The sequence below is a fragment of the Micromonospora sp. NPDC049301 genome, from assembly GCF_040678715.1.
In the GTDB taxonomy this organism is placed as follows: domain Bacteria; phylum Actinomycetota; class Actinomycetes; order Mycobacteriales; family Micromonosporaceae; genus Micromonospora.
In genome coordinates, this window is sequence record NZ_JBFAQO010000002.1 from 738,570 (window position 1) to 795,198 (window position 56,629).

The 56,629-nt window shown below is 71.8% G+C and carries 53 protein-coding genes (2 of these 53 only partly in view); 32 read left to right on the plus strand and 21 right to left on the minus strand.

All coding sequences use genetic code 11. The annotated features are described in order from the left end of the window. Positions 1–1,303, minus strand: the 5' portion of a protein-coding gene (locus AB0K07_RS09595; protein ID WP_363752560.1) for an elongation factor G-like protein EF-G2. 854 nt of this gene lie to the left of the window's left edge; only the first 1,303 of its 2,157 coding nucleotides appear in the window; the start codon lies at positions 1,301–1,303; its stop codon lies beyond the left edge, outside the window. A 250-nt stretch (positions 1,304–1,553) separates the two neighbouring features. On the opposite strand from AB0K07_RS09595, the gene pgsA reads away from it, so the two are divergent. From pgsA to AB0K07_RS09635, 8 genes are all read left to right on the plus strand, one after another. After that, positions 1,554–2,183 (plus strand): phosphatidylinositol phosphate synthase, encoded by a 630-nt coding sequence (gene pgsA / locus AB0K07_RS09600; RefSeq protein WP_363752563.1) that lies wholly within the window; start codon positions 1,554–1,556, stop codon positions 2,181–2,183. Positions 2,184–2,235: 52 nt separating this feature from the next. Then, positions 2,236–3,168 (plus strand): phosphatidylinositol mannoside acyltransferase, encoded by a 933-nt coding sequence (locus AB0K07_RS09605; RefSeq protein ID WP_363752565.1) that lies wholly within the window; start codon positions 2,236–2,238, stop codon positions 3,166–3,168. 57 nt (positions 3,169–3,225) lie between these two features. Next, complete coding sequence (locus AB0K07_RS09610) at positions 3,226–4,386, plus strand: glycosyltransferase family 4 protein (protein WP_363752567.1); 1,161 nt, start codon at positions 3,226–3,228, stop codon at positions 4,384–4,386. An 82-nt stretch (positions 4,387–4,468) separates the two neighbouring features. Further along, positions 4,469–4,972 (plus strand): hypothetical protein, encoded by a 504-nt coding sequence (locus AB0K07_RS09615; RefSeq protein WP_363752569.1) that lies wholly within the window; start codon positions 4,469–4,471, stop codon positions 4,970–4,972. Between the two features lie 148 nt (positions 4,973–5,120). Then, complete coding sequence (gene pdxS, locus AB0K07_RS09620; protein ID WP_363752571.1) at positions 5,121–6,038, plus strand: pyridoxal 5'-phosphate synthase lyase subunit PdxS; 918 nt, start codon at positions 5,121–5,123, stop codon at positions 6,036–6,038. Between the two features lie 62 nt (positions 6,039–6,100). Beyond that, positions 6,101–6,703, plus strand: coding sequence for a pyridoxal 5'-phosphate synthase glutaminase subunit PdxT (pdxT, locus tag AB0K07_RS09625; protein ID WP_363752573.1), 603 nt, complete (start codon positions 6,101–6,103; stop codon positions 6,701–6,703). Between the two features lie 260 nt (positions 6,704–6,963). Beyond that, positions 6,964–7,716: a YebC/PmpR family DNA-binding transcriptional regulator gene (locus AB0K07_RS09630; RefSeq protein WP_089016673.1), complete on the plus strand. Its 753-nt coding sequence runs from the start codon at positions 6,964–6,966 to the stop codon at positions 7,714–7,716. Between the two features lie 8 nt (positions 7,717–7,724). After that, positions 7,725–8,342 (plus strand): DUF402 domain-containing protein, encoded by a 618-nt coding sequence (locus AB0K07_RS09635; RefSeq protein WP_363752575.1) that lies wholly within the window; start codon positions 7,725–7,727, stop codon positions 8,340–8,342. 60 nt (positions 8,343–8,402) lie between these two features. On the opposite strand, the gene AB0K07_RS09640 is transcribed toward AB0K07_RS09635, so the two are convergent. From AB0K07_RS09640 to AB0K07_RS09670, 7 genes are all read right to left on the minus strand, one after another. Continuing rightward, a complete protein-coding gene (locus AB0K07_RS09640; RefSeq protein WP_363752578.1) occupies positions 8,403–9,464 on the minus strand; it encodes an ABC transporter permease in 1,062 nt (353 codons plus the stop codon). Then, the gene (locus AB0K07_RS09645; protein WP_363752580.1) at positions 9,461–10,354 is read right to left on the minus strand and encodes an ATP-binding cassette domain-containing protein; all 894 of its coding nucleotides are present in this window, start codon (positions 10,352–10,354) and stop codon (positions 9,461–9,463) included. The genes AB0K07_RS09640 and AB0K07_RS09645 overlap by 4 nt, the downstream gene beginning before the upstream one ends. A gap of 80 nt (positions 10,355–10,434) precedes the next feature. Beyond that, on the minus strand, positions 10,435–11,130 hold the full coding sequence (locus tag AB0K07_RS09650; protein ID WP_363752833.1) for a response regulator transcription factor: 696 nt from the start codon (positions 11,128–11,130) through the stop codon (positions 10,435–10,437). 23 nt (positions 11,131–11,153) lie between these two features. Further along, complete coding sequence (locus tag AB0K07_RS09655; RefSeq protein WP_363752583.1) at positions 11,154–12,467, minus strand: sensor histidine kinase; 1,314 nt, start codon at positions 12,465–12,467, stop codon at positions 11,154–11,156. Between the two features lie 131 nt (positions 12,468–12,598). After that, positions 12,599–13,546, minus strand: coding sequence for a permease prefix domain 1-containing protein (locus tag AB0K07_RS09660; protein WP_363752586.1), 948 nt, complete (start codon positions 13,544–13,546; stop codon positions 12,599–12,601). Next, positions 13,543–13,884 (minus strand): PadR family transcriptional regulator, encoded by a 342-nt coding sequence (locus AB0K07_RS09665; protein WP_121676282.1) that lies wholly within the window; start codon positions 13,882–13,884, stop codon positions 13,543–13,545. Before AB0K07_RS09665 ends, AB0K07_RS09660 begins: the two co-directional genes overlap by 4 nt. 130 nt (positions 13,885–14,014) lie before the next feature. Beyond that, positions 14,015–14,635, minus strand: coding sequence for a hypothetical protein (locus AB0K07_RS09670; protein ID WP_363752589.1), 621 nt, complete (start codon positions 14,633–14,635; stop codon positions 14,015–14,017). Positions 14,636–14,824: 189 nt separating this feature from the next. Here AB0K07_RS09670 and AB0K07_RS09675 point away from each other — a divergent pair, with 189 nt between their 5' ends. Beyond that, the gene (locus tag AB0K07_RS09675) at positions 14,825–16,231 is read left to right on the plus strand and encodes a serine/threonine-protein kinase (protein WP_363752591.1); all 1,407 of its coding nucleotides are present in this window, start codon (positions 14,825–14,827) and stop codon (positions 16,229–16,231) included. Between the two features lie 131 nt (positions 16,232–16,362). Next, positions 16,363–17,544, plus strand: a complete 1,182-nt coding sequence (locus AB0K07_RS09680; protein WP_363752593.1) for a low temperature requirement protein A — start codon at positions 16,363–16,365, stop codon at positions 17,542–17,544. A 37-nt stretch (positions 17,545–17,581) separates the two neighbouring features. Here AB0K07_RS09680 and AB0K07_RS09685 read toward each other — a convergent pair whose 3' ends face one another. The 3 genes from AB0K07_RS09685 to AB0K07_RS09695 form a co-directional block, all read right to left on the minus strand. Continuing rightward, positions 17,582–18,124 (minus strand): hypothetical protein, encoded by a 543-nt coding sequence (locus tag AB0K07_RS09685; protein WP_363752595.1) that lies wholly within the window; start codon positions 18,122–18,124, stop codon positions 17,582–17,584. A gap of 4 nt (positions 18,125–18,128) precedes the next feature. Further along, positions 18,129–18,674, minus strand: a complete 546-nt coding sequence (locus tag AB0K07_RS09690) for an RNA polymerase sigma factor (RefSeq protein ID WP_363752596.1) — start codon at positions 18,672–18,674, stop codon at positions 18,129–18,131. Between the two features lie 101 nt (positions 18,675–18,775). After that, positions 18,776–19,396 carry an L-threonylcarbamoyladenylate synthase gene (locus tag AB0K07_RS09695; RefSeq protein ID WP_363752598.1) on the minus strand — a complete coding sequence of 207 codons (621 nt, stop codon included), beginning with the start codon at positions 19,394–19,396 and terminating at the stop codon, positions 18,776–18,778. 144 nt (positions 19,397–19,540) lie between these two features. Here AB0K07_RS09695 and dnaE point away from each other — a divergent pair, with 144 nt between their 5' ends. Next, a complete protein-coding gene (gene dnaE / locus AB0K07_RS09700; RefSeq protein WP_363752600.1) occupies positions 19,541–23,071 on the plus strand; it encodes a DNA polymerase III subunit alpha in 3,531 nt (1,176 codons plus the stop codon). Positions 23,072–23,095: 24 nt separating this feature from the next. Here dnaE and abc-f read toward each other — a convergent pair whose 3' ends face one another. The 5 genes from abc-f to AB0K07_RS09725 form a co-directional block, all read right to left on the minus strand. After that, on the minus strand, positions 23,096–24,733 hold the full coding sequence (abc-f, locus tag AB0K07_RS09705) for a ribosomal protection-like ABC-F family protein (RefSeq protein WP_363752603.1): 1,638 nt from the start codon (positions 24,731–24,733) through the stop codon (positions 23,096–23,098). 294 nt (positions 24,734–25,027) lie between these two features. After that, entirely contained in the window at positions 25,028–25,432 is a 405-nt protein-coding gene (locus tag AB0K07_RS09710; RefSeq protein ID WP_363752836.1) for a type II toxin-antitoxin system VapC family toxin, read from the minus strand. Beyond that, the gene (locus AB0K07_RS09715) at positions 25,402–25,626 is read right to left on the minus strand and encodes a hypothetical protein (RefSeq protein ID WP_363752606.1); all 225 of its coding nucleotides are present in this window, start codon (positions 25,624–25,626) and stop codon (positions 25,402–25,404) included. Before AB0K07_RS09715 ends, AB0K07_RS09710 begins: the two co-directional genes overlap by 31 nt. A 110-nt stretch (positions 25,627–25,736) precedes the next feature. Continuing rightward, a complete protein-coding gene (locus tag AB0K07_RS09720) occupies positions 25,737–26,432 on the minus strand; it encodes a response regulator (protein WP_363752609.1) in 696 nt (231 codons plus the stop codon). Next, positions 26,429–28,012, minus strand: a complete 1,584-nt coding sequence (locus AB0K07_RS09725; protein WP_363752611.1) for a sensor histidine kinase — start codon at positions 28,010–28,012, stop codon at positions 26,429–26,431. The genes AB0K07_RS09720 and AB0K07_RS09725 overlap by 4 nt, the downstream gene beginning before the upstream one ends. Before the next feature lie 100 nt (positions 28,013–28,112). Between AB0K07_RS09725 and AB0K07_RS09730 the strand changes: the two genes are divergently transcribed. Continuing rightward, positions 28,113–29,504 (plus strand): cation:dicarboxylase symporter family transporter, encoded by a 1,392-nt coding sequence (locus AB0K07_RS09730; RefSeq protein ID WP_363752614.1) that lies wholly within the window; start codon positions 28,113–28,115, stop codon positions 29,502–29,504. A gap of 113 nt (positions 29,505–29,617) precedes the next feature. After that, the gene (locus AB0K07_RS09735) at positions 29,618–30,184 is read left to right on the plus strand and encodes an NUDIX hydrolase (protein ID WP_363752616.1); all 567 of its coding nucleotides are present in this window, start codon (positions 29,618–29,620) and stop codon (positions 30,182–30,184) included. Between the two features lie 3 nt (positions 30,185–30,187). On the opposite strand, the gene AB0K07_RS09740 is transcribed toward AB0K07_RS09735, so the two are convergent. Next, positions 30,188–31,609, minus strand: a complete 1,422-nt coding sequence (locus tag AB0K07_RS09740; RefSeq protein ID WP_363752619.1) for a helix-turn-helix transcriptional regulator — start codon at positions 31,607–31,609, stop codon at positions 30,188–30,190. Between the two features lie 621 nt (positions 31,610–32,230). Between AB0K07_RS09740 and AB0K07_RS09745 the strand changes: the two genes are divergently transcribed. Then, positions 32,231–32,413: a hypothetical protein gene (locus tag AB0K07_RS09745; protein WP_363752842.1), complete on the plus strand. Its 183-nt coding sequence runs from the start codon at positions 32,231–32,233 to the stop codon at positions 32,411–32,413. A 23-nt stretch (positions 32,414–32,436) separates the two neighbouring features. On the opposite strand, the gene AB0K07_RS09750 is transcribed toward AB0K07_RS09745, so the two are convergent. Beyond that, on the minus strand, positions 32,437–32,895 hold the full coding sequence (locus AB0K07_RS09750; RefSeq protein ID WP_363752622.1) for a tetratricopeptide repeat protein: 459 nt from the start codon (positions 32,893–32,895) through the stop codon (positions 32,437–32,439). A gap of 355 nt (positions 32,896–33,250) precedes the next feature. Here AB0K07_RS09750 and AB0K07_RS09755 point away from each other — a divergent pair, with 355 nt between their 5' ends. The 7 genes from AB0K07_RS09755 (at position 33,251) to AB0K07_RS09785 (ending at position 42,036) form a co-directional block, all read left to right on the plus strand. Beyond that, positions 33,251–33,862 (plus strand): toll/interleukin-1 receptor domain-containing protein, encoded by a 612-nt coding sequence (locus AB0K07_RS09755; protein WP_363752625.1) that lies wholly within the window; start codon positions 33,251–33,253, stop codon positions 33,860–33,862. Position 33,863: 1 nt separating this feature from the next. Next, entirely contained in the window at positions 33,864–36,098 is a 2,235-nt protein-coding gene (locus AB0K07_RS09760) for a hypothetical protein (protein ID WP_363752628.1), read from the plus strand. After that, complete coding sequence (locus tag AB0K07_RS09765) at positions 36,092–37,096, plus strand: hypothetical protein (protein ID WP_363752630.1); 1,005 nt, start codon at positions 36,092–36,094, stop codon at positions 37,094–37,096. The genes AB0K07_RS09760 and AB0K07_RS09765 overlap by 7 nt, the downstream gene beginning before the upstream one ends. Then, positions 37,093–37,590, plus strand: a complete 498-nt coding sequence (locus AB0K07_RS09770; protein WP_363752632.1) for a hypothetical protein — start codon at positions 37,093–37,095, stop codon at positions 37,588–37,590. The genes AB0K07_RS09765 and AB0K07_RS09770 overlap by 4 nt, the downstream gene beginning before the upstream one ends. Positions 37,591–37,834: 244 nt before the next feature. After that, positions 37,835–40,000, plus strand: a complete 2,166-nt coding sequence (locus AB0K07_RS09775) for an FUSC family protein (RefSeq protein WP_363752635.1) — start codon at positions 37,835–37,837, stop codon at positions 39,998–40,000. A 276-nt stretch (positions 40,001–40,276) separates the two neighbouring features. Next, positions 40,277–40,702, plus strand: coding sequence for a PASTA domain-containing protein (locus AB0K07_RS09780; RefSeq protein WP_363752638.1), 426 nt, complete (start codon positions 40,277–40,279; stop codon positions 40,700–40,702). A gap of 296 nt (positions 40,703–40,998) precedes the next feature. After that, complete coding sequence (locus AB0K07_RS09785) at positions 40,999–42,036, plus strand: aminotransferase class V-fold PLP-dependent enzyme (RefSeq protein ID WP_363752641.1); 1,038 nt, start codon at positions 40,999–41,001, stop codon at positions 42,034–42,036. A gap of 7 nt (positions 42,037–42,043) precedes the next feature. On the opposite strand, the gene AB0K07_RS09790 is transcribed toward AB0K07_RS09785, so the two are convergent. Beyond that, entirely contained in the window at positions 42,044–43,216 is a 1,173-nt protein-coding gene (locus AB0K07_RS09790; RefSeq protein WP_363752643.1) for an acyl-CoA dehydrogenase family protein, read from the minus strand. 99 nt (positions 43,217–43,315) lie between these two features. On the opposite strand from AB0K07_RS09790, the gene AB0K07_RS09795 reads away from it, so the two are divergent. Genes AB0K07_RS09795 through AB0K07_RS09805 form a run of 3 tightly spaced genes read left to right on the plus strand, consistent with a single transcriptional unit; the run spans position 43,316 to position 46,633 of the window. Then, entirely contained in the window at positions 43,316–43,972 is a 657-nt protein-coding gene (locus AB0K07_RS09795) for a TetR/AcrR family transcriptional regulator C-terminal domain-containing protein (protein WP_363752645.1), read from the plus strand. A gap of 55 nt (positions 43,973–44,027) precedes the next feature. Then, a complete protein-coding gene (locus AB0K07_RS09800; RefSeq protein WP_363752647.1) occupies positions 44,028–45,485 on the plus strand; it encodes an aldehyde dehydrogenase family protein in 1,458 nt (485 codons plus the stop codon). Beyond that, the gene (locus AB0K07_RS09805; RefSeq protein WP_363752649.1) at positions 45,482–46,633 is read left to right on the plus strand and encodes a zinc-binding dehydrogenase; all 1,152 of its coding nucleotides are present in this window, start codon (positions 45,482–45,484) and stop codon (positions 46,631–46,633) included. The genes AB0K07_RS09800 and AB0K07_RS09805 overlap by 4 nt, the downstream gene beginning before the upstream one ends. Before the next feature lie 10 nt (positions 46,634–46,643). Here the strand turns inward: AB0K07_RS09805 and AB0K07_RS09810 are convergent, their stop codons facing one another. Next, positions 46,644–47,501, minus strand: coding sequence for an SPFH domain-containing protein (locus AB0K07_RS09810; RefSeq protein ID WP_363752651.1), 858 nt, complete (start codon positions 47,499–47,501; stop codon positions 46,644–46,646). A gap of 222 nt (positions 47,502–47,723) precedes the next feature. On the opposite strand from AB0K07_RS09810, the gene AB0K07_RS09815 reads away from it, so the two are divergent. The 8 genes from AB0K07_RS09815 (at position 47,724) to AB0K07_RS09850 (ending at position 55,757) form a co-directional block, all read left to right on the plus strand. After that, a complete protein-coding gene (locus AB0K07_RS09815; protein WP_363752653.1) occupies positions 47,724–48,485 on the plus strand; it encodes an ABC transporter ATP-binding protein in 762 nt (253 codons plus the stop codon). Continuing rightward, positions 48,472–49,164, plus strand: coding sequence for an ABC transporter ATP-binding protein (locus AB0K07_RS09820; RefSeq protein ID WP_363752655.1), 693 nt, complete (start codon positions 48,472–48,474; stop codon positions 49,162–49,164). The genes AB0K07_RS09815 and AB0K07_RS09820 overlap by 14 nt, the downstream gene beginning before the upstream one ends. 51 nt (positions 49,165–49,215) lie before the next feature. Beyond that, the gene (locus tag AB0K07_RS09825; protein WP_199723396.1) at positions 49,216–50,466 is read left to right on the plus strand and encodes an ABC transporter substrate-binding protein; all 1,251 of its coding nucleotides are present in this window, start codon (positions 49,216–49,218) and stop codon (positions 50,464–50,466) included. A 55-nt stretch (positions 50,467–50,521) separates the two neighbouring features. Continuing rightward, entirely contained in the window at positions 50,522–51,403 is an 882-nt protein-coding gene (locus AB0K07_RS09830) for a branched-chain amino acid ABC transporter permease (protein WP_363752657.1), read from the plus strand. Continuing rightward, a complete protein-coding gene (locus AB0K07_RS09835) occupies positions 51,400–52,413 on the plus strand; it encodes a branched-chain amino acid ABC transporter permease (protein ID WP_363752660.1) in 1,014 nt (337 codons plus the stop codon). The genes AB0K07_RS09830 and AB0K07_RS09835 overlap by 4 nt, the downstream gene beginning before the upstream one ends. A 78-nt stretch (positions 52,414–52,491) precedes the next feature. Beyond that, positions 52,492–53,124 (plus strand): transcriptional regulator, encoded by a 633-nt coding sequence (locus AB0K07_RS09840; protein ID WP_363752663.1) that lies wholly within the window; start codon positions 52,492–52,494, stop codon positions 53,122–53,124. Positions 53,125–53,568: 444 nt separating this feature from the next. Further along, positions 53,569–55,137, plus strand: coding sequence for an MFS transporter (locus AB0K07_RS09845; RefSeq protein WP_363752666.1), 1,569 nt, complete (start codon positions 53,569–53,571; stop codon positions 55,135–55,137). Positions 55,138–55,148: 11 nt separating this feature from the next. Then, entirely contained in the window at positions 55,149–55,757 is a 609-nt protein-coding gene (locus AB0K07_RS09850) for a TetR/AcrR family transcriptional regulator (RefSeq protein WP_363752668.1), read from the plus strand. 24 nt (positions 55,758–55,781) lie between these two features. Here the strand turns inward: AB0K07_RS09850 and AB0K07_RS09855 are convergent, their stop codons facing one another. After that, positions 55,782–56,629: the 3' portion of a helix-turn-helix domain-containing protein gene (locus AB0K07_RS09855; RefSeq protein WP_363752671.1), read on the minus strand. It continues 1,072 nt past the right edge of the window; only the last 848 of its 1,920 coding nucleotides appear in the window; its start codon lies off the right edge, out of view; its stop codon occupies positions 55,782–55,784.

Below are 56,629 nucleotides of genomic sequence, written 5' to 3' on the forward strand. Positions count from 1 at the left end.
CCACCGGCAGCAGCGGCTCCGGCATCTCCCACGGCGCGATCAGCAGCGGGTCGTCCTTGGCCGAGATGGTGTCGCCGGTCTCCGCGCTGCCCGACTTGGTGATCGCGCAGATGTCGCCGGCCACGCAGAGTGTCACCTCGCGCAGGGTGGCGCCCAGCGGGGTGTAGATGTGCCCGACCCGCTCGTCGGCGTCGTGGTCGGGGTGGCCCCGCTCGGCCATGCCGTGCCCGGAGACGTGCACGGTCTGGTCGGGGCGCAGCGTGCCGGAGAAGACCCGGACCAGCGAGACCCGCCCGACGTGCCGGTCGACGGTCGTCTTGACCACCTCGGCGACCAGGGGACCGGCCGGGTCGCAGGTCAGCGGCGGGCGCGGGGAGCCGTCCACGCCGGCGACCGGCGGCAGCTCGTGCTCCAGCGGCGACGGGAACGCGGCGGTCAGCACCTCCAGCAGCGCGTCCAGCCCGACCCCGGTCTCCGCGCAGACCGGCACGACCGGGTAGAAGTGACCGCGGGCGACCGCCTTCTCCAGGTCCTCGATGAGCACGTCGGTGCCGATCTCCTCGCCCTCGAGGTACCGGTCCATCAGCGTCTCGTCCTCGCTCTCGGCGATGACCCCCTCGATCAGCTCGTTGCGGGACTCGGCGATGGCCGGCAGGTGCTCCGGGTCCGGCTCGCGCACCTCGGCGGGGTGCCCGGCGGTGTAGTCGAAGACCCGGCGGGTGATCAGACCGAGCAGGCCGACGGTGGAGACCCCGTCGTCACCGAGCATCGGCAGGTACAGCGGCATCACGTTGTCGCCGAAGACCCGCTGGCAGAGCGCCACCGCCTCGTCGAAGTCGGCGCGCGGCTGGTCCAGCCGGGCCACCGCGACCGCGCGCGGCATGTCGACCGCCGCGCACTCCTCCCACAGCGCCACGGTGGCGGCGTCCATCCCGCCCGCCGCGGAGACGACGAAGAGCGCGGCGTCGGCGGCCCGCAGCCCGGCGCGCAGTTCGCCGACGAAGTCGGCGTACCCGGGGGTGTCCAGGAGGTTGACCTTGATGCCGTTGTGCAGCAGGGGCGCACAGGACAGGCTCACCGAGCGCTGCTGGCGGACGGCCGCGGCGTCATGGTCGCTGACAGTGGTGCCGTCGACGACGTTGCCGGCCCGACCGATCGTGCCGGTGGCCGCGAGCAACGCCTCGACCAGTGTCGTCTTGCCCGCGCCGGAGTGCCCGACGAGCACCACGTTGCGAACCCTGTCGGGTTCGGTCACCACCGGCGTGCCGCCGGCGGGACCCTTCTCCTGACTTTTCTGCGCCATGGGGCGCACCTCCCTCAGCCGGTGGTTGGTGGCGACCGCCGCGCGACGGGAAGCGGCCCGGGGCGAGTGCGCGGCGATATCCTCCGGTGGTCTGCTGCACAGCGGGAACGGGACGGGCGGGCGGGTGAGCTGGCTCACCTCCCGGCTCGATCTCACACCCGTTGCCGGGTAGGCACAAGCCTGCCCCGGGCGGGTCGGTGGGGCCGGCGGTATCGCCGGAGCTGGGCGGACCGTTATCGTGGGGACCGCCATGGCGAAGATCTTCCAAGTGTCGGCCCGCGCGGGGATGACCCGCGTCGTCGAGCCGATCGCACGCGCCCTCCTCCGTGCGGGCGTCACCCCCAATGCCGTCACCGTTACGGGCACCGTCGGTGTGCTCGTCGGTGCGCTCGGCTTCGGTGCCCGCGGCCATCTGGTCGCGGGCGCGTTGATCGTGACCGTGTTCGCGCTCACCGACCTGCTCGACGGGACGATGGCCCGGATGAGCGGTGGCTCCACCCGGTTCGGCGCGTTCCTCGACTCGAGCATGGACCGGGTCGCGGACAGCGCCGTCTTCGGCGCGGTCGCGTACTGGCTGGCCTCCCAGAACGACCACTCCGGGGTGGCCGCCGCGCTGCTCTGCCTGGCCGCTGGCGCGCTCGTCTCCTACGTCAAGGCCCGCGCCGAGGGGCTCGGCATGACCTGCAACGTGGGCATCGCCGAGCGCACCGAGCGGCTGCTGATCGTCGGGGTCGGCGGGATCCTCACCGGCGTCGGCGTCGACCCGGCGCTGGAGATCGCGCTCTGGCTGCTCGCCGCGGTGTCGATCTTCACGGTGGGGCAGCGGATGGCGCACGTCTACCGCCAGGCCCAACAGCTCCAGCCGGACGGCCAGGCGTGAGCGCGGGCGGCGCCCCGGCGATCCGGCGCGGGACGACCGGCGGCCGGGCCGCGTGAACCTCACCGAGCTGGGCTACGTCGCCGGCTGGCGGGTGCTGCGCGCGTTGCCCCGGCCGCTGGTGGCCGCGGCGTTCCAGGCGGGCGCGGACCGCGCCCACCGCCGCGGCGGCGGGGGTACGGCTCGACTGCGCGCGAACCTGCGCCGGGTGGTCGGCCCGGACCTGCCCGAGGCCGAGCTGGACGAGCTGGTGAAGCGCGGACTGCGCTCGTACGCCCGGTACTGGATGGAGGCGTTCCGGCTGCCCGCGCTGAGCCGGGCGCAGATCCTCTCCGGTTTCCGGCTCGACGGCGCCGAGCTGCTCGCCGCCGACGTGGCCGCCGGCCGGGGCGCGGTGGTGGCGCTGCCGCACGCCGGCAACTGGGATGCCGCGGGCGCCTGGGTGGCGGCCACCGGCTGGCCGATCACCACGGTCATGGAGCGGCTCAAGCCGGAGGGCGTCTACGAGCGGTTCGTGGCCTTCCGGGAAGGTCTGGGCATGGAGATCCTGCCCACCCACGGTGGGCCGCGACCGGCGTTCGACGTGCTGCTGGACCGGGTCCGTGCCGGCGCGGTGGTGCCGCTGCTGGCCGACCGGGACCTCTCCGCCCGCGGGGTCGAGGTGGACTTCTTCGGTGGGAAGACCCGGATGCCGGCCGGGCCGGCACTGCTCGCGCTGCACACCGGCGCGCCGCTCTACGTGGCGTCACTGTGGTACGAACCGGACGCGGCGTGCGCCTCGCTCGCCGGCCCGCTGCCGGTGCCCGGGCCCGAGACAGGGCCCCTGGACCAGCGGGTCCGGTCGTTGACCCAGCTGATCGCCGACCGTCTGGCGGCGGGTATCGCCCGGCATCCGGAAGACTGGCACATGTTGCAGCGGATGTGGCTGGACCAGCGTGGGGCGGGCGGCGACACGGCGCTGCCCACGCCGGCCGCCGGTCAGGCCTGAGGGGGTGGGTGCACGGTGAGGCGGAGCCCCACAGTCTCGGACGAGGGGCGCTGACGCATGCGGATCGGCATCGTGTGCCCGTACTCGTTCGACGTCCCGGGCGGCGTGCAGAACCACGTGATGGACCTCGCCGAGGCGTTGATCGCGCTCGGCCACCAGGTCAGCGTGCTCGCCCCGGCTGACGAGGACTCTCCGCTGCCGGAGTACGTGGTCTCCGCCGGCCGGGCCGTGCCGCTGCCGTACAACGGCTCGGTGGCCCGGATCGCGTTCGGCCCGGTCTCCACCGCCCGGGTCCGGCGCTGGATCACCAACGGCGACTTCGACGTGCTGCACGTGCACGAGCCGCTCACGCTGAGCCTGTCGTTGCTGGCGGTGCTCTCCGCGCGCGGCCCGGTGGTGGCCACCTTCCACACCGCGATGACCCGTTCGCGGGTGCTGGCCGCCGCGCAGGGTGTGCTCCAGATCGTGCTGGAGCGGATCACCGCCCGGATCGCGGTCAGTGCCCTGGCCCGCAAGGTGCAGGTCGAGCACATGGACGGCGGCGCGGTGGAGATCCCCAACGGGGTCGCGGTGGCCAAGTTCGCCAATGTCGAGCCGTTGCCCGGCTGGCCGGGGGAGTGCACGCCGGGTACGGGCGGCACGCTGGGCTTCCTGGGCCGGTTCACCGAGGCGCGCAAGGGGTTCCCGGTGCTGCGGGACGCCTTCGTCGAGCTGGCCGCCACCCGCCCCGACCTGCGGCTGCTGGTCGCCGGCCCGGGCGACCCCGACGACCTGTACGACCGGTTCCCGGCCGCGCTGCGTGAGCGGGTGACCTTCCTCGGCCTGGTCTCCGAGCAGGACAAGGCGCGGATGCTGCGCAGCGTGCACCTCTACGTGGCGCCGAACACCGGCGGCGAGTCGTTCGGCATGATCCTCACCGAGGCGCTGGCGGCCGGCACCACGGTGGTCGCGAGCGACCTGGACGCGTTCCGGCGGGTGCTCGACGGGGGCCGGGCCGGGCGGCTCTTTCCCACCGGCGACCCGGCGGGGCTGCGTGACGCGCTGGCCGACCTGCTGGACGACCCGGCCGGTCGGGCCGAGCTGAGCGCCTGCGGCGATCAGGTGGTGGCGAATTTCGACTGGCCGGTGGTTGCCCGCCGTGTTCTGGAGGTATACGCAGCGGCGATCGAGGCAACCGACGGTCGGGTCATCGACCAGGAATGGGTGGGGCTGGGCTGAGCCGGTGTGACGCATGGTGCGGGCGGTGACCGGGTGACCGGCGCGGCCGTGCCCGGACGGACGGAAACGGAGCAGCACTACGATGCCGCACATGTGGTGGGTGGTGGCCGCGATCCTGGTCGTGGGGCTGGTCGCGGCGTACCTCATCTGGACCGCCGGCCGGGTCGAACGGCTGCAGGGCCGCGCGGAGCTGGCGGCGCGGGCCCTCGACGCTCACCTGCTGCGCCGGGCGGCGGCGGCGGCCGTGCTGGCTGAGCGGCGCTTCGGCGTCGAGCTGTACGCGGCGGCCCGGATCGCCCTGGACGCCCCTCCGGACGAGCGGGAGGCGGCGGAGAACGACCTGACCCGCCAACTGCGCGGGGTGCAGCTGGACCCGGCCGATCCGGACTGCGCGGCGGTCATCGCCGCCAGTCGGCGGCTCGCGCTGTCCCGGCAGGTGCACACCGATCTCGTCCGGGACGCCCGGTCGGCGCGCAGCCGTCCACTGGTGCGGTTGTTGCGGATGGGGCGGGGCCGCGAGTGGCCGCGGTACTTCGACATCGACGACCCGACCCTGGCGGTCCCCGCGGACGTGCCCGCTAACTGATCTCCCGCCGCCGTCCGGCCTTCCCGCCGGCCGGTGACGAGGGCCACAGTGCAGGCCACCGGGGGTCTGATTGGCTGTCGGTGCGGCGTTCGCCTCGACGTAGCATTTTCGCTGCCATCCCCAGAGCACGTCCAAGGAGCGATGACCCGTGTCCGAAACCACCGCCCCGAACGCCGGTACCACCCCCGTCGTCGGCACCGCCCGCGTCAAGCGCGGCATGGCCGAGATGCTCAAGGGTGGCGTGATCATGGATGTGGTCAACGCCGAGCAGGCCAAGATCGCTGAGGACGCCGGCGCTGTCGCGGTGATGGCGCTGGAGCGGGTGCCGGCCGACATCCGCGCGCAGGGCGGGGTGTCCCGGATGAGCGACCCTGACATGATCGACGGGATCATCGCGGCGGTCTCCATCCCGGTGATGGCCAAGGCCCGCATCGGCCACTTCGTGGAGGCGCAGATCCTCCAGTCGCTGGGTGTGGACTACGTCGACGAGTCCGAGGTGCTCACCCCGGCCGACTACGCCAACCACATCGACAAGTGGGCCTTCACGGTCCCGTTCGTCTGCGGTGCGACCAACCTGGGCGAGGCGCTGCGCCGGATCACCGAGGGCGCGGCCATGATCCGTTCCAAGGGCGAGGCCGGCACCGGTGACGTCTCCAACGCCACCACCCACATGCGCAAGATCCGCCAGGAGATCCGCCGGCTGAGCTCGCTGCCGGCCGACGAGCTGTACGTCGCGGCCAAGGAGCTGCAAGCCCCGTACGAACTGGTCAAGGAGGTCGCCGAGAGCGGCAAGCTGCCGGTGGTGCTGTTCACCGCCGGCGGGATCGCCACCCCGGCCGACGCCGCCATGATGATGCAGCTCGGCGCGGAGGGCGTGTTCGTCGGCTCCGGCATCTTCAAGGCCGGCAACCCGGCCCAGCGGGCCGCCGCGATCGTCAAGGCCACCACCTTCCACGACGACCCGGACGTGCTGGCCAAGGTGTCCCGTGGTCTCGGCGAGGCGATGGTCGGCATCAACGTCGACGAGATCCCGCAGCCGCACCGCCTGGCCGAACGCGGCTGGTGAGCGCGAGGAGTGAGCCGCTCCTGCGAGCCCCGCAGCCGCGGACGAAGGAAGGGCTGGTGCGTATGAGCGGGCCAACGATCGGTGTGCTCGCCCTCCAGGGCGACGTCCGCGAGCACGTCACGGCCCTGGCCGCGGCGGGCGCGGACGCCCGCCCGGTGCGCCGCCCGGCCGAGTTGGACGCGGTCGACGGGCTGGTCATCCCCGGGGGCGAGTCCACCACGATCAGCAAGCTCGCCGACATCTTCGAGATGCGCGAGCCGATCGACAAGCGGATCGCCGGCGGCATGCCGGTCTACGGCTCCTGCGCCGGCATGATCATGCTGGCCACCGAGGTGCTGGACGGCCGCCCCGACCAGCGTGGCTTCGCCGGCATCGAGATGACCGTGCGGCGCAACGCGTTCGGCCGGCAGGTCGACTCGTTCGAGGCGCCGGTGGAGATCACCGGGGTTCCCGGTGAGCCGTTCCACGCGGTGTTCATCCGCGCCCCGTGGGTCGAGCGGGTCGGTGCCGGCGTCGAGGTGATCGGGAAGGTGACCGGTGGCCCGGCGGCCGACCGGATCGTGGCGGTCCGGCAGGGCAACCTGCTGGCCACGTCGTTCCACCCCGAGCTGACCGGTGACCTGCGGGTGCACGCGTACTTCGTGGAGCTGGTCCGGGCCGCCTGAGGCCTCTCCTCCGCCCGGCGGGGCATGTTTTCCGGCCCCCGGTCGTTGTCTTCTGGGTGGCCCGGGTGCCCCGGCGGCGCCGCGAGCGGGTGCCGGGTGTGACATGCCCGGGTGTGACCTCGGTAAGATTGCCGCGGTTCGGCAGGGCCGTCGCCCGGCGCGGCATCTCCCGCGGAGCCGACCGGCCGCCGGATCGCCGACGCGGCGCGGAATCGGTGCGGCAGTCGACGCAGGCGTGGAATGACAGACGGAGGTAGGAGATGTCCGGCCACTCAAAGTGGGCGACGACCAAGCACAAGAAGGCCGTCATCGACGCCAAGCGCGGCAAGATGTTCGCCAAGCTGATCAAGAACGTCGAGGTGGCCGCACGGACCGGCGGCGGCGACCCCTCCGGCAACCCGACGCTCTACGACGCCATCCAGAAGGCCAAGAAGAGCTCGGTGCCGAACGACAACATCGATCGCGCCGTCAAGCGCGGCTCCGGCCTGGAGGCCGGCGGCGCCGACTGGCAGACGATCATGTATGAGGGGTACGGCCCGAACGGCGTGGCGATGCTGATCGAGTGCCTCACCGACAACCGCAACCGGGCGGCGACCGAGGTGCGCACCGCGCTGACCCGCAACGGCGGCTCGCTCGCCGACGCCGGTTCGGTGTCGTACATGTTCTCCCGCAAGGGCGTGGTGATCGTCCCCAAGGAGGGCACCAGCGAGGACGACGTGATGATGGCCGTCCTCGACGCCGGCGCCGAAGAGGTCAACGACCTCGGTGAGGCGTACGAGGTGGTCTCCGAGCCGACCGACCTGATCGCCGTCCGCACCGCGCTTCAGGACGCCGGCATCGAGTACGAGTCGGCCGAGTCGTCCCTCATCCCCAGCATGAACATCCCGCTGGACGAGGAGGGCGCGCGCAAGATCTTCAAGCTGATCGACGTGCTGGAGGACTGCGACGACGTGCAGAACGTCTACGCGAACTTCGACGTCAGCGACGACGTGATGGCCGCGGTGGACGCCTGACGGTGGCGATGCCTGACCGGTTCGCGCCGGGCGAGGTGGTCGTCCGGCGCGAGGTCCTGCTCGGTGAGGTCTGGTTCGGCTGCCCGACGATCTGCGTCGAGGACTCGCCCGACCTGCTCGCCCTCTACCTCCCGCCCGGAGCCGAGTTCGGCTTCCCGGAGGCGGGTGACTTCCCGTGCGGGCGGCACCCGTGGGAGGCGGCCGGGCACCGCGCCTGGCACGGGCACGGCAAGCTGATGCTGCACCGCCCCGGCGAGGCGCACTCGGTCGACGTGTTCTGGACGGGGCCGGAGCGCGACTTCGCCGGCTGGTACTTCAACCTCCAGGACCCGCTGCGGCGTACCCCGATCGGGGTGGACACCCTGGACCACGAGCTGGACCTGTGGTGGGGCGCGGACGCCGACCGGTACGTCTGGAAGGACGTGGAGATGTTCGCCCAGCGCCTCGTCGAGGGGCGTTACCCGGGCATGGCGGACGCCATCCGAGGCGAGGGTGACCGGATCGCCGCCCTGCTCGACGCGGGGCAGCGCTGGTGGGACCCGGCCTGGGCGGCGTGGGGGCCCGACCCGTCCTGGTCGGCGCCCCGGTTGCCCCTCGGCTGGGAACAGGTGCCGCCCGCCCGCTGAGCACGAACGGGCGCCGACGTCCGATCAGGACGTCGACGCCCGCACGGGCGAGACCCGGGCTCAGCCGATCGTCTCCCGCTCCCGCCAGGCGGCGCGCACCGAGGTCCGGCCGTTGGTCCGCAGCAGCGACCCCTCGTAGATCCGTGCCCCGGCGACCACGAAGGCCCCGGCGGTGACCAGCAGGATGGCCAGCGAGACGAACGGCTCCCAGCCGGCCGCGTCCCCGGTGAACAGCCGCAGAGGCATCGCCGTGGGCGACGAGAACGGCAGGTAGGACATCAGCCGCATTGCCCCGGCGTTGTCGTTGAGGAAGATCACCGCGAAGAACGGCAGCATGACGGCGAGCTGCACCGGCGTCGACACACTGGCGATGTCCTCCTGCCGGTTGACCAGGGCGCCGGCCGCCGCCCACATCGCGGCCAGCAGCACGAAGCCGAGCAGGAAGAACGGCACGAACCAGCCGATCGCCGGGGCGAGCAGGGTGAGCAGGCCGCCGCTGTCGCCGATCTGCATACCGGCGACGGCCACGACGGCGATCAGGGCGATCTGCCCGAGCGCCAGGATGCCGCCGGCGATCACCTTGCCGGCCAGCAGAGCCCGCACCGGTACGGCGGCGACCAGGATCTCCACGATCCGGGTCTGCTTCTCCTCGGTGACGCTCTGCGCGATCTGGAGGCCGAAGGTCTGCGAGGTGATGAAGAAGACGAACGCGAAGACGAACGGCACCAGGAACGCCACCACCGGGTCGACCGCGTCCGGGTCCAGCAGGCGCACCGGCGGGGCGGTGCTCAGCGCCCGGACCACGTCGTCGGGCGCCTCGTCCATGGCGAGCACCGCCGGGCCGGAGACGACCGCGGCGTCCACGTCGCCGTCGCGGACGGCCTGCTCGGCGGCGCGGTCGTCGGGCACCACGTGCACCTCGAGACCGGCGGCCCGCAGTGGCCCGGCGGCCTCCTGGGTGACCGCGACGCTCTTCGGCCCGCCGGCGAGCAGCGGCGGCAGGATCGTGCCCGCCGCGGCGATCAGCAGGAAGAAGAGCGTGCCGAACAGGAAGGTCTTGTCGCGCAGCTTGACCCGGATCTCGCGCTCGGCGACCAGCCGGGTGGCCTGGGTGACGTTCACTGGGTGACCTCTCGGAAGATCTCGGTGAGCGAGGGGCTGACCGGACGGAAGGCGTGGACCGGGCCCCGGGCGAGGGCCGCGTGCAGCACGGGCTGTTCGTCGGCGCCGGCCGGCAGGTCGAACACCGCTCGCGCGCCGTCCAGCTCGACGAGGGTCACCCCGGGCTCGTCGCGTACCCAGCCGGCGTCGGTCGCCACCACCAGCTCGAAGCGGGGCACGGTGTACGAGTCGCGCAGCTGCTTGCGGCTCCCGGCGGCGCGGATCACCCCGTCGCCGATGATCACCAGGTCGTCGCAGAGCCGCTCCACCACGTCCAGTTGGTGGCTGGAGAAGAGCACCGGAGCCCCGGCGGCGGCGCGTTCGCGCAGCACGGCGACGACGGTGTCCACGGCCAGCGGGTCGAGGCCGGAGAACGGCTCGTCGAGCACCAGCACCTCGGGGTCGTGCACCAGCGCGGCCGCGATCTGGGCGCGCTGCTGGTTGCCCAGCGACAGCGTCTCCAGCAGGTCGTCGCCGCGTTCGCCGAGCCCCACCCGCTCCAGCAGCGTGTCGGTGGCGCGCCGGGCGGCGGAGGCGTCCAGGCCGTGCAGGCGGCCCAGGTAGGTCACCTGCTCGCGTACGGTCATCTTGGGGTAGAGGCCGCGTTCCTCGGGCATGTAGCCGAACCGCTGCCGGTCCTGCCGGGTCAGCGGCACGCCGCCCCAGCTCACCTCGCCGGCGTCCGGGGCGAGCACACCCAGGATGATCCGCATGGTGGTGGTCTTGCCGGCGCCGTTGGCGCCCACGAAGCCGGTCATCCGGCCGGCGGCCACCTCGAAGGACACGTTCTTGAGCACCTGCCGGTCGCCGAAGCTGCGGTCGACGCCGTCCAGGCGGAGCGTTCTGGTCACGCACCCACGCTAGATCGAATGCGTCGGTCCGCCGTCCGCCCGGCGGCTGAGCCGGCGGGTCCACCGCACGACGGATGCCGTCAGCCGCCGGGGCGGACCACCCCGTTCTCGTACGCGAACACGACCGCCTGCACCCGGTCGCGCAGACCGAGCTTGGCCAGCACCCGGCTCACGTGGGTCTTCACCGTCGCCTCGCCCAGGTGCATGGCCGCCGCGATCTCCGCGTTGCTCGCGCCGGCGGCGAGCAGCACCAGCGCCTCCCGTTCGCGCGGGGTCAGCTCGCCCAGGGCGGCGTGGGCGTCCGGCCCGCTGCGGGCGGCGCCGGTCGGATCGCCGGGACGGGCGAAGGTGGAGATCACCCGCCGGGTGATCTCCGGGGCGAGCAGGCCGTCGCCCCGGGCCAGCACCCGGATCGCCTCGACCAGCTCCTCGGGGGTGCCGTTCTTGAGCAGGAAGCCGCTGGCCCCGGCCCGCAGCGCGGCGAACAGGTAGTCGTCACGGTCGAAGGTGGTGAGGATCAGCACCGCGGGTGCCCCGGGCCCTTCGCCGGTGATCAGCCGGGTGGCCTCCAGCCCGTCCATTCCGGGCATCTCCACGTCCATCAGCACCACGTCGGGGTGGGTGGCCCGTGCCATCGTGACGGCACGTGCGCCGTCCGCGGCCTCACCGACCACCTCGATGTCGTCCTCCACCTCGAGGATGACCCGGAAGCCGGTGCGGACGAGGTGCTGGTCGTCGGCGAGCAGCACCCGGATGCGTTCGTCCGCGTCCGGCATCGTGGCGCCGGTCGGCGGGGCGGTCACGCGGACCACCCCGCGCCGGCGGGCGCCGCCTCGTCCCGCGTCGACGGCGCGGTCGGCAGGGGCAGCCGGGCGCGCACCCGCCACCCGCCACCGGGTCGGGGCCCGGCCTCCAGGACGCCGTCCTGGGCGGCGACCCGCTCCCGCATGCCGAGCAGGCCGAGCCCCTCGGTGCCGGGCTGGCCGCCGGCCAATCCGTCGTCGCTCACGTCCAGCTCCATCTCCCGTGCCAGGTAGCGGATCCGTACGTCGAGCAGATCGGCCCTGGCGTGCTTCAGTGTGTTGGTCACCGCCTCCTGCACCACCCGGTACGCCGTCTGGGACACCGACGCGGGCAGCGGGACGGGCTCGCCGTACACCCCGACGGTCGTCGCGAGCCCGGCCGAGCGGGCCCGCTCGACCAGCTCGTCGATCCGGTCGACCGTCCCGGTCGGCGCCGGTGCCGCCTCGGCGTCGCCGCCCGGGGCGCGCAGCACACCCAGCATCCGGCGCAGCTCGTCGACGGCGGTGCGGGCGGTCTGCTCGATGGCGGTCAGCGCCGCCCGGGCCTTGCCCGGGTCCCGGTCGAACACCCGCCGGCAGGCGGACGCCTGCACCCCCATCACCGACACGTGGTGGGCGACCACGTCGTGCAGCTCCCGGGCGATCCGCACGCGTTCGCCGAGCACCGCCCGTTCCCGGGCCTCGGACTGCGACCGGCGCAGCTCCTCGGCCTGGGCGCGCAGCTCGTGCTCGCGGCGCGCGGCCACCCAGGAGGTCTCCCCGAAGAAGTACGCGAAGCCGAAGAACAGCCCGTTCACCAGCACCCCGCTGACCATCGCGGCCAGCACCGGCGGGACCGGCCCGGCCGCGTCGTCGAAGGCGCCGGGCGGGATGTGCTCCACGCTCAGCGCATAGTAGACGCCCAGCCAGGCGAACATCGTGGCGATTACGCCGACCCGCAACCTGCGGGCGAGCCGGCGGTCCTGTCCCCAGGCGCCGACGGTGTAGAGGACGCAGAACAGCGCCCACGAGGAGAGCTGGGTCTCCGGGGCCGACCGTGCCTGCGCCGCGATGAACGCCATCGAGACGATCAGCAGGGTGGCGGCCGGCCACCGCCGTCGCCAGACCAGCGGCAGCGTCACCGCGACGGTCCAGAGCAGCTGCTCCGGCCAGGACGGCGGCGGGCCCGGCAGGAACGCCCCGGTGCTGCGGGCCAGGGTCAGGCTGACCAGCGCCAGCAGGGTCACCGCCAACCCGATCCAGAGATCGATCCGGCGCTGTTCCGGCGTCGGACCCGGACGGCGCCATCCGTCACGCTGTGCCACGGTCATCCGGGAACGATGCCACGCCGGCCACGCCAGCCGCCATGGCCGACCGCCGGACCGTACGGCGGTGACGTCGTCGGGCGGACGGGCGGCGGCCCGGCGCGGGGTCCACGCCGGGCCGCCTGGTCGGCTGCTGCTCACGCCGTCTGGCGGCGGGTCTTGAGGGCGGTGTCGACCAGGTCCCAGACCAGGACCGCGGCCACGCCCACCGCGATGGCGGCGCCGAGGGTGTTCCGGTTGTCCCCTTCGGCCAGCCAGCTCAGCCGCTCGCCGAGGGCCGGGTTGAGCAGCCGGTCGGTCAGCAGCAGCCACACCACCGGCACCGCGAACGCCAGGCTGAGCACGGCCTTCACCCCGAAGAGAGTCCAGTTCCAGCGCCCGATCCGGTACTTGACGATCTCGAACACCACGCTGGCCAGGAGCACCGCGATCAGCAACGGCAGCCAGAACGACCAGAGCGCCGGGTCGAGGATCGGGAGGTTGTCACCGGCGGCGTCGTCGACCCAGGACCTGTAGTGCTGGAAGGGCAGGTAGCCGATGGTCAGCACCAGCATGGCCACCGACGCGATGGTGTCGGCGAGGGAGATGTCCCGGTGCGCGGGGACGTCCGGCAGTTGGTCGACGGTCCAGTCGGGCAGATCCATGGTCGGTTGGGAGCGTTCGATGAGTGCGAAGACCAGGGTGAGCCAGAACGCGATCTGCACGGCCACCTCGAGGGCGGTGACGAGGCCCGTCCCGACGGCTCCGAAGCCCTTGCCGCCGGCCGCCTCGACGACCGCGACGATGGTGCCGACGAGCGCCGGGATGAAGCTGAGCAGCAGCTTCAGCAGCCGCAGCCAGACCAGGTAGTAGGTCGGGCCGATGAGCTGCAACCGGCGGTCGGCGTACCGGGCGGCCAGCAGGTCGGGGTTGCCCAGCTCGGTGAGCACGTCGCGCTCGGCGGTGGCGTCGTCCTGCCCGCCGCCGGTCCGGTCGTCGATCATGTCCTGGATCGAGGCGCGCAGCTCGGTGGCGATCTCGTCCCGGCGCTGGGTGGGCACCGAGCGCAGGGTGGCGGCGAGATAGCGGTCGGTCAGGGTGTTCATCGGTCCACTCCTTGGATGAGCCCGGTGATGGAGGTCTGCACGGCGGCGAGGTCGTCGAGCAGCCGGCCCAGCATCGACTCGCCCTCGTCGCTGGTCCGGTAGAACTTGCGCGGCCGGCTCTCCTCGGTGTTCCACTCGCTGGTCAGCAGGCCCTGGTCCTCCAGGCGGCGCAGCAGCGGGTAGAGCGTGTTGGCGTCCACCGGGAAGCCGTGGTCGGTGAGCCGTTGCAGCAGTGCGTAGCCGTAGTCCGGTCGGCGCAACGCGACCAGGCTGGCCACCACGACGGTGCCTCGACGCAACTCCTGTAGGTGCGTCCGTAGAACGTCCTCGCTAACCATGCGTCACACCATACTGTGTGGCACACAGTGTTGTCCAGAGAGGCATCATCGTGTCCGACCGCGCTCGTTGGTCCCCAAGCGACGGGCGGGGCGCCCGGTCCGCACCGGACGCCCCGCCCCTGGACCGGGATCAGCAGGACGCGCCCTGCCGGAAGTTCCGCTCGACGAAGGTGGCCGGCCCGACCTGGAAGTAGCCCACGCCGGGGCGGATCGGGTGCCCGGTGAACAGCTCCACCCGCGACCCGACGCGCACCAGGTACGCCTCGGCGTCCCCCGCGTCGTTGCGGATCAGCCAGCCCCGCCGGCCGTAGATCGCCTCCAGCTCCGCGAAGGACATGCCGACCGCCGCGCCCGCGGGGGACCGGGGCGGTGCGGTGGCCGTACCGACCTCCACCAGCAGTCCGTCGCGGAAGGCCAGCAGGATCACGCCGGCCCAGGACCCGGTCGCGCCGGCGTGGACGACCCCGTCGCAGCCCGGCGCGGTCCAGTCGATGCGCCCGGCCGTGGTGAGTGCCGTCAGGCTGGCGCCGATCCGGTACACACCGGCGCCGCTGACGCTGAGCACCCGGGGGTGGCTGTGCCCGCCGTCCGGCCCGACAGCGGGCGGGTTGGCGAGCGACCCGGGGCGGGCCGGGCCGGCCGTGGTGCCGCCGGTCGGGGGCGCCGCCGCGGCCGGAGCCGCGACGGTCACCGGGACGAGCGCGCCGAGCGCCAGCGCCACGGTGGTGATGAGGATCGAGGGACGGTTCATGTCTGCTCCCTGGGGTGGTTGGTCTCCTGCTCTGTTAGTCACCGCGACACCGCCCGCGGTTCGTCGGGTTTCGGACCCGACCGGACGCCGCGCTGACGCACCCCACGCTCGGACCTGCCGCCGGCTCGGTGGGCCGGTCTACTGTGAACCGGGGGGCCAACCGACGCCGCTGGCCGGGAGGTGACGCGGGTGACGGCTCCGCTGCGGATCGGGCCCTACGCCATCGAGCGGCTACTGGGCGTCGGTTCGTTCGCGACGGTCTGGCTGGGCTACGACCGGACGCTCGACGCGCACGTGGCGATCAAGGTGCTGGCCGAGAACTGGAGCCACGACCTGCGGGTCCGGGAACGCTTCCGGGACGAATTCCGGCTGCTGCGCCGGTTGGAGCACGAACGGCTGGTCCGGGTGCACGCCGTCGGCGAGCTGCCCGATGGCCGGCCGTACGCGGTGCTCGCCTGGGCGGACCGGGGGAGCCTGCGGGACCGCCTGGCCGCCGGGCCGATCCCCGCGCCGACGGCGCTGCGGCTGCTCGGCGAGATCTGCGCCGGCGCCGCCGTGCTGCACCGGCACGGCGTCGTGCACCGCGACCTCACCCCGGGCAACATCCTGTTCCGCTCCGCCGACACGGACGGCCCCGACGCCGAACAGGTGCTGATCGCCGACCTCGGCCTGGCCAAGGCACTCGCCGCCGCCTCCGGGCTGACCGCCCGCGCGGGCACCCCCGGTTACATGGCGCCGGAGCAGGACGACCCGGGTGCGGTGATCGACACCCGCGCCGACGTGTACGGGCTCGGCCGGCTCGGGCTCCGGCTGCTCTCCGCCGACCCGCTGGGCGCCGCCGCACCCGGCCCGGACCCGCCCCGCCACGCCGCCGCGATCCGGCTGCGCGAAGGCGTCCCGTCGGCGATCGCGCCGGTGCTCGCCCGGGCCACCGCTCACCACCCGGCCGACCGCTACCCGGACGCGGCGGCCGTGCACGCCGCGCTGGCCCGGGCGAACAGCGCCGCGCCGCAGCCGCCGTCACCCCGAACGGCGGCGCCCCGCCCGTACCGGTCGCGGCTGGCCGGGGCGGCCGTCGTGGCCGTCGTCGCGGTCGGTGGAGCGGGCGCCGAGCCCGGTGGCGGCGGGTCCGGGCTGCCGGCCGGCCGGACGTACACCGCCGGGCCGCTGACCGTGGCGTTGCCGGCCGGGTGGTCCGCCACCGGGGCGACCTGGGCCGGTCAGCACGGTGCCGACGGCGAACCGGAGCCGGCGCTGGTGCTGTCGCCGCAACCCCGCCGCTGGGCGGCCGACCCCCGGCTGCCCGGCGCGTTCGTCGGTCTCTCCGCCGCCACGGCCGCGCGGACCACGCCGGCCGGGTTCCTGGCCGAGCGCACGCACGCGGACTGCACGCCCGCTCCGGCCCGCACCAACCGGCGGGCGGGCGTCGAGTGGATCGTGGTGGCGTACCGCTGCGACCGGGGCCGGCCGCGGATCGTCGAGTCGGCCGGGCTGCATGCCGGCCGCGCCGCCCTTGTGTACGTGCAGGTCGTGCCCCCCGCCGACGCTGGCCCCGACTTCGTCGACACCCTGCTCGCCGGCGTGCGGGTGCGATAGCGGGCCGTCGCGGGTGAACGTGCCCGATGGCGGTCCCTCGGATGTGAAGCTGTCACCGTGGCGGAGATTCGCTGTCAGGCCGTGGTCGCGGCGCTGCCCGCCGGCCGCCGGTTCGGCGGGAGCCCGAGCGGATGCCGGTGACGCGCGGCCCGCGCCTGCCGCTGACCCGCGCGGCGGAGGGGCCGCAGCGTGCGGATCTGCTGGAGCTGTTCTTCGACCTCGCCTTCATCGCCAGTCTGACGCTGACGTCGCAGAAGATGGCGGCCGAGCAGACCTGGACCGGTATCGGCCAGGCGCTGCTCGCCCTGTCGACGCTGTGGGCGGTGTGGGTGACGACGACGTTGATCACCGATACCTACAGTCCGCGGAAGCGACCGATTCCCTACCTGATCCTGGGCATCATGTTCGGCGTCATGCTGATGTCCGCCGCGCTGCCGACCGCGTTCCGCGACCACGGACTGATCTTCGGTGGAACCTGGGCCGGGATGAACCTGGGCCGGGGGCTGGTGCTCGTCCGCTCCCTGCGCGGCCGGCAGGAGCAGGAGCGCTCCCTGCGCGCCCTGGTCTGGAACCTCGGCTCGGGGACCCTCTGGGTGGTCGGCGGCCTCGTGGCCGACCCCGGGTGGCGGCTCGTCGTGTGGCTCGCCGCGCTGGCCGTGGACTACATCGCGTTCGGGTTCCGCTTCCCCGTCCCCGGTCGGGCGCCCCTGCCGAAGTACCGGGTGGCGCCGGAGCACCTCGCCGAGCGGTACCAGCAGATCTACATCCTCACCCTGGGCGAACTCGTCCTGGTCAGCGTCCTCAGCCTGAGCCATGAGCCCTTCACCCCCGGCCGGATCGGCGCGTTCGGCACCGCCTTCCTGACGGCCGTGGTGCTCTGGTGGAGCTACGCCCAGGGAGCGGGCGGGACCCTCCGCAGCGCCATCGAGGCGTCACCCCACCGGGCCCGGCTGGTGCAGACCAATCCGTACGCCCACTGGTTGATGGTGGCCGGGGTGGTGGGCACGGCCGCCGGCGTCGAACGGGTCACCGCGCAGCCGGGACAGCGACCCGGCGCCCCCATGACCGCGCTCATCCTGGGTGGCGCGGGGCTCTTCCTCCTCGGTCGGGCGGTTCTGGAACACGAGGTCTACGGGCGGGTGCCGCTGTCCCACATCGTCGGTGTCGTCGCGACGATCGCTCTGGTGCCGCCCGCTGCGCACCTGCCCGGTCTGGCGCTGGGCGTCGCCGCCGCGCTGGTGCTGCTGGCGGTCGCCGCCGCGGAGTTCGTCCGGGCCCGGCATCGTCCCGCCCCTGCGCCGGCGACGCCGTGACGCCAGCCCCGACCGCGCGTACCCCCGACCCGGTTGGCTAGCGGACCACCACCGTGATGGTGTGCGTCCGGTCGTCCTGCGGGATCCGGACGGCGACGGTGCCAGGGCGGACGAACCGGATGTCCACCACCCCGGCCTCGTACTGCTGCGAGACCAGTTCCGGACGGTCCACGGTGACCAGACCGGGGCCGATGCCCTGGATCCGTAGCACCGCGCCGGTGGCGAAGCAGAGCGAACGCAGCAGCTCAAGTTCGGTCTCGGCCAGCGGCAGGTCGTAGCGGACCGCTCCCTGGCAGGCCGTGGTCGGTCCCGTCGACGACGGGGCCGGCCGGGACGGCGTACCCCTGGTCCTGGTCGGTGCGGGCGGTGCGGGGGCCGGACGCCCGGTGGTCGGTGGCACCCGGGACGGCGACACGGTGGCGGTGGGTGTCGCGCTCGGCGTCGCCGTCGCGGCGGGCGTGCCGGGCGGCTGGACGGGCAGCGGCGACACCGGCTCGCCGCCGCAACGGGCGACCGAGACGGTCAGGGCGAGGGCGGCGGCCAGGGTGGCTGTGAGTCGGCGGATCGGGGCGCGGCACATGCGGTCAGCCCGAATGCTCGCCGAGCCGTTGCCGGACCTCCCGCCGGGCGAGGTGCAGCCGGGACTTCACCGTGCCCTCCGGCACCTCCAGCAGGGTGGCGATCTCCGGGTAGCTCAGCCCGAGGACGTCCCGCAACGTCACCACCTCCGCGAGGTCGGGTCGCACCGCGTCGAGCGCGTCGAGCAGGTCCAGTCGGGTGCCGGCGACCACGCTGGTCCGCCGTGGGTCGGCCCGGTCGGGCAGCGGCACGTCGCCCGCCTCCAGCATCCAGCGCCGGCGCAGGCTGCGGTAGGTGGACCGGGCCCGGTTGGCGCTCAGCCGGTGCAGCCAGGTGCGGAACGCGGAGCGGCCCTCGAACCGGCTGACGCCGCGCGCCACGGCCAGCAGCGTGTCCTGGCAGGCCTCCTCGGCGTCCTCCCGGTTGGGCAGGAACCGGGCGCACAGCCGCAGCACCTCCGGGCGCACCGCGACCAGCAGGGCGTCCAGCGCCGCCGTGTCGCCGTGCGCGGCGGACCGGGCCAGGGCGTCGATGTCGTCGTCGAGGGGCATGCCGGGTGTCCAATGCTCGGCGGTGCCGTTCTCCGAGCGTACGGCCCGCTGTCGCCGGTCGGCGCGATCGAGTCTGGCAGCCGACTCGGGCCGCCGGCACGCTACTCGAAGCGGGACGGGTCCCCGGCGCCCCGGCGCAGGATCTCCGGCTCGGGGCCGGACAGGTCGACCACCGTCGTCGGTTCCTTGCCGCAGTCGCCCGCGTCGACCACCGCGTCGAGCAGGTGGTCGAGCCGCTCCTTGATCTCCCACCCCTGGGTCATCGGCTCGTCCTCGCCGGGCAGGGCCAGGGTGCTCGACACCAGCGGCTCGCCCAGCTCGGCCAGCAGCGCCTGGGTCACGGTGTGCCGGGGCACCCGGACGCCGACGGTGCGCTTCTTCGGGTGCAACATCCGGCGCGGCACCTCACGGGTGGCGGGCAGGATGAACGTGTAGCTGCCCGGGGTGGACGCCTTCACCAGGCGGAAGATCGAGTTGCTGACGTGGACGAACTGGCCGAGCTGGGCGAAGTCGCGGCACACCAGGGTGAAGTGGTGCCGATCGTCGAGGCGACGGATCTCCCGGATCCGGTCCAGGCCCTGCCGGTCGCCCAGCCGGCAGCCGAGCGCGAAGCACGAGTCGGTCGGATAGGCGACCAGGCCGCCGTCGCGGATCAGGTCAGCGACCTGGCGGATGACCCGGGGCTGCGGGTTCTCCGGGTGGACGTCGTAGTACCTCGCCATCCTCCGAGCCTAGGCGCATCGGCGTGCGCGGGGGAGACGAGGGCCACCCTCGGCGCGGACGGTGGAGCCGCCGAGATCACCTCGGTAGGGTAGGTCCCGGTCGGGTCCGACCACCAAGATCCACACCGCCGGGGGGCGCCACGCATGGCTGATTCGTTCGCGCATCTGCACGTGCACACCGAGTACTCGATGCTCGACGGGGCGGCCCGGCTCAAGGACCTGTTCGCCGAGGCCAACCGGCTCGGCATGCCGGCCGTGGCGATCACCGACCACGGCAACATGCACGGCGCGAACGACTTCTACAACCAGGCGATGGCCGCCGGGATCACCCCGATCCTGGGCGTCGAGGCGTACGTGGCGCCCGAGTCGCGCTACCACAAGGCGCGGGTCAAGTGGGGCCGGCCGGAGCAGAAGAGCGACGACATCTCGGGTAACGGCGCGATCACCCACAAGACCATGTGGGCGAGGAACGCGCAGGGCCTGAAGAACCTGTTCACCCTCAACTCGCGCGCGTCCATGGAGGGGCACTACGTCAAGTGGCCCCGGATGGACATGGAGCTGATCGCCGAGCACGCCGAGGGCATCATGGCCACCACCGGCTGCCCCTCCGGCGCGGTGCAGACCCGGCTGCGCCTGGGCCAGTTCGACGAGGCGCTCAAGGTCGCCGCCAGCTACCAGGACATCTTCGGCAAGGACAACTACTTCCTGGAGATCATGGATCACGGCCTCTCCATCGAGCGCCGGGTCCGCGACGGGCTCACCGAGATCGCCCGCAAGCTCGACATCCCGCCGGTCGTCACCAACGACTCGCACTACACGCACGAGGCGCAGGCCACCGCGCACGACGTGCTGCTCTGCGTGCAGACCGGCAGCAACATCGACGACCCCAACCGGTTCCGCTTCGAGGGCGGCGGCTACTTCATCAAGAGCGCCGACCAGATGCGCGCGGTCGACTCGTCCGAGCTGTGGCAGCAGGGCTGCCGCAACACCCTGCTGGTCGCCGAGAAGGTCGACCCGACCGGGATGTTCGAGTTCCACAACCTGATGCCACGCTTCCCGGTGCCGGAGGGGGAGACCGAGGAGTCCTGGTTCCGCAAGGAGACCTTCGCCGGGCTGGCCCGCCGCTACCCGAACGGCATCCCGGAGGGGCACGTCGTCCAGGCCGAGTACGAGCTGGGCGTCATCAACCAGATGGGCTTCCCGTCCTACTTCCTCGTGGTCGCCGACTTCATCCAGTGGGCGAAGAACCAGGGCATCGCGGTGGGCCCGGGCCGTGGTTCGGCCGCCGGCTCGCTCGTCGCGTACGCACTGGGCATCACCGACCTGGACCCGATCCCGCACGGGCTGATCTTCGAGCGGTTCCTCAACCCCGAGCGCGTCTCGATGCCGGATGTCGACATCGACTTCGACGAGCGCCGGCGCGGCGAGGTGATCAAGTACGTCACCGACAAATGGGGCGAGGACAAGGTCGCCCAGATCGCGACCTTCGGCACGATCAAGGCGAAGGCCGCGATCAAGGACTCGGCCCGGGTGCTCGGCTTCCCGTACGCGGTCGGCGACCGGATCACCAAGGCCATGCCGCCGGCCGTGATGGGCAAGGACATCCCGCTCACCGGCATCTTCGACCCGAAGCACCCCCGCTACGCCGAGGCCGGCGAGATCCGTGGCCTGTACGAGTCCGACCCGGACGTGCGCAAGGTGATCGACACGGCCAAGGGCATCGAGGGGCTGATCCGGCAGACCGGCGTGCACGCCGCCGGCGTCATCATGTCCGCCGAACCGATCATCGAGCACATCCCGTTGATGCGCCGCGACGCCGACGGGGCGATCATCACGCAGTTCGACTACCCGACCTGCGAGTCGCTCGGGCTGCTGAAGATGGACTTCCTCGGCCTGCGCAACCTGACGATCATCGACGACGCGGTCAAGAACATCGAGCTCAACCACGGCAAGAAGCTCGACCTGCTGGCCCTGCCACTGGACGACCCGGCCGCCTACGAGCTGCTGGCCCGCGGTGACACCCTCGGCGTGTTCCAGCTCGACGGTGGGCCGATGCGTTCGCTGCTGCGGTTGATGAAGCCGGACAACTTCGAGGACATCTCCGCCGTCCTGGCGCTGTACCGGCCCGGCCCGATGGGCGTCGACTCGCACACCAACTACGCGCTGCGCAAGAACGGCCTCCAGGAGATCACCCCGATCCACCCGGAGCTGGAGGAGCCGCTGCGGGAGATCCTGGCCCCCACCCACGGCCTGATCGTCTACCAGGAGCAGGTGCAGCGGGCGGCGCAGATCCTCGCCGGCTACACCCTCGGCCAGGCGGACCTGCTGCGCCGGGCGATGGGCAAGAAGAAGAAGGAGATCCTCGACAAGGAGTTCATCCCGTTCCGGGACGGCTGCCGCGAGCGCGGCTACTCCGACGAGGCGATCCAGGCAGTCTGGGACGTCCTGGTGCCGTTCGCCGGGTACGCCTTCAACAAGGCGCACTCCGCCGCGTACGGCCTGGTCTCCTACTGGACCGCGTACCTCAAGGCGCACTACCCCGCCGAGTACATGGCCGGTCTGCTCACTTCGGTCGGTGACGACAAGGACAAGATGGCCCTCTATCTGTCCGAGTGTCGCCGGATGCGCATCCAGGTGCTGCCACCGGACGTGAACACCTCGGCCGGGCCGTTCACCCCGGTCGGCACGGACATCCGCTTCGGCCTGGCCGCGGTGCGCAACGTCGGCGCGAACGTGGTCGCCTCGATCATGCGCTGCCGGCAGGAGAAGGGCGACTACACCGACTTCTACGACTTCCTGTCCAAGGTGGACGCGGTGGTCTGCAACAAGAAGACGATCGAATCGCTGATCAAGGCGGGCGCCTTCGACTCGATGGAGCACCCCCGCAAGGGCCTGCTCGCGGTGCACGCCGACGCCATCGACGCGTACGCCGACGTCAAGCGCAAGGAGGCGGTCGGCCAGTACGACCTCTTCGGCGCGGGCTTCGGTGACACCGACGCCGGCAGCACGACCGTGATGCCGGTCATCGGTGACAGCGAGTGGGAGAAGCGGGACAAGCTGGCCTTCGAGCGCGAGATGCTCGGCCTGTACGTCTCCGACCACCCGCTGTTCGGCCTGGAGCACATCCTCGGCGCGGCGGCCGACACCACCATCGCCTCCCTCGCCGAGGACGGCGCGGTGCCCGACGGGGCGGTGGTCACCCTCGCCGGCATCCTCTCCGGCGTGCAGCGCCGGGTCACCAAGCAGGGCCGCGCCTGGGCGTCGGCCACCCTGGAGGACCTGGCCGGTGGGGTGGAGACGCTGTTCTTCCCCAACACCTACGAGGTGATCGGGCAGTACATCGCCGAGGATGCCATCGTGGTGGTCAAGGGGCGGGTGGACCGCCGCGACGACACCCCACGGATCATGGCGATGGACATGTCCATGCCGGACGTCAGCACCAGCGCCAGCAACAAGCCGGTCACCCTGACCATCCCGGTGCACCGGTGCACGCCGCCGCTGGTGGAACGGCTCAAGGAGACCCTGGTGCTGCACCCCGGCGACACCGAGGTGCACGTCAAGCTGCTCAACGGCGGCCGGACCACCACCCTGCGGCTGGGCCCGTTCCGGGTGGCGGCCACCACCGCGCTGATGGGTGACCTGAAGAGCGTCCTCGGCCCGGCCAACGTGAGCTGACCGGGCCGCGGGACGCCGCCGGGCTCAGCCCCGGTCGGGGGCCGCGATCTCCCGCAGGTGGCCGTCGGCCAGCCGCAGCCAGCGCTGCACGCCGATCTCGGCGAGGAACCGCTCGTCGTGGCTGACCACCACGAACGCGCCCTGGTACGCGCTCAGCGCGCTCTCCAGCTGGGCGACGCTGACCAGGTCCAGGTTGTTCGTCGGTTCGTCGAGCAGCAGCAGTTGCGGCGCCGGTTCGGCGCAGAGCACACACGCCAGGGTGGCGCGTAGCCGTTCGCCGCCGGAGAGCACCCCGACGGGCAGGTTCACCCGGGCACCCCGGAACAGGAACCGGGCCAGCAGGTTCATCCGCTTGGCGTCCGGCAGGCTCGGCGCGTACGCGGCGAAGTTCTCCGCCACCGTGCGGTCGAGGTCCAGCAGGTCCAGCCGCTGCGACAGGTACGCGATCCGCCCGTCGGCCCGTTTGATCTCGCCGCCGGCCGGTTCGAGGTCACCGTTGACGAGCCGCAGCAGCGTCGACTTGCCGACGCCGTTCGCCCCGGTCAGCGCGATCCGCTCCGGCCCCCGGATCACCAGGTCGGCGCCGTCGCCGCCGAACAGCTCCCGGTCGTCGAAGCGGGCCCGCATCCCGGTGCCGGAGAAGACCGTGCGCCCGCCCGGGACGGTGGTGTCCGGAAGGTCCACGGTGATCCGGTCCTCCTCGCGTACCGCCCGGCCGGCCTCGTCGAGGCGCGCCTGAGCCTGACCGACCCGGTTGGAGTGGGTCTCCTGCGCCCGGCCCGCCGACTCCTGCGCGCTGCGCTTCAGCCCACCGGCGACGATCCGGGCCAGACCGGCGTTCTTCAGGTTCTTGGAAGCGTTGCTGGCCCGCCTATCGGCCCGCTCGCGGGCCTGCTGCATCTCCCGCTTCTCCCGCTTGACCTCCTGCTCGGCGTTGCGCAGGTTGCTCTCGGCCACCTCCCGTGCCGCCTGCACCGCCTCGATGTACGCGGTGAAGTTGCCCCCGTACCAGCGGATCTCGCCGCGGTCCAGCTCGGCGATGCGGTCCATCCGGTCCAGCAGCTCCCGGTCGTGGCTGACCAGCAGCAGGCAGCCCGTCCACTCGGACAGCACGTCGTAGAGCTTGTGCCGGGCCTCCAGGTCGAGGTTGTTGGTCGGCTCGTCGAGCAGCAGCACGTCGGGGCGCCGGAGCAGCTGCGCCGCCAGGCCGAGGGAGACCACCTGACCGCCGCTGAGGGTGTGCAGCCGCCGGTCGAGCGACAGCTCGCCCAGGCCGAGGCGGTCCAGCTCGGCGCGGGTGCGCTCCTCGATGTCCCAGTCGTCGCCGATGATGGCGAAGTGCTGCTCGCTGGCGTCGCCGGCCTCGATGGCGTGCAGCGCCGCGATCCGCTCGGCGACGCCCAGCACCTGGGCCACGGTCAGGTCGCCCACCAGCGGCAACGTCTGCGGGAGATAGCCGAGCACCCCGTCGACGGTGACGCTGCCGCCGCCGGGGCGCAGCTCCCCGGCGATCAGCCGCAGCAGGGTGCTCTTGCCGGCGCCGTTGGGCGCGACCAGACCGGTGCGGCCACCGGGGACGGTGAAGGACAGCTCCGAGAAGACCGGGGTGTCGTCCGGCCAGGAGAAGGACAGGTTCGAGCAGACGATGAACGCATCAGACATGCGAGTGACCTCAGGGGGTGGGTCGGGCGAGCCGGAGCCGCCCGGGACGAAACGGGGACCGGTGGAACGACGGCATGGCCACGGCGGCTGCGCTGACGCGCGCCGAACGGTGGCCTGAGACATCCGGTATCACCCGGAGATGTCGTCGTCACCCGCCATGTCTGGTCTCCTCGTCAACCGCTGACCCAACTCCGCCGAGTCTAACAACGGATCTTCCGCCCGCCACCGGGTTCCCTGCGGTCGCCGCGGTGGACGGACGGGAAGCATTGCAACTCCGAACAAATGCTGCGGAGGCTAGGAGACGTCGAAGAGGCGTAGGCCGTCGTACTCAGCGAAGTCGGTGTAGTCCTTGCCGTTGAAGGTCGCCAGCGGTAGCCGGTCGACCAGGCAGCACGCCGCAATCCACGAGTCGTTCGTCGGCCGGGGCCGGCCTCGGTGCTGCGCCCGGGCCTGGAGCCGCCCCCAGGTCACCGCCACCGCTTCGTCGAAGGGAAGCAGCACGACCCCGGACCGCCACTGCGCCAGGTCATTCAGCTTGCGCGGCCCCCAGCTCCGCAGCACGGTCCACTTGGTCAGCTCCCCGAGCGTCACGAAGGTGATGCACAGTGTCTTACCGGCCAGACGGGCACCGAGATGGTCAGGTAGCCGCCCCCGGAGGATCGCCGATGCTACATCGATGTCCAGGACGACGAGGCTAATGCGGCGCCGGCCCGCCGAGAGGCGTACAGGTCGACGAGGAACGCATCCAACTCCTCGTCCGACTCGAACAGGTCCGGCCGCGCCAGGTCGTTCACGGAGGTGATCGGCCGCACGCCCTGACGACGCGCCAACTCGGCAGCCGGCACATGCTCGGCCGTCGGCCACTCGGGCACCTGCTCGGCGTTGCTCGTCACGGCTCACCTCCAACATGTCGGACCGTCTTCGATTCTCGCACTTCAAGCACCGGGACGCCGCGCGTCGAGGCCGCTTGTCGTGGCGGCGGCCCCGAAGATTTGGCGCATGCTCAGCGGGGCCGGTACTCGACCTCCGGGCGGCCCGGAGTGCCGTAGCGGGGGTGGCGCGCGGCCCGGTCGACGGTCACCAGGTACTCCAGGTAGCGCCGGGCGGTCACCCGGGAGATTCCGGTCAGGGAGCTCACCTCGGTCGCGGAGAGCCCCACCTGCGCGCCGGTCCCGTCGGCCAGCGCGGCGCGTACCCGATTGAGGGTCTCGGCGTCGAGGCCCTTGGGCAGGCTGTGCCCGGCCGTGCCGCGCAGGGTGGCGAACATCCGGTCCACCTCGTGCTGGGCGGCCACCTCACCGTCGGCGAGCGCCTGGGCGCGGTAGTCCGCGTACCGCTCCAGCTTGTCGCGGAACGCCGCGAAGGTGAACGGTTTGAGCAGGTAGTGGGTCACGCCGAGGGACACCGCGGTGCGCACCACGGCCAGGTCGCGCGCGGAGGTCACCGCCAGCACGTCAACGCTGCTGCCGGCCGCGCGCAACGCCCGGCAGACGTCCAGGCCGTGCGCGTCGGGCAGCCGAAAATCGAGGAGCACGAGGTCGACGTCGCCGCCGACGTTGGCGCGCAGCGCCGCCATCGCCGCCCGCGCGGTGTGCGCCACCCCGACCACCGCAAAACCGGGAACCCGTTCGGTGTACGCGGCGTGCGCCTCCGCCAGCAGCGGCTCGTCCTCGACGACCAGCACCCGGATGTCGGTCACCGGCGCACCCCGACCGGCAGCCGGACGGTGAACAGGCTGCCGCCGTCGTCCGAGCGGCCCACCTCGGAGCGGCCCCCGTGCCGGTGGATCACCTGCCCGATCAGGGCCAGGCCGAGGCCCCGGCCGGTGCTCTTGGTGGACCAGCCACGCCGGAACGCGTCGGCCACCCGGTCCGGGGCCAGCCCGGGGCCACTGTCGGCGACCCGCACCACCAGCTCGTCGTCGACCGCGCCGACGAAGACCCGCACGCGGCGGGGCGCCGGCGTACCGGCCACCGCCTCCAAAGCGTTGTCGATGAGGTTGCCGACGACGGTGAGCAGGTCGTTGGTCGGCAGTGGGCTGTCGTCGAGGCGGCAGTCCGGCTCGATCACCAGGTCCACCCCGCGCTCGCTGGCCTGCGCCGACTTGCCGAGCAGCAGCGCCGCCAGGGCCGGCTCGGTCACGGCGCCGACCACCCGGTCGGTGAGCTGCTGGGCGAGGGCCAGGTCCCGGGTGCCGAGCCGGACCGCCTCGTCCGCGCGGCCCAGCTCCACCAGGGTCAGCACGGTGTGCAGCCGGTTGGCCGACTCGTGGGTCTGCGCCTGCAACGCCTCGGTCAGCGCGCGCACCGAGTCCAACTCGCTGGCCAGCGTGCGCAGCTCGGTCTGGTCCCGCAGGGTCAGCACGGTGCCGAGCACGGCGCCCTCGAAGCGGGTGGTCCGCTGGTTGGCGACCAGCACCCGGTCACCGGCCAGGACGGGTTCGTCGAGGGCGTCCCGTCCGGAGCCGAGCAGCTCGGCCACCGCGGGCGGCAGGTCGATCCCGGCAACCGGCTGGTCGATCACCGGCGCGTCCGCGTCGAGCCCCAGCAGCCGGCGACCCTCGTCGTTGATGAGCGCCACCCGCCGGTCGGTGGTCAGCACCACGAGGCCCTCGCGCACCGAGTGCAGGACGGCGTCGTAGTACTCGTACATCCGGGTCATCTGGGCCGGCCCGAGGCCGTGCGTCTGCCGGCGCAAACGGCGGCTGAGCAGCCAGGAGCCGGTCGCGGCGAGGGCCAGCGCCGGCGCGGCGACGCCCAGCAGCACCGGCAACTGGCCGAGCAGCTTGCGGTTGATCGCCGAGGTGGTGATGCCCACCGAGACCAGGCCGACGATCCGCCGCTGATCGTCGTACACCGGAACGACCGCGCGCACCGACTCGCCGAGCGTGCCGACGTTGGTGACGGTGAACGGCCGGCCGGCCAGCGCGGGCCCGATCTCCCCGACGAACGGCTGGCCGATCAGCTCCCGGGTGGGGTGCGAGAAGCGGGTGCGGTCGGGGGCCATCACGACCACGAAGTCGGTGCCCGTGGCCAGCCGGGTCGACTCGGCGTACGGCTGGAGTGCGGCGGCCGGGTCGGCGGTCGCGAGGGCCGCGCGGACGTCAGGGGAGCGGGCCACGGTCTGCGCCACCGCGAGCACCTCCTCCTGTGCCGCCTGCCGGGCGTCGCTGCGGGCCAGCCAGACGGCGCCCGCCGCGCCGGCCAGCACCAGCAGCGTCACCACCACCGCCTGGAGGGCGAAGAGTTGCCCCGCGATGCTCCACTGGCGTCGGGCCATCTCCACCACCTCCTCGTCACGGCGCTCTCGATGGTGCTTCCGCGGTGAACAGAATGACCGCAAGGCTGTCAACGGGTGAGACGCGCTTCACATTGTCGACATGGACACGACCGCATCCACCACCACACCGGCACCGCCGGTCCGTCGGGACCGTACCCGTTACCTCTACCTGGCCGTCATCGTCGCCGTGCTCGCCGGCATCGTCGTCGGCCTGGTCGCACCTGATTTCGGCAAGGAACTCAAGCCGATCGGCACCGGCTTCGTCAACCTGATCAAGATGATGATCAGCCCGGTCATCTTCTGCACCATCGTGCTGGGCGTCGGCTCCGTCCGGCAGGCCGCGAAGGTCGGCAAGGTCGGCGGGCTCGCCCTCGGCTACTTCCTGACCATGTCGACCGTCGCGCTCGCCATCGGCCTGGTCGTCGGCAACGTCATCCACCCCGGCTCCGGCCTGAACCTGGGTCAGGACCTCGCCGGTGCCGGCAAGGCCGCCGCCGGCGACGAGGCCGGCGGGACGGCGGACTTCCTGCTCGGGATCATCCCGACCACGCTGCTCTCCGCGCTCACCGAGGGGGAGGTCCTCCAGACGCTGCTGGTCGCGCTGCTGGTCGGCTTCGCCGTGCAGGCCATGGGCCGGCGCGGTGAGCCGGTGCTGAACGCCATCGGCATCATCCAGCGTGTGGTCTTCAAGGTGCTCGCCATGATCATGTGGCTGGCGCCGATCGGCGCGTTCGGTGCCATGGCCGCCGTGGTCGGCGCGACCGGCGTCGACGCGCTCAAGAGCCTGGCGCAGATCATGGTCGGCTTCTACCTGACCTGCCTGATCTTCGTGCTGGTGGTGCTCGGCGCGCTGCTCTGGGCCGTGGCCCGAATCTCGATCTTCTCGCTGCTGCGCTACCTCGGCCGGGAGTTCCTGCTGATCCTGTCGACCTCGTCGTCGGAGTCGGCCCTCCCGCGCCTGATCGCCAAGATGGAGCACTTTGGGGTGAGCAAGCCGGTCGTGGGCATCACGGTGCCGACCGGGTACTCCTTCAACCTGGACGGCACGGCCATCTACCTGACGATGGCGTCGCTGTTCATCGCGGACGCCCTGGGCAAGCCGCTGTCGATCGGCGAGCAGGTGTCGCTGCTGCTCTTCATGATCATTGCGTCGAAGGGCGCCGCGGGGGTCACCGGCGCTGGGCTGGCCACGCTGGCTGGTGGGCTTCAGTCGCACCGGCCGGACCTGGTCGACGGGGTTGGGCTGATCGTCGGCATCGACCGGTTCATGTCGGAGGCCCGGGCGTTGACGAACTTCGCCGGTAACGCGGTCGCGACGGTGCTGGTGGGGACGTGGACCGGGGAGTTCGACCGGGACCGGGCGGCCGGGGTGCTGCGCGGCGACGACCCGTTCGACGAGGCGACGATGCTCGACGAGCACGACGACGAGGACGAGTCGGCGAGTCGGCGGCCTGCCGACGAACCGGCGACGCCGGCCGGCGTGCCAGCCTGACCTCGCTCAGGAGACATCCCGGGGTCCCGCCGGCTCAACGGCTGCGGGACCCCGGGTTCACAACCGATGCGGGCCACCGAACGAGGCTGGCGCAGTGAGTCGATACTGAGTCGATGACGGACGAGCAGCCGACGGAGCTGACCCGGTGGACCATCCACGGTGAGCGAATCGTCGACGACACTCGACGTGCGCGGCTGAGCATTGCCGAGGTGGAGTTGCCTGACGGCGTGCGGTTCGAGCAGTACGTGATCCGGGCACCGCGATCGGCCATGGTCGCGGTCCTCGACGACCGGCAGCGCCTGCTGCTCATGCGGCGGCACCGGTTCGTGTTCGACCGGTGGGTGTGGGAGTTGCCCGGCGGCTATGTCGACGGCGATGAGCAGCCCGAGGTGTGTGCCGTGCGCGAAGTGGAGGAGGAGACCGGGTGGCGTCCGCACCAGGTCGAGCCGCTCCTGTCGTTCCAACCTTGGGTGGGCACCGCGGAGGCAGAGAACCTCCTCTTCCTCTCCCGCCAGGCGGAATACACGGGTGGTCCGGTCGACGTGAACGAAGCCGAGCGGGTGGCCTGGATCCCGCTGACCGAGGCGCGGGAACTCGTGGCGCAAGGCGAGATCGTCGGTGCCGGCACAGTGATCGCGGTGCTGGAGTTGGTCGCCCGACACGCACGCGGGGAGTTGTAGGCGTCAGCGACGGGCGCCGAGCACCGCATCGACCCGGCGGATGAACTGTTGGACCGTCGGTCTCCGCCGGTAAGGGACGAGTTCGGCTTGCAGGTCGCGCACGTAGCGGGCGGCCCTGGCAGATTGGAGCCGTGAGGTCAGGGTCAATGCTTCCGCCCCGACGACGCAAGCCCGCTCCGGTTCTCCTTGCTGCGCCTGCGCCGTGGCGAGAAGGGCGAGGTTGAAGGCCTTGCCACGGACGTACTGCTCGTCCATCCGGAGGGACCGGGCAGCGAAGCGTTCGGCCTGGGCCGGCTTGCCGAGCGCTCGGAAGCAGTGGCCGAACTTGGCCGACAGGTACGCCTCATCGAAGTACCCGAGCCACTGGGGAGCGCTGGTGCGGTCAGCCCGGTCGAGGGTCTTCTCCGCTTGATGGAGAGCGGCGCTGCACGCCCGTTCGTCCTTGACCGTGGCATGCCCGTGAGCCTCCATGACGGACGCCTCCGCCGTCAGGACGGGGAGCCCGGCCCGTTGCGCTGCCTGCCCGGCGGCGCGGGCGAGGTCAATGCCGGTGACGCCGTGTCCGAGGTAGGTGGCCTGGTGACTCATGGCGGCCAGGATCTCTGCGCCCAGACCTGCATCGCCGGCAGCCCGGGCCAAGTCCAGGGCGCGGGTCAGGTACAGCTGGGCGATCCCGTGATCGGCGACGTCGTACGCTTGCCAGCCGACGAGCTGGGTCAGCTCGGCGACGGCGCTGAGGAGATTCCGCCCCGTCGACGTCTCGTAGCGGCCGTTCTCCAGCAGCGGCGTCACCTCCTGATGGAGGTAACGAGCGACGGCGGCGCGGGCGTGGCCGCCCCCGTACTGGTTGTCGAGCCGGCGATAGGTCGCGGTCATCTCGCGGATGGTTCCGATGTCGGGTTGCCCGACGGTTCGAGAGCCGGCTTGTTCAACGGTCCGCGCGGCAGGTGCGGTGAACCAGCGCAGGGCCGGCAGGGTGTAGCCGGCCGAGCTGAAGGCCATCTGCCGGATCAGGTCTCGACGGTTCACATCGCCTTCCCACAACTGTGCTGCCACCCGGACGTCCTCGCGCCAGGATCGGTTGACCGGCACGTCACTTTGCCGCTGTGCAGGTGGCGAAGCCATGTCGAGGTGACATGAACGATCCTGCGGTGCCAGGCCGAGCGTCATCCGCGCGTCGTCCGGCATCCGGCAGCCGTCGGCGATGCGCTCCAGCACCTCAATGGAGGTCACTTTTCGGCCCGCCATCACCCGGCTGACGTATCCCTGCTCCAAGCCAACCGCCGCACCGATCCGGGTCTGGCTCGCACCGGTCAGTTGGCCGAGGCGTCGGAACAGCGCGCCGACGTCACGTCGGCTCAGGGCGTCGCGTACGGCGGAGTCGGACCACGCGACGTCCGGAATGCGGAGCGGATCGAGCAGCACAGCGGCTCCCAGCGTCGCGGACTGACTACCCAAGGTGCTCGCTTCGCAGCCTAGGGTCGAAATGTGCGCAGGTCGAGACGGGCCATGTCACCGTGACATGACTCCGGGACATGGCCGGCGACCGGCAGCCGGCGGGACAGTCCCGACATGCTTCCCACCGTCCGGACTCCTGACTACAGGGGCACTGCCGTTCGTCTCGCACCCGCCCGGGTGACCCGGTGGTGAAGATCATCCGGGGAGAGCTGGCGCGCCGAGTCACTTATGACGAATACCTGCTCGCAGTTGCGGTGACCTTGGCACGTCGACATCGAGCCGTCTGGTCATGGCGGAAGTGGCGCCGTGTCTGCCGGTGCGGCGCTGACTTGCCGTGCCGGGCACGGCACCGCACTCCCATCAAAAGAGATCACTGGCCGTGCTGACCGTCCATGATCCGGTGCTGCCCATCTGGACTTGTGCTGGCTGCGCTCGCCCGTGGCCTTGCCGCACGCGACAGGGCGAGTTGCGGACGGAGTTCGCCCGGGCCCCGGTGTCACTGGCTCTCTACATGGGCGCGCAACTGGCTCGGGCCTCGGAGGATCTCACCCATGTGCCGCCCGGATCGCTGCACCGACGCTTTCTCGGATGGGTGCGGTGAGCATCCTGCGGGCCGGCGACGAGAAGTTCCACTACAGCGACGGGTCGCACAAGTGGATCCCGCCTGATCCGGACTACGACCAGGAAGTTTGGGACGAGCAGGTACGCCAGCACAAGCACGCCCACCTCAGAAACGAGTGCCCGAAGGTGCGCGTCAAGCGCCTCGTCTGACCCGCCATCCGTCTGCTTGCGGGTTAGTGCTTCCTCCGTTTGGTGTTTGATCGACGTGCTCGCCCGCCCATGCGGGTTGTGATCTCGTTGAGCAGCTCTTGTGTTCGCTGCGTCCGATGATCCCGCGGTCCGAACAGCCGTCTTTCTGCTTCGAGCTTCGCCGTTACCTGTGCTCGTGCTGCCAGCACCGCCCCTCGCCCTAGCAGTAGGTGCGCCAGATGGCCGCGAGTCGTCAGGGTGTCGGGGTGGTCGGGGCCGAGGACGCGTAGCCGGTCGGTGAGTAGTTGCTCGTGCTGGGTGATGGCGGTGTTGTGGTCGCCGGCTCGGCCCTTCCAGGTGGCGAGGTTGGCGCGGGTTGTGGCGCGCCTGGCGCTGGCGCATGCCCAAGCCGGCGACATTGACCAGGCATGTGCGGTGGCAGATCCGGTGGTGTCGGATATGCGTCTGCTTGACTCAGCCACGTGCGGTACGACCTGCGTCATCCCAGTCGAATCCTGCGGCGTTGGCGCAGTCAGCGGGCTATCGGTGAATTGATGCCATCGCTCGCCCAGGCACTTCGGTGGTAGGGCATTGACGCTGCCGTCAGGTGATCGGCCTAAATCGCCGATTGTGTCTGTCAAGGCGGCCAATGCCTCCGTCCAGCCGTGTCCTGTTGCCGGCCCGGTCGGCCGAGGGCAACGCGTTGCTTTTCGCCGGTGTCGGATGACACCCTGGCGGGGAAAGCCGGGGATCGCACGATGGTGGCAGCTTCGCTAGTGGCCGTATCATCGCCGACTCTTCAAGACATGGCTTCCCGCCGATCGATGTAGCTTGCGAGCATTCGCGGAAGGTTCGCCCATGAGCGGAATATTCATCAACTACCGGGTTGACGACGACGCCTCCGCCGCCGCGCTCGTGGACGAGAGGCTTCGCCAGGAGTTCGGTGGGGGCAAGGTCTTCCGGGACAGCCGGTCGCTGGTGCCGGGTCGGGACTTCGATCCCGAGTTGTGGCGCCAACTGAAGATGAGCACCGTGTTGCTCGCGCTGATTGGGCCGCGTTGGCTGACGCTGGGCGATGCCACCGGCAAGCGTCGGCTTGACCATCCGCACGACTACGTTCGGCGGGAGATTCGGCATGCGTTGAAGCGAGACATGGTGGTGATCCCGTTGTTGCTCAACGACACGCCCATGCCGCGCGCGGCGGAACTCCCACCGGACATCCGTCAGTTCAGCCGGCGGCAGTTCATGGAGCTGCGCGTCCGGAACGCCACAGTGGATCTGAATGGCCTCGTCGCGCAACTGGCGTTGGAGGTTCCCCGTCTCGGCGCGCCCCCGCAAAACGGGGCGAAGCGTCGGTGGTTAGAGCAGCCAGCGGCCGGCGGCATTGATGCGCGACACACGGCGGTGACCCTGCACGGAGACGGCCACAACATCTGCGGCGACATTATCGGCGGGGACAAATATGCCTGAGATGAGCGGCAGCGCCGGAGCAGACAGCCTCAGCGGCCATCAGGACACTGAGGCGAAGCCAGCGCCGGAGGCGCCGGCCGCCGACGGTGCGGAAAGCCTGGCCGCGACCCTGTCGGGGGTGCGGGCCGGAAACGGGTCGCGCTCCGCGTCCGATGACGTCGAGGGGGACGGCAGAGCGGGCGACGAGGACCGTACTCGCCGCCAGGAGGAGTTCCGGGCGACGCGGGCCGACGGGCTGGGCTCACTCGGGGTCCGGTCCAGTGCGGTCTTCATCACGGGAGACGGACACAGCTTCAGCGGCCAGATCAGCGGTGGCGACAGCGTCAAAGGTGGCGATGGCGGTGGCCTGGTGTTCACGTTGGTGTCCCGTCGCACTGTGGCCGAGATCGTGAGGGTGTACGTCCGTCCTGATGGCTACGACGAAATCCAGCGCGCCGGTGAGGAGGGATCCCTCATGCTGCTGAGCGTGTCACCCCGCTGGGGTGGGACCAGCACGGCGATACGGTTGCTCGCCGACCTCGGGCAGGTGCACGAGCTGCGGTTTAGCGGCGACCTCGCGGCGGTGCCGGTCGAGTCGCTGCCCGAGGGATGCGGCTTCATCCTGGACCGGATCAGTGTCCGTCAGCTGGCCACCCTGCGCGCACGGGACCTTCCCTCGCTGGAGGACCGGTTCCAGAAGCGGCACAGCAAACTCGTCGTCATCCTCGATGCTGATGCCCGAACGCCGGATCATGCGGTGGAGCGCGCCGTTCATCGGATCAGCACTCCTCCATCGGCCGCCCAGGTGCTGACCAGTCATCTGACCTACCTGCTTGGGTCCACCTCCGAGGCCAAATCGCTGTTGACGGAGCATGGGCTCGGCGATCAGCTGGCTACGGTGGAGCCAAATTCGTTCGACGCGTCGCAGCTGGTTGAGCTGGCCCGCGACCTGGCGGAGGCGGCGGCCGGCCGGGGCACGTTCGAGGAAGCTCTGGTCCGCTTTCAGGACCGCGCCCAGCGTGACGTCGAGGACTGGTACGACGAAATCGACGGACCCGACCAGCGGTCGATCGTCGTCGCGTTGTCCGTTCTGGATTCCATGACATATGACGCCGTGACACGTGCGGCAGCTCGCTTAGAACAGGCGTGGCGCGACGATGACGCGGGCGGTGGCGCTCTGCCAGCAAGGGCTCGCCGACCCCGAAGGGCGCGGCTACAGGCGGCTCGGGCGCGGATCACCAACGAGGCCCGGAACACCAGGTATGGGCGTGCCGAGTTGGAGATTGCCTCCTTTCTTGACAGCAGCTATCCCGAACGGCTGCTACGCCATATCTGGCACGAGCATGATTACGACCGCGACCTGGTGCTGGCCTGGTTGAACGGGCTGGCCTCGGACGTAGAGGGCCGGGTGCGGATCAGGTCGGCGATGGCCATCGGCTACCTCAGTCAATTCGCCTTCGACACCATTCGGCGCGACATCATCACGCCTTGGGCGCGCAGCGGCGACGGCGACGAACGAGAGCGAGCTGTGGCGGCTCTGTCACTGCCGGCTCGTCACCCGGACACGGCGGGCCGGGTCATCCGGATGGTCCTGGAGTGGTGTGAGCGGACCGGCCCACTGCGCCGTACGGCGGCACGGGCCCTGGGCTCCAGCGTCGGCGCCGTTCTTGCCACCGGTCCAGACGCTCGGCTAAGCGAGCTGGCCGAGAAGCCCGACGCCGTACTCCACGTCTGCATCGGCGACAGCCTGGCCGAACTGATGGCAGACGCCGACGGCGATCGGCAGATCGAGCTGCTTCGGCTGCTGGACAACTGGTCTGCTGAGCGCGCGGCCGGGCGTCAGGCAGCGGGTGTGACGGCCTTTCTGGAGGTAGCAGCCACTCTCTGGCGGGTCGTGCCAAGTCCCGACGGCGACACCCACTGGCCTTCGCTGCTCTGGATGGCGACCGAGGGCAGCTCGGACTCAGCTATCGCTCCGGCACGACCGATCATCGCCCGGCTGTGGAGCCGTGCGCTGGTTGCGCCGGGCAGTGATCAGGCCGTTCACCGAGTCTTCCGCCGCTGGGCGTTGAGCGCTGAGCGATCACCGCAGCTGCAACCGCACCTCGTCCGTCTACTGCTGGAAGCGGCCACCACGAAGCGGCAGGCGGGGTTGCTCGCGGCCCACGCCCGCCGATTGCGCGACCCCGAACCGCTGGCGCCGGATCTGGCCGCCAGATTGTTGGATGTGCTGAGTCAAAGGAGTCACGGGTGGTGAGCACGCATCCGGTGCTGAATCGGGAGGAACTCAGTAGGCTGCCGTTTCGGCGTCGGCCGGTTGCCCAGCCGGGCACGCAGCTGGTCTTTCAGAATGCTGATGGACAGCTCATTTCTCCTGGGCACCCGTACACGGCAGGGGACCTGTGGTGGCGGGGCCCGCGGGTGATGTATGTCGTTGACATCACCGCTCACGATGAATCCTTCATCGCTCAGTTGCCCTGCGACGGCGACACGCTGCATTTTGATGCTGCGGTGCGGTACTCCTGGCGGGTATCAGAACCAGCAACCGTCGTTAGGGAGAACGTGACCGAGCCCGCTGCGCGGTGCCAGGCATATCTGACCGATCGGCTGCGTTCGGTGACCCGACGGTTTGCCGGCCTGAAGTCCCAGGCGGCCGAGGAAGAGGCCCGCGCCCAGCTCTCATCTGGGTCTCTTGTGGTCGGCGGGGGCCTGCTCATCTCAGCGTTCCAGGTGGAGTTGAGCATCAACTCCGAGCAGAAGACGCTCGCTAAGGATCTGGAGATCGAGTCCCTCCGGCATCAGGTTGCGATGCTCAAGGAGAAGGGGCGGCAGGAGCTTGAGGGAATCAGTCAGGACGGCGAGCTCGTTCGGCACAAACAGCGGACGGAGCACTTCGCTGCGCTTCTCGCTGCTGGTCCTGCGGCCGTCGCTGCCATCATCGCCGCAGAGGATCCGCAGAAGGCCAGCGAGGCCGCGAACTTCATGGTCGCGCTGTACGAAAAGGACGAGCGGCTCGCCGTCGAGGCGCTGAAGGTGATTGCCGAGGGGAATCAGCTGCGGATCGGCGACCTCGATGACGCTGTCGCCGCCGTCGTGGACCGGTTCAAGGCCGTGGTCGGCCGGACGGACAGCCGACTCGGCGCGCAGAACGTACCGACCGCGCTGGGCGGGCCAGCCGCCATGATCGCCGACCAGCCTGCCCCCGCGCCCCGGTCGCCGGTGGAATCCTCCGAGACCGCAAAGGGGGACGGGTGAGAGTTCTTGATCTGCTCGCCGGCTGGATTCAGCGACTGCCGGTGTTGCCAGCGCAGGTGCGATCCGTCCTGTGGCTGCCGATACTCGCCCTCGTAGTGATCATCGGTCTACGGCTGTTGGTACGCCGGGCCTTGCCTTGGCTTGGTCGGCTGGCTACGGCAGGGCTCGGGTGGCTGGCGGTCATGCTCGGCGCCGTACTGCTTCTCCCCGACGTGTTGGTCTCGCTCGTCTACCGCCGAACCGGCAATCGTCCCCCCGCACTGATCTATGGGTATGGCGATGCCGTGGTCGAAGTTGCGCTCGGCCTTCGGCGGTGGGCGGCACTGGCGACGCCGGCGTCGCTACGCCTTGCTCGGGTGAATTTCGGCGTCGTCCTTCTGGTAGCTCTGGGCTGGTTGTGGCTGTGGAACCAAGGTTACTGTCCGGAAAACTCGACCGGCGGTTACTGCGTACGACCGGTCGAGATGTGGGTCGCTGCGGTAGAGGCGTCCTGACGCACCGTCAACGAGGCCAGGTTTCAGACGTGGCGTCGTCCGGTCCGACGCCGGAGCGATACGTGCCGGCCACTTGAATCGCGAGCGGGAAGGGCAAAGACCTCTCGGTGGTCACCTTAGGCATTCCGCTGGCGGAGCTCGTCGTCTCTCCGGGCTATTCGTCGCGAAACCCGCCGCTGCCGGGAGCCCTCGGTGAAGAATGGTGGGCCGGGGAGGGTGCTGCGACGAACCCGGGGGACCAGGCGTGCTCGGAACCAGCCTCCTGGGCCGGCTTCGCCGCCGTGACCCGGGGGATGCGGTCCTGCGGCGCGCGGCTCGGCTGACCCTCGTCGCAAGCGTCGTCTTCTACGCCTGCCGTTACGGCGCGGGCAACCCGATGCTCGCCACGTACGGTCTGTTCGGCGTGGTCGCCGCCGGGTCGTTCGCGCAGCTGCCCGGCCCGGCGCACCAGCGGGCGCGGATCCTCGTCACGTCACTGCCGGTGGTCTGGGCCCTCATCGCCGCGGGCACTCTGCTGGCGTGGAGCACCTGGGCGGCGGCCGGCGGGATGCTGGTCATCGGGTTCGTCGTGGCGTTCGCCGGGGTCGGCAATCCGCGTCTGGTGGGGCTGGCCAGTGCGTTTCAGCTCTTCTACATCCTGGCGTCCTTCCCGCCGTACGAGCCGGACACCCTGCCGGAGCGGCTGGTCGGGGTCACGCTCGCCGTCGTGCTGCTCGCCGTGGCCGAGGTGTTCCTCTGGCCCGATCCGGTGCCGATCTCGTACCGGCAACGACTCGCCGCTGCGTCCGACGACGTCGCGGCGTTCCTCGACGCCACGGCGGACGCGCTCACCCGTCCGAACGGTGCTCAAGACGCGCGGCGCGAGCGGGCGTACGACGCGGTGGCCGTGCTGACCTTGGGGCGTACCCCCGCGGCGTGGGCACCGACCGCGGCCAGCGCTCGGGACCGGGCGCTGCGGATCTCGGCGGCAGCGTTGCGGGAGGTGCTGGCCGACGCGGACCGGCTGGCGGCGGACGCGCCACCGGAGCCGATTCCGGATCTGGCGGCGGTGCGGCTGCTGCGCTCCTGCGCCGAGACGACCCGCGCCGCCGGCCGGAGCCTGTCGCCGGGTGCGCCGCCGGTCGACCTCGGCGACCTGGACGCCGCGACCGGGCGGGCCGAGATGGCGTACCCCGCTGGGCAGGACGACCGTCGTGGCGCGCCGGACGTGCCCCGGTTGTGTCGGGACGCGACCGCGCTCGCCCTCGCCGACCAGGTGCGGGTCCTCGCCGTCGGCACGCGGGTGGCCAACGGGTCGCGGCTCGACGGCGAGGACGCCTACTCGGGGCTGTTCGAGTACGCGCGGCACGGCCCCTGGACGCTGTACTGGCGGCAGTTCCGCTCCCACCTGGCGCCCCGCTCCGCCCACCTGCACAGCTCGCTGCGGCTGGCCGTGGCGCTGGCTGTCGCCCGGGTGGCCGCCGGGCTGTTTCAGCTCACCCACGGCTTCTGGGTGCTCCTGGCGACCCTCACCGTCCTGCGTACGTCGGCCGCGGACACCCGCACGGCGCTGCGGCCGGCCGTGCTGGGCACGATCGCCGGTGCCGTCGTCAGTGGTGGGCTGATGCTCGTCGTCCGGGAGCCGATCGTGTACGCCGTCGCGTTGCCGTTCGCCCTGATGCTGGCCTTCGGCGTCGGCGGCCTGCTGGGACCGGTCTGGCAGCAGGCGCTGTTCACCCTGCTGCTGACGTTCGTCTTCGCCCAGCTCGCCCCCGAAGGGTGGCGACTCGCCGAGGCCCGTCTGGTCGACGTCATGCTCGGCGCCGTGATCGGCGTGTTCGCCGGCGTGGCCATGTGGCCGCGCGGCGCCAGCCGTGACCTGCGGCGCAACGCCGCCCGCTACCTGGAGGCCAGCGCGGACGTGGTCGAGCAGACCGTCGAGGCGGTGCTCGGCGGTCCCCCGCCCGATCGTGCTCTGGACCGCGTCCGCAGGAGCACGGTCCTCGTCGACTCGTCCTACTGCCAGTACCACTCGGAGCGGCCGGACCCGCCGAGCCGGCGCGTGAACTGGGACGCCGTCCTGGGTGCCGGACACCGCGCGGTGCCCGCCGCCGAGTCGCTGCTGCGGCGCAACCCACCCGGCTGCCTCGCCGGCTGGCCGGGGGCGGCGGCGTTGCTGCGGGACACCGGAGGTCAACTGCGGTCGGCGTACGACGGCCTCGCCGACGAGGTCGCGCACGGCCGGACGCCGGGCCCGGTGCCCGTCCCGGCTGACTGTGTCGGTGAACTCGACCGGCTCCGCCCTTCGCTCGGCGAGGTCGGCTCACGGTCCTCGATCCGGCATCTGGTGGAGGTCGACCGGTGGCTCGCCGGCCTCGCCCACAGCCTCTCCCGGATCCGACCGCCCGCTGATGGCGAACCGGTCGGTTGAGACCGGAAGTGGTGACGGGGCAGTACGTCCAGCGAGGCACGAACCCCTGTTGTGCAGCTCACGCCACCCGTAGTCGATCTTCAGTGACCAAGTGGCCACTGTCGAAAGCCGGTGAAGATCACCAGACTCCTCTGCGTGACCTACCAACCACCCGAACAGCCTTACCCCGGCCCGCAGCCGCCACCAGCTGGGTACCCCGGCTTCCAGCCCCCGCCCGTCCCTGGCCGGCGCAAGCTGGGCACCTGGGCGATCGTCGGCATCGTTGTGGGCGTTGTCGTGCTGCTCTGCTGCGGCATCGGCGTCGTCGGCGCGATCGTCGGCGGCGACAGCCCTCAGGCAACGCCCTCGGCGTCGGCGCGGGCCGTGGTCGACGGCGCGGCGCCCACCGCCGTCTCCGCGACTCCCGCCGCGCCGGTGACTACGGCCGTTGCGCCGCCATCCGTGGCCCCGACGACGAAGCCGGCGCCTCCGCCCGCACCGGTCACGGTTGTCATGCCGGACCTGGTCGGTTTGAACGCTGCCGTGGCTCAGGACAAGTTGAAGAGGCTCGGCATCACCACCATCAAGCTCGGTAGCGGCGACGAGAACGACACCTTCGTGATCCTGCCGGAGAACTGGACGGTGACGAAGCAGTCCCACAAGAAGGGCGCCAAGGTGGCCCTTGATGAGCTGGTGGTGCTGACCTGCACCAAGCAGGGCTGAATGCGATGAGGCCCCGAACACCCGTGTTCGGTGGTTCGGGGCCTCACGTCGACGCCGGTCGCTCGCAGGTTCGGCCGCCAATTGGCCGTGCCCAAACCGAGTGCTCAGCACGCCGGAGACGCGGCAGTACGCCGATGAGCCTCATACCTCGGTGTCATATCTATACCTCAGAGTCATAACGCTCGTCAGGGACCAGCCCGCCGCGCGCGGCCGACAGTGGCTCGTCGGTGCGCCGCAGGCCGCCGGTCACCGATTGGCCGTGCCCAACCCGGGCCGCCCCGCCTAGCGTCGGTCCCGTGGACATCGAGCAGGCGCAGCAGTTGTGGAAGCCGGAGCCCGGCTGGTTGAACACCGCCTCCTACGGGCTGCCGCCCGAGCCGGCCTGGACGGCGATGCAGGAGGCGCTGGCCGACTGGCGGGTCGGCCGCACGTCCTGGGAGGGCTGGGGAGACTCCGTGAACCGGGCCAGGACCGCGTTCGCCGGTCTGATCGGCGTGCCGGGCGAGGACGTGGCCGTGGGCGCGACCGCCTCGCAGATGCTGGCGCCGGTCGCGGCGGCGCTGCCGGCCGGGTCGACGGTGGTGGTCCCCGAGATCGAGTTCACCTCGAACCTCTTCCCCTGGCTGGTGCAGGCCGAGCGGGGCGTCACCGTGCGCACCGTGCCCGCCGACGGGCTGGCCGACGCCATCGACGCCGACACCGACCTGGTCGCGTTCAGCCTGGTGCAGTCGGCCGACGGCGCTGTCGCGGCGTACGACGAGATCGTGGCCGCGGCCCGCGCGCACGGCGCGTTGGTGGTGGTGGACGCGAGCCAGGCGTGCGGATGGCTGCCGTTCGACGGGAGCCTGGCCGACGTGGTGGTGGTGAGCGGCTACAAGTGGGTGATGGGCCCGCGTGGCTGCGCGTACGGCTACCTGGCCCCCGGGGTGCGCGACCGGCTGCGCCCGGACGCCGCCGGCTGGTACGCCGGCCGCGACCCGCACGCCTCCTACTACGGCCCGCCGCTGCGGCTGGCCGACGACGCCCGCCGGTTCGACATCTCACCGGCCTGGTTCAGCTGGGTCGGCGCGGCGCCCGCCCTGGAGCTGATCGCCGAGATCGGCGTGCCGGCGATCCGGGCGCACGACGTGGCGCTGGCCAACCGGTTCCTGACCGGGCTGGGCCGGCCGCCGGGGGAGAGCGCCATCGTGACCGTCGACGTGCCGGACGCGCAGCAGCGCCTGGCCGCGGCCGGCATCCGGGCGGCGGTGCGCGCGGGCCGGGTCCGGGCCTCCTTCCACGTCTACTCCACCGAGGCCGATGTGGACGCCGCCCTGGACGCGTTGACGGGGTGACCCCGGCTCAGGCCAGGTGACCACCGATCTTGGTGTACCCGCGCAGCAGGTCCCGCGAGATGATCAGCCGCTGCATCTCGTCGGTGCCCTCGAAGATCCGGTACAGCCGGACCTGCCGGTACCAGCGCTCGATGGGCAGCTCACGGGTGTAGCCCATGCCGCCGTGGATCTGGAGCACCCGGTCGACCACCCGGTTGACCATCCCGGCGCCGTAGAGCTTGCCCATCGACGAGGCGTGCCGGGGATCCATGCCCTGGTCGACCGTCCACGCCGACTTCAACACGAGCCAGCGGGCCGCCTCCAGTTCGGTCTCCGAGTCGGCGATCATCCATTGGATGGCCTGGTTGGTGCCGATCTTCGTGCCGAAGGTCTCCCGGGTGTTGGCGTGGTCGATCGCCATCTGGAGCACCCGTTCGGCGATGCCGATGGCGTGCGACGGGATGGTGTAGCGGCCCTTGCCGATCCACTCCATGCCGAGCGTGAAGCCCTGCCCGATCTCGCCGAGGATGTTGCGGTGCGGCACGCGTACGCCGTCGAAGATCAGCGACGCGGGCCCGCCCTCGCCCATGGTCTGGATGAACTCCGAGCGCCAGCCCATCGCCCGGTCCACCAGGAACGCGGTGGCGCCGCCGCTGCGGGCGCCCTTCTCCCGGTCGGTCACCGCCACGACGATGGCGAAGTCGGCGTCGTTGCCGCCGGTGATGAAGGTCTTCTCGCCGTCGAGGATCCAGTCGTCGCCGTCGCGGCGGGCCGACAGCCGGATGTTCGCCGCGTCCGAACCGGCGCCCGGCTCGGTGATCGCGAAGCAGGAGCGCCGCTCACCCTCGATGGTCGGGATGAGGAACTCCCGCTTCTGCTCCTCGGTGGCGTGGAACAGGATGTTGTCCGCCTCGCCGCCGAAGCGGAACGGCACGAACGTGTGGCCCAGCTCGGTCCAGATCAGCGACTGGAGCACGGCCGGCAGGTCCATCCCGCCGTACTCCTCCGGGGTGGCCAGGCCCCAGAAGCCGAACTTGCGCGCCTTGAGTTGCAGCTCACGCACCTCGGAGTGGTCCAGGCCCGGCTGGTGCGCCCGTTCCCGGCGGAGCACCTCCGCCTCCAGCGGCATCACCTCGCGGCGGATGAACGACCGGACGGTGTCCCGTACCGCCCGCTCCTCGTCGGTCAGCGAAAAATCCACGGTGGTCCTCCTGGCGTCGGTGCGGCCGGTCACCCATAAACTAGCGGTGTAAGTTTTGCCGCGTCCAGACCCCCATGGCCGAGACCCGCGAGGAGCGCAGTGCCCCGACCACGCCAGCCCCGGCTCACCCGGCAGCTCATCGTCGAGACCGCCACCGCGGTGATCGACGCCGAGGGCCTGCCGGCCTTCTCCACCCGCCGGCTCGCCGCCGAGCTGGGCGTGCGCGGCCCCTCGCTCTACAACCACTTCGCCACCAAGGACGAGATCCTCGACGCGGTCGCCGACACGGTCACCGGCGCCGTCGACACCGGTGGCTTCGCCAGCCGGGACTGGGCCACCGCGCTGCGCGACTGGGCCTGGTCGTACCGGCGGGCCCTCACCGCGCACCCGAACATCGTGCCGTACCTGGCCCAGGGGCCCGGCCGTCGACCGGCCGCGCTGGCCATGGCGGACGCGGTCTACGGCGGCCTCGTCCGCGCCGGCTGGCCGCCGGCCCGGGCCACCCACATCGGTGCGGCGCTGCGCTACTTCGTGGCCGGGTCGGCACTCGGCTCGTTCGCCCGTGGCTTCGTCGAGGACCCCGAGCTGTACGCCGCGCACTACCCGCACCTGCGCCAGGCGCACCGGCTCGCCGAGCACCAGCAGAGCGTCGATGAGGGCGCGTTCGCCCTCGGCCTGGACGCCCTGCTGCACGGCCTCGCCGCCGAGTACGCCCGCACCGTCGACCCGGTGGAGTCCGCCCGGCCCAGCGGGTAGCTTCAAACTCCCAGCGCTAGTTTCATCGCCCGTCGCCCACCCCCGAAGGGACGCCATGGACCTCGCCGCCGCGCCGTCGCAGCTGCTGCCCGACGCCCTGCGCCTCCGGCGCCACCTGCACATCGCCGGCGCGTGGACCGAACCCACCGACGGCGACGTGATCGCCGTGGAGACCCCGAGCACCGGCGAGCTGATCGGGCAGGTGCCGGCCGGCACCCCGGCCGATGTGGACCGGGCCGTGGCCGCGGCCCGCGCCGCATTCCCCGGCTGGTCGGCCGCCAGCCCCGCCGAGCGCTCCGCCCACCTCGACCGGCTGCACACCGCGCTCGCCGCGCGCGCCGGCGACCTCGCCCGCACCATCGCCGTGGAGATGGGCGCCCCGCTCAAGCTCGCCACCCGGGTGCAGGTCGGGCTGCCGCTGACCGTGCTGCGCGACCACGTCGCGCTCGCCGCCCGCCCACCGGTCGAGGAGACCATCGGCAACTCGCTGGTGATCCGTGAGCCGATCGGCGTGGTCGGCGCGATCACCCCGTGGAACTACCCGCTGCACCAGGTGATGGCGAAACTGGCGCCCGCGCTGGCCGCCGGCTGCACGGTGGTGCTGAAGCCCAGCGAGTTGACCCCGTTGACCGCGTACCTGCTCTTCGACGCGGTCACCGAGGCCGGGCTGCCGCCGGGGGTGCTCAACCTCGTCCCCGGCACCGGCCCGGTGGTCGGCGAGGCGCTCGCCGGGCACCCCGACGTCGACCTGGTCTCGTTCACCGGCTCCACCGCCACCGGCGCGCGGATCATGCGGCTCGCCGCCGACCGGATCGCCCGCGTCGCGCTGGAACTGGGCGGCAAGTCCGCCAACGTGATCCTCCCCGACGCCGACCTGACCACCGCCGTCAAGGTCGGCGTCGGCAACGCGCTGCTCAACTCCGGCCAGACCTGCACCGCGTGGACCCGGATGCTGGTGCACCGCGACCGGTACGCCGAAGCCCTCGACCTGATCGCCGCCGCGGTGGCCGGCTACCGCCTCGGCGACCCGTTCGATCCGGCCACCCGGCTCGGCCCGCTGGTCTCCGCCGTCCAGGCCGAGCGGGTCCGTGGCCACGTCGACCGGGCCCTCGCCGACGGCGCCCGGCTCGTCGCCGGCGGCCCGGACGCCCCGCTGCCGGCCCAGGGGCACTTCGTCGCCCCGACCGTCTTCGCCGACGTGCACCCGGACAGCGCACTCGCCCAGGAGGAGGTCTTCGGCCCGGTGCTCGCCGTCATCCCGTTCGCCGACACCGACGAGGCGGTGGCCATCGCCAACAACTCGAGGTATGGGCTGGCCGGCGCCGTGTGGTCCGCCGACACCGACGCGGCGCTCGCGGTGGCCCGGCGGCTGCGTACCGGCGCGGTCGACATCAACGGTGCGCCGTTCAACCCGCTCGCCCCGTTCGGCGGCTACAAGCAGTCCGGCCTCGGCCGGGAGTTGGGCGTGCACGGGCTGGCCGAGTTCAGCGAGCTGAAGGCGATCCAGCGATGAGCGGCCCCGAGCAGGCCCCGACCGCGCCGGCCCAGGCGGGCCCGGCAGGTCCGACGGCCGCGCCGGTCACCGTCCGCGCGCTGGTCGCGCGGGGGGCCGGCGCCGACCTGCGGGTCGAGCGGGTACGCCTGCCCGCGCCCGGCCCCGGCGAGCTGCGCGTCACGATCCGGGCCGCCGGCGTCTGCCACTCCGACCTGTCCATGGTGAACGGCACCCTCGCCGCGCGGTTCCCACTGGTGCTCGGGCACGAGGCGACCGGCGTGGTGGCCGAGGCCGGGCCGGGCAGTCGGCTGGCCGTCGGCACCCCGGTGGTGCTCAACTGGGCGCCGGCCTGCCGGACCTGCTGGTGGTGCCGGCACGACGAGCCGTGGCTGTGTGCCGCCAACACCGCACCGACCGTCGCGCGCGGCGAGACCGACGACGGCATCCCCCTGCACCTCACCCTCGGCCTCGGCGCGCTCGCCGAGGCGGTCGTGGTGCCGGAGAGCGCCGTCATCCCGATCCCCGCCGGACTGCCCCCCGAGCGGGCCGCCCTGCTCGGCTGCGCGGTGCTCACCGGTGTCGGCGCGGTCGGCAACACCGCCCGGGTCGCGCCCGGCGAGGCGGTCGCGGTGATCGGGCTCGGCGGGGTCGGGCTCGCCGTGCTCACCGCTGCCCGCCGGGCCGGCGCCACGACGATCCTGGCCATCGACGTCGCCGAGGCGAAGCGGGACCTGGCGCTCGCCGCCGGCGCGACCGACTTCCTGCTCTCCGACGACCGGCTCTCCAAGGAGGTGCGGGCACGCACCGAGGGCCGGGGCGTCGACCACGCCTTCGAGTGCGTCGGGCGCGCCGCGACCATCCGGGCCGCGTGGCGGCTCACCCGCCGCGGGGGAGCGGTCACCGTGGTCGGCATGGGCGCCAAGGACGACATGGTCAGCCTCGGCGCGCTGGACATCTTCCACTCCGCTCGTACGCTGCGCTCCTCGGTGTACGGCTCGTCCGACCCGGACCGGGAGGTGCCCGAGCTGGCCCGGGCCGCCCTCGACGGCACGCTGGATCTGTCACCGCTGGTCAGCGGGGTGGTCACCCTCGACGAGGCGCCGGCCGCGTTCGACCGGCTGGCCCGCGGCGAGGGTGCCCGCTGGGTGGTCAGCTTCCCGGACTGAGCCGCGCCGTCTACTTGCCGGTGACGATGCCCGGGTTGATGCAGAGCCCCGGGTTGGCGCCGTTCTTCTCGGCGATCTCCAGGCAGCGGGTCACCTTGTCGACCTTCGCGTTGGTCTCGGTGATCTGCTTGGAGATCTCGGCGTTCTTGCGGTCCTGCTCCAGGTTGCGCGTCTGGGCGAGCTTGTCCTGGAAGGCCCGGATGTTGCCCTCGGTCTTCTCGTCGTGGTTCACCCGCGTGATGGTCACCGAGAGGATGTCGACGTCGGCGGCGAGCCGGCCCTCCGCGCTGGTCTTGATGTTCGTGGCGAACGGCTTCAGGTCGACGTTGAGGTCACCGGTCTGGGCGTCGATCTTCTCGAGGGGGTTGTACGCGGCGAACGCGTCGTTGACCGCGCTGTCGAGCTGCACGCCCACCCGCTGGCCGCGGAAGCTGGTGAAGTCTCCCTTGTAGTCCATGAACTGCTTCGGGGCGTTCTCCGGCTTGACCTGCCACTCGATGAGCACCTCGACACAGGCGTCGGCGAGCGTGCCGGTGCGGACACGTACGCAGTTGTTGCCGCCGATGTGGTCGTACTTCTGCCGGCCCGCGTCCCACTCGCCGACCTTCTGCCAGGGCGCCACCCACTTCAGGCCCGAGCCGGTCACCTCGCCGGTGGGCTTGCCGAAGCTGGTGACGATGCCGACCGAGCGGATCGGCACGGAGTGGGCACTGGAGGCGACTCCGATCACCAGTGTGACGGCGAGGAAGCCGAGCGCCGCGAGGGCGGCCGTCCGCTTCACCGCACTTCGGGGGGCGACGAGCGCCAGGACGGCGCTGACCGCCAGGGCGACGGCGAAGACGATCGCCATGGTGAAGCCGACAGGCATGGGTTGGGGGCCTTTCGCTGGGGTGTGTGGATCATCAAACTAGGGTGCTCGGTCAAGTCGGTGCCGTCGGGAGTGGAGCCCGCACACGTCTCCTGGCGCCTGAATATGGATGCCATCGACATGGCTCGACTCGCGCGACCGGCCGTAGGTTTCCTCCACGCGACGGCCCTGTGACCACGGTCACCGATCGGCCGTCGCCGCGACCCTGCGGAGGATGAGGCGATGGCCGGGCAAGCGCTCCTGTCGGCCCGTGGGCTGACCCGAGACTTCCGGGGCTTCCGGGCGGTCGACGACGTGGATCTCGACGTCGCGCCGGAAAGTGTGCACGCGCTGGTCGGCCCGAACGGCGCCGGCAAGACCACGCTGTTCAACCTGCTCACCGGTTTCCTGCGGCCCAGCGGCGGGCGGATCGAGCTGGCCGGGCGGGACGTCACCGGGCTGCCCCCGGAGCAGGTCGCCCGGCTCGGCGTGGCCCGCTCGTTCCAGATCACCAGTCTCTTCCCGCAGTTGTCCGCCCGCGAGCACGTCGCGCTGGCCCTCCAGTCGTCCAGCGGGCTGGGCTGGCGGTTCTGGCGCTCGGCGAAGCTGATGGGCCGCTACACCGAGCGGGCCGACGAGCTGCTGGCCATGGTGGGGTTGTCCGAGTTGGCGGACGCCCCCTCCGAGGCGCTGGCGTACGGCCGCAAGCGTGCCCTGGAGCTGGCCATCGCCCTGGCGCTGGACCCGAAGGTGCTGCTGCTCGACGAGCCGACCGCCGGGATGGGCCTCGAGGACGTCGACCGCACCGTCGAGCTGATCAGCCGGGTCCGCGAGGGCCGGACCGTGGTGATGGTCGAGCACAACATGAGCGTGGTCGGCCGGCTCGCCGACACCGTCACCGTGCTCCAGGCCGGCAAGGTCCTCGTCGAGGGTCCGTACGAGCAGGTCCGCGCCGACGAGCGTGTGATCACCGCCTACCTGGGAGCCGCTGATGCTGCGCATTGAGAACCTCTCCGCCTGGTACGGCGAGGCGCAGGTGCTGCGGGACGTCAGCCTGGAGGTCGCCGCCGGCGAGGTGGTCACCCTGGTCGGGCGCAACGGCGCCGGCAAGTCCACCCTGCTGCGCTGCGTGATGGGGTTGCACTCCGGCCAGCGCGGCACGGTCGAGCTGGACGGGCGGGACGTCGGGAAGCTGCCGGCGCACCGGCGGGCGCGGCTCGGGTTGGGCTGGGTGCCCGACGACCGGGGCAGCTACGCCACGCTGACCGTCACCGAGAACCTCACCCTGCCGCCCCGGGTCGGCCCCGACCCGTGGTCGCTCGAGCGGGTGTACGAGGCGTTCCCCGCCCTGTACACCCGGCGCGACTCCGCCGCCACGATGCTCTCCGGCGGCGAGCAGCAGATGTTGGCGCTGGCCCGGGTGCTGCGCATGGGCGCCCGGCTGCTGCTCTGCGACGAGCCCACCGAGGGGCTCTCTCCACTGTTGGTGCAGCAGGTCGGTGACCTGCTGCGGGAGGCCAAGCAGCACGGGGTGACCGTGCTGCTGGTCGAGCAGAACCTGCACTTCGCCACCGGCGTCGCCGACCGGCACTACCTGCTGGCCGAGGGACGCGTCGCCGAGGCGATGGACAACTCCGAGGTGCGCTCGCGGGAACGCGAGCTGCTGGCGTACCTCGGGATCTGATTTTTTCCGACAACGACCCGCGCGACGATGCGCGGAATGGATGGAGTGGGCATGCGGAGGACGGTGGGTGTGGCGGCGGCGTCGGCCGCGGTGGTGCTGGTCGCCGGCTGCGGCGGCGGTGGGCCCCAGTCGGGCGGCGACCAGAAGCTGACCGGCGACAAGATCGTGCTGGGCGTGCTCAACGACCAGTCCGGGGCGTACTCGGAGTTGTCCGGCAAGAACTCGGTCACGGCGGTGGAGATGGCCATCGCCGACTTCACCGCGAAGTACGGCGACAAGGCGGTGACCAAGGACATCACCGTGGAGACCGCCGACCACCAGAACAAGCCGGACGTGGCCAACTCCAAGGCCCAGGAGATGTACGACCGCAAGGGCGTCGACCTGATCCTGGACGTGCCCACCTCCTCGGCGGCGCTGAAGGTCGCCGACGTGGCGAAGGAGAAGAAGAAGCTCTACTTCAACATCGGCGCGGCGACCACCGACCTGACCGGCAAGAGCTGCAACAAGTACACCTTCCACTACGCCTACGACACGTACATGCTGGCCAACGGCACCGGGAAGACCACGACCGAGCAGATCGGCAAGAACTGGTACATCCTGTACCCGAACTACGCCTTCGGTCAGGACATGGAGAAGAGCTTCTCGACCGCGATCACGGCGGCCGGCGGGAAGGTCGTCGGCAAGGACGGGGCGCCGTTCCCGAACACCAGCGGCGACTTCTCGACGTTCCTGCTCAAGGCGCCGACGCTGAACCCGAAGCCGGACGTGCTGGGCACCATGCAGGCCGGCGCGGAGCTGGTCAACGTGGTGAAGCAGTACAACGAGTTCAAGCTGCGGGACAAGGGCGTCGGCCTCGCCGTGGGCCTGATGTTCCTCACCGACATCCACTCGCTCACCCCGGCCGCGCTGGCCGGCACCACGTACACCGACGCCTGGTACTGGAACTTCGACGCCAAGAACCGGGAGTTCGCCGACCGGTTCCAGCAGAAGGCCGGCACCCGGCCGACGTTCGCGCACGCGGCCAACTACTCCGCCGCGTTGCAGTACCTGGAGGCGGTGCAGGCCGCCGGCACCGACGACGCCGACGCCGTCGTCAAGGGCCTGGAGGGCAAGACGGTCGAGGACGTCTTCCTGCGCAACGGCAAGATCCGCGCCGAGGACCACCGGGTGGTGCACGACGCGTACCTGGCCCAGGTGAAGCCGCAGTCCGAGGTGACCGAGCCGTGGGACTACGTCAAGGTCCTCAAGACGATCCCCGCCGCGGAGGCGTTCCGCGCACCGTCGGCGGACTGCAAACTGTGAGTGCGAGGAGTGAGCCGGTTTTGCGAGCCCCGCAGTCACGAACGGATGTGACGCTGTGACCGGATTCGCGCAGAACACGTTCAACGGGTTGGTGAGCGGGGCGTTCTACGCCCTGCTCGCCCTCGGGCTCGCGGTCATCTTCGGCATGCTGCGGGTGGTCAACTTCGCGCACGGCGCGTTCTACATGCTCGGCGCGTTCGGCGCGTACGTGCTGCTCACCGAGGCGGGCGTGCCGTTCTGGGCGGCCCTGGTGATCATGCCGGTGGGGCTGGCCCTGCTCGGCATGGCGCTGGAGCGCGCCGTGATCCACCGGCTGACCAGGCTCGACCCGCTCTACAACTTCCTGCTCACCTTCGGCCTGACGCTGATCCTGCAGGACCTGGTGAAGCTGCGCTACGGCGTGCAGTCCAGCCCGTACGCCACCCCGTCGCTGTTGAGCGGGACGGTGGACTTCGGACTGTTCGACTTCCCGACCTACCGGGTGTTCATCCTCGGCTTCGCGGTGCTGCTCTGCGTCGCGGTGTGGTGGGTGCTCACCCGTACCCGGATCGGCATGGTGGTCCGCGCGGCCACCGAACGGCCCGACCTGACCCGGGCGTTCGGCATCGACGTCGGGCGCTGGGTCACCCCGGTCTTCGGCTTCGGCATCGGGCTGGCCGGTCTGGCCGGTGTGCTGGCCGCGCCGATGCGCGCGGTCAACCCGCTGATGGGCGCCGACCTGATCATCGTGGTCTTCGCGGTGGTGGTGATCGGTGGGCTGGGCTCGATCTTCGGCTCGGTCGCCGCCGGCTTCGGCATCGGCCTGATCCAGGCGTGGGGCGAGGCGTACCTGTCGAACTTCCCGATCGTGTCGCAGACGATCGTGTTCATCGTGATGGCCGTCGTGCTGCTCTGGCGACCGGCGGGGCTGTTCGGCCGTGAGGAGGCGCCGGCATGACCAGCACTGTGGACACCCCACCCGACGCACCCCGGGCGGCTGCGTCGTCCGGGCTGGTCGCCGTGGCCCGTGCCCCCGGCTGGGTGCGGTACGCGCTGCTCGCCGTCGGTCTGGCCGCCGCCGCCTGGCTGCCCAACGGCCTCTACCCGGCGGTGGCGGTGGACATCCTCTGCTGGGCGCTGTTCGCCGTCGCCGTGGACCTGCTGCTCGGCTTCACCGGGCTGATGTCGTTCGGGCACGCCGCGTTCTGGGGCACCTCGGCGTACGTCACCGGGTTGGTGGCGATCCACGCCGGCCTGCCGTTCCCGCTCGCCGTGCTGGCCGGGGCGCTCGCCGCGGCCGTGCTGGCGGTGCCGATCGGCTACCTGGCGGTCAAGCGGACCGGCATCTACTTCGCCATGGTGACGCTGGCCTTCGCGCAGATGGTCTACTACGTCGCCAACGAGTGGCGCTCGGTGACCCAGGGCGAGAACGGCCTGCAGGGGGTGCCCCGCGAGCTGTTCGGCTGGGACCTCACCGACGACTACTACTTCTACTACGCGATCCTGCCGATCGTGCTGCTCGGGCTGGCCGCCGCCTGGCGGATCGTGCACTCGCCGTTCGGCCGGGTGCTGGTCGGCATCCGGGACAACCCGGCCCGGGCGCGGGCGTTGGGCTATCCGGTGCACCGTTACAAGCTCACCGCGTTCGTGCTCTCCGGTTTCATCGCCGGCCTCGGCGGTGGGCTGTTCGCGGTGGGCCACCGGTTCGTCTCGCTGGACGTGCTGCACTGGACGACCTCCGGCAAGGCGGTCATCGTGGTGGTGCTCGGTGGGATCGGCACGCTCTGGGGCGGGGTGCTCGGCGCCGGGATCGTGGTCCGGCTGGAGGACTGGCTGTCGTTCTCCGGGTTCGAGGCGATCGGCCTGGTCACCGGCGGCATCTTCGTCCTCGTCGTGGTGCTGTTCCGGCGCGGCATCTGGGGCAGCGCCGCGGCGCTGGCCCGCCGGCTGGCGGCGCGCCGCCGGTAAATCTCCGCGCGGGCGCATCCGCCGCGGGCCCTCGCAGCGAACCCCCGGGTAGCGAACGCCTACCCGGGGGTACGTCTGGTGCTGACCGATCCGATGCCGGCGGAGGCCGTGGAGACCGCGCACAAGCGGGTCTCGCTGGCGGCCGAGGACCTGGACGGCAATGCTGTCGCCACGGTGCTGCTGGAGCTGGCCGGAGAGTGGGGCGTGCCGGCGCTCTGGGAGCAGGTCTGCCAGCCGCTGCTGGCCCGGCTGCCGGGGCGCACCGCCACCGAGATCGCCGTCGAGCACGCCCTCGCCGCGGGTCTGCGGGTCGGGCTGGACGTGCACCGGCGGGAGCCTTGCCGGTCGCTGCCCACCGGCGGGGTGCTGCTGGCCGGCGCCGAGCGGGAGGCACACTGCCTCGGCCTGCACGCGCTCGCCGCCGCGCTACGCGAGCAGGGTCGCGGCTGCCTGCACCTCGGCCCGGCGCTGCCCTGGGCCGCGCTGACCAGCGCGGTGCACCGGGCCCGCCCGAGCACCGTCGTGCTCTGGTCGCAGACGCCGGTCACCGGCCGCGCGTACCGTCTGGTGCGCTTCGCCCGGGAATTCCCGCTGCTGCGGGTGTACGGCGCCGGGCCGGGCTGGATCGAGCCGCTCACCGCGCCGGCGAGGCACCTGCGCACGCTGTCGGCCGCCCTCGCCGCCTGCCTGCCAGCCATGCGACCGAGCTGACCTCGGCGGGGTGCGGTGGTCCGCTCTGCGGGGCGGTTGCCGGGCCGGGCGGCCGGCGGGTGCGGTGGTCGGCCGGGCGGCACGGGCACCGGGCCGGGGTCTACCGGTGCCCGCGCCTCCTTTGCTCTGCTTCAACCGACGCAACACTCACGGGCCGAAACCGTTGCGCCGGTTGATGCAGAGCAAAGGGGGCGGCGAGAGTTCACCGGCCCGTTCGGGTGGGGATCGGGATCGGGGGTCCTGCCAGCGTCGACGAGGGCCCGGCGGGAGTCGACCGATGATCGGCCGGCCAGTCGCCGCGTGAGGGCGGGCACTCCGCGTGACGCCGACCACATACGATACGGATCGGTTCCGTATCGTTAATGGCGCCCGTACTCTGACCGGAGTTACGAGTCTGGCCCGTATCGTATTGCGCGGCCGGTGAAACCGGGGGGAGAACCGGGCATGGAGCTGCACAACAACACCGGACACCCGAGGAGGTGGGCGATCCTGGGGGTGCTGGTGATCAGCCTCCTCGTCGTCGTCCTCGACAACACGATCCTCAACGTCGCCCTGCGCACCCTGGCCGACCCGGTGCACGGCCTCGGCGCCAGCCAGGGCCAGCTGGAGTGGGCGATCAACTCCTACACGCTGGTCTTCGCCGGGCTGCTGTTCACCTTCGGGGTGCTCGGCGACCGCGCCGGCCGCAAGCGTTTCCTGATGATCGGGCTGGCGCTGTTCGGCCTGGCGTCGCTGCTCTCCGCGTACGCCCAGAGCCCGGCCCAGCTGATCGCGGCCCGCGCCCTGATGGGTGTCGGCGGCGCGGCGATCATGCCGGTGACCCTGTCGATCATCTCCAACGTCTTCGACCCGCGCGAGCGTGGCCGCGCGATCGGCGTCTGGGCCGGCGCGGTCGGGCTCGCGGTGGCGATCGGCCCGATCCTCGGCGGCGGGCTGCTGGAGCACTTCTGGTGGGGCTCGGTCTTCCTGATCAACGTGCCGGTGGTGGCCGCCGGCGTCCTCCTGGTCGCCCTGCTGGTCCCCGAGTCGCGCGACCCGCGCCCGGGCCGGGTCGACCTGCTCGGCGTCCTGCTCTCCGTGGTCGGCCTGGTCGCCCTCTCCTACGGCATCATCGACGGCGGCGAGCACGGCTTCGGCCGGCCGGTGGCCTGGGGCTCGATCCTGGTCGGCCTGGCGGTGCTGGCCTGGTTCGTGCAGCACGAGCGGCGCAGCGACCACCCGTCGCTGGACGTCCGGCTGTTCCGCCTGCCCCGCTTCGCGGCGCCGGTGGCGATCGTCGGCCTGGTGTTCTTCGCCGCGATGGGCGTGATGTTCTTCAGCTCGTTCTACCTGCAACTGGTACGCGACTACAGCCCGTTGCAGACCGGCCTGCTCTTCCTGCCCTTCGCCGGCGCCCAGCTGATCTTCGCGCCGCGCAGCGCCGCGATGGTCCGCCGCTACGGCGGCCGGGCGGTCGCCACCGTCGGGCTGGCGCTGACCGCGGCGGCGCTCGCCGCGTTCGCCTTCATCGGCGCGTCCACCCCGATCTGGGTCGTGCTGGTCGTCTTCTTCTTCCAGGGCGTCGGAATGGCCAACATCATGCCGCCGGCCACTGAGTCGATCATGTCGGCGCTGCCCCGGGAGAAGGCCGGCGTGGGTTCCGCGGTGAGCAACACCGTCCGCCAGGTGGCCGGTGCGCTCGGCGTGGCGGTCCTCGGCTCGGTCCTCTCCGCGGTCTACCGGGCCGACGTGGACGGCGCGCTGACCGGCCTGCCCGCGCAGGCCCGCGACGCGGCCAACGAGTCGATCTCCGGGGCGTACGCGGCTGCCGGGCAGCTCGGCCCGGCGGGGCCGGCGCTCATCTCGGCGGCCAACGACGCCTTCGTCACCGCCATGCACTGGGCGGCGGCGCTCTCCGCGGTGGTCGCCGCGCTCGGGATCCTGGTGGTGCTGCGCTGGATGCCCGGGCGGGAGACCGCGGGCGAGACGCTGGTGGCACCGGCCGCCGAGCCCGAGTTGGCCGGGACGGCCTAGGTTCGGGGACAATGTCCGACATGACGTCCACTGCCGATGCTCCGCGGTCGCCCGGGCGACCGCGGAGCCTCCGCGCCGATGAGGCGATCATCGAGGCGACCCTCGACCTGCTCGCTGAGGGCAGCACCATCGAGGCGCTCTCCATCGAGGCGATCGCCGCCCGCGCCGGGGTCGGCAAGGCCACCATCTACCGCCGCTGGGCCGGCAAGGACGCACTGCTGCTGGACGCGCTGCGCCGCCTCAAGGGCATCCTGCCGCAGCCCGAGGGGCACTCCGTCCGCGACGACCTGATCCTGCTGGTCGGCGCGATCGGGAAGAACGTCGACCCGCGGGCGGCGAAGATCATGCCCTGTCTGGTGCCCGCGGTGAACCGCAGCCCGGACCAGTTCCAGCTCTACCAGAACATCATCGCCCCGCGCCGGCAGTTGATGCGCGAGGTGCTGCGGCGCGGCATCAGCGAGGGGCTGCTCCGGTCCGACATCGACCTGGAGGTGACCATGGCGCTCCTCACCGGGCCGATGCTGATTCAGCGGGTGCTGCAATGGAACCCGGAGCTGGACGAGCGGACCCTCCCGGAGCAGGTCGTCGACGCCGTGCTGGAGGGCATCCAGGTCCGCTGACCCGGCACACCGGGCCCGGGCCGGTCAGCCGGCCGGCGCGCGCAGCCGGTGCAGGCGCAGCGCCAGCTGCACCTCCAGCGCCCGCTCGGGTTTCTGCCAGTCGGCGCCGAGCAGCTGCCCGACCCGCTCCAACCGTTGGGTCACCGTGTTGACGTGCACGTGCAGCTGCTCGGCGGCCCGGGCCAGGCTGCCGCCCACCCCGAAGTACGCCTCCAGCGTCTTCACCAGCGCCGTGCCCCGCCGGGCGTCGTAGTCGAGCACCGGCCCGACGGTGGCGGTGAGGAACTGGGCCACGTCCTTCTCACCCCGGTCACCGACCGTGCCCAGCAGCAGCCCGACGAAGCCCAGCTCGGCCGTGCTCGCCCCCTCGCCGGCGCGGCCCAGCGCACCCAGCGCGGTGAGGCAGCGGTCCGCCTCGTGGAACGTGCCAGCGAGGGTCGCCGGCCCTGCCGACGGTCCGCTCGCCCCGGCGGTCACCGGCCGGCCGGTCACCCGGGACAGGTCCCGGGCCACCGCGCGGGCGCTGCCACCGGCGTCCCGCCCGGGCAGCATCAGCACCACCCGCCCGTCGCGCGCCGCCGCCAGCCCACCCCGCGCCGAGGCGTACGTGGTGGCCCAGGAGAGCACCCGTTGCCGGGCCGAGCCGGTGGCGGCGATCGCGTCGTCGCCCACCGCCACCAGCACGTGCGGGGCGTCCAGATCCACTCCGAGGCGGCGGGCCCGGCTGCGCAACGCGTCGGTGTCCCGCAGCGGCCGGGCGATCAGGTCGTCCAGCAGCTCGCCGCGGACCCGGCCCTCCGCCTCCGCCACGGTGCGCCGGAACAGCAGCAGCAGCGCGGTCACCAGCGCGGCCCGCTCCAGGATCCGCTGGT

What these genes read in the sequence shown, in the direction of transcription:
- AB0K07_RS09650 (WP_363752833.1), bottom strand. Translation starts at nt 11,130, where the DNA reads ATGCCGGACGCGGACGAACGCATCCGGGTGCTGCTCGCCGACGACCAG.
- AB0K07_RS09735 (WP_363752616.1), top strand. Translation starts at nt 29,618, where the DNA reads ATGACGGACGAGCAGCCGACGGAGCTGACCCGGTGGACCATCCACGGT.
- AB0K07_RS09850 (WP_363752668.1), top strand. Translation starts at nt 55,149, where the DNA reads ATGTCCGACATGACGTCCACTGCCGATGCTCCGCGGTCGCCCGGGCGA.
- AB0K07_RS09670 (WP_363752589.1), bottom strand. Translation starts at nt 14,635, where the DNA reads ATGAACCGTCCCTCGATCCTCATCACCACCGTGGCGCTGGCGCTCGGC.
- AB0K07_RS09630 (WP_089016673.1), top strand. Translation starts at nt 6,964, where the DNA reads ATGTCCGGCCACTCAAAGTGGGCGACGACCAAGCACAAGAAGGCCGTC.
- AB0K07_RS09760 (WP_363752628.1), top strand. Translation starts at nt 33,864, where the DNA reads ATGAGCGGCAGCGCCGGAGCAGACAGCCTCAGCGGCCATCAGGACACT.
- AB0K07_RS09750 (WP_363752622.1), bottom strand. Translation starts at nt 32,895, where the DNA reads ATGACGCAGGTCGTACCGCACGTGGCTGAGTCAAGCAGACGCATATCC.
- AB0K07_RS09690 (WP_363752596.1), bottom strand. Translation starts at nt 18,674, where the DNA reads ATGCCCCTCGACGACGACATCGACGCCCTGGCCCGGTCCGCCGCGCAC.
- pdxT (WP_363752573.1), top strand. Translation starts at nt 6,101, where the DNA reads ATGAGCGGGCCAACGATCGGTGTGCTCGCCCTCCAGGGCGACGTCCGC.
- AB0K07_RS09805 (WP_363752649.1), top strand. Translation starts at nt 45,482, where the DNA reads ATGAGCGGCCCCGAGCAGGCCCCGACCGCGCCGGCCCAGGCGGGCCCG.
- AB0K07_RS09800 (WP_363752647.1), top strand. Translation starts at nt 44,028, where the DNA reads ATGGACCTCGCCGCCGCGCCGTCGCAGCTGCTGCCCGACGCCCTGCGC.
- AB0K07_RS09810 (WP_363752651.1), bottom strand. Translation starts at nt 47,501, where the DNA reads ATGCCTGTCGGCTTCACCATGGCGATCGTCTTCGCCGTCGCCCTGGCG.
- AB0K07_RS09825 (WP_199723396.1), top strand. Translation starts at nt 49,216, where the DNA reads ATGCGGAGGACGGTGGGTGTGGCGGCGGCGTCGGCCGCGGTGGTGCTG.
- AB0K07_RS09725 (WP_363752611.1), bottom strand. Translation starts at nt 28,012, where the DNA reads ATGGCCCGACGCCAGTGGAGCATCGCGGGGCAACTCTTCGCCCTCCAG.
- AB0K07_RS09695 (WP_363752598.1), bottom strand. Translation starts at nt 19,396, where the DNA reads ATGGCGAGGTACTACGACGTCCACCCGGAGAACCCGCAGCCCCGGGTC.
- AB0K07_RS09655 (WP_363752583.1), bottom strand. Translation starts at nt 12,467, where the DNA reads ATGACCGTGGCACAGCGTGACGGATGGCGCCGTCCGGGTCCGACGCCG.
- dnaE (WP_363752600.1), top strand. Translation starts at nt 19,541, where the DNA reads ATGGCTGATTCGTTCGCGCATCTGCACGTGCACACCGAGTACTCGATG.
- AB0K07_RS09635 (WP_363752575.1), top strand. Translation starts at nt 7,725, where the DNA reads ATGCCTGACCGGTTCGCGCCGGGCGAGGTGGTCGTCCGGCGCGAGGTC.
- AB0K07_RS09745 (WP_363752842.1), top strand. Translation starts at nt 32,231, where the DNA reads ATGGGTGCGGTGAGCATCCTGCGGGCCGGCGACGAGAAGTTCCACTAC.
- AB0K07_RS09660 (WP_363752586.1), bottom strand. Translation starts at nt 13,546, where the DNA reads ATGAACACCCTGACCGACCGCTATCTCGCCGCCACCCTGCGCTCGGTG.
- pgsA (WP_363752563.1), top strand. Translation starts at nt 1,554, where the DNA reads ATGGCGAAGATCTTCCAAGTGTCGGCCCGCGCGGGGATGACCCGCGTC.
- AB0K07_RS09845 (WP_363752666.1), top strand. Translation starts at nt 53,569, where the DNA reads ATGGAGCTGCACAACAACACCGGACACCCGAGGAGGTGGGCGATCCTG.
- AB0K07_RS09665 (WP_121676282.1), bottom strand. Translation starts at nt 13,884, where the DNA reads ATGGTTAGCGAGGACGTTCTACGGACGCACCTACAGGAGTTGCGTCGA.
- AB0K07_RS09835 (WP_363752660.1), top strand. Translation starts at nt 51,400, where the DNA reads ATGACCAGCACTGTGGACACCCCACCCGACGCACCCCGGGCGGCTGCG.
- AB0K07_RS09680 (WP_363752593.1), top strand. Translation starts at nt 16,363, where the DNA reads ATGCCGGTGACGCGCGGCCCGCGCCTGCCGCTGACCCGCGCGGCGGAG.
- AB0K07_RS09815 (WP_363752653.1), top strand. Translation starts at nt 47,724, where the DNA reads ATGGCCGGGCAAGCGCTCCTGTCGGCCCGTGGGCTGACCCGAGACTTC.
- AB0K07_RS09685 (WP_363752595.1), bottom strand. Translation starts at nt 18,124, where the DNA reads ATGTGCCGCGCCCCGATCCGCCGACTCACAGCCACCCTGGCCGCCGCC.
- AB0K07_RS09615 (WP_363752569.1), top strand. Translation starts at nt 4,469, where the DNA reads ATGCCGCACATGTGGTGGGTGGTGGCCGCGATCCTGGTCGTGGGGCTG.
- AB0K07_RS09730 (WP_363752614.1), top strand. Translation starts at nt 28,113, where the DNA reads ATGGACACGACCGCATCCACCACCACACCGGCACCGCCGGTCCGTCGG.
- abc-f (WP_363752603.1), bottom strand. Translation starts at nt 24,733, where the DNA reads ATGTCTGATGCGTTCATCGTCTGCTCGAACCTGTCCTTCTCCTGGCCG.
- AB0K07_RS09610 (WP_363752567.1), top strand. Translation starts at nt 3,226, where the DNA reads ATGCGGATCGGCATCGTGTGCCCGTACTCGTTCGACGTCCCGGGCGGC.
- AB0K07_RS09755 (WP_363752625.1), top strand. Translation starts at nt 33,251, where the DNA reads ATGAGCGGAATATTCATCAACTACCGGGTTGACGACGACGCCTCCGCC.
- AB0K07_RS09820 (WP_363752655.1), top strand. Translation starts at nt 48,472, where the DNA reads ATGCTGCGCATTGAGAACCTCTCCGCCTGGTACGGCGAGGCGCAGGTG.